Raw genomic sequence first — 56594 nt, 5'->3', positions numbered from 1 at the left:
CCCCGATCGTCGGCAACACCTGCCTGTACGGCGCGACCGGCGGCGAGCTGTTCGCCGCGGGCCGCGCCGGCGAGCGCTTCGCGGTGCGCAACTCCGGCGCGCTGGCAGTGGTGGAAGGCGCCGGCGACCACTGCTGCGAATACATGACCGATGGCATCGTGCTGGTGCTGGGCAAGGTCGGCCTGAACTTCGGCGCCGGCTTCACCGGTGGCCTGGCCTACGTGCTGGATATCGAGCGCGACTTCGTGGACCGCTACAACCATGAGCTGATCGACATTCACCGCGTCTCCGCCGAGGGGTTCGAGAACCATCGCCAGCATCTGCACACCTTGATCAGCCGGCATCGCGAACTCACCGGCAGCATCTGGGCGCAGCAGATCCTGGACGAGTTCCGCGACTACATCGGCAAGTTCTGGCTGGTCAAACCCAAGGCCGCCAGCATCGAGTCGTTGACCGAGTCGCTGCGACGCGCCGCGTAAGTTTCTGTCCCCCCTCTCCCGCCTGCGGGAGAGGGGCTGGGGGTGAGGGCCGGTGGCCTGCAACCCTCATCCGCCCCATCGGGGCACCTTCTCCCGCACGCGGGAGAAGGACGCCTGCATCGCAAGACTGACAGCCCATCGTCAGCGTCATCGCAGTACTCCCCTCTCCCGCCTGCGGGAGAGGGGTCGGGGGTGAGGGCCTGTGGCCTGCAACCCTCATCCGCCCCTTCGGGGGCACCTTCTCCCGCACGCAAGAGAAGGACGCCTGCATCGCAAGACTGACAGCCCATCGTCAGCGTCATCGCAGTACTCCCCTCTCCCGCCTGCGGGAAAGGGGTTGGGGGTGAGGGCCGGTGGCCTGCCACCCTCATCCGCCCCCTTCGGGGGCACCTTCTCCCGCACGCGGGAGAAGGACGCCTGCATCGCAAGACTGACAGCCCATCGTCAGACTCATTGCAGTACTCCCCTCTCCCGCCTGCGGGAGAGGGGTCGGGGGTGAGGGCCGGTGGCCCACCACCCTTCTCCGCTCCTTCGGGGGGCACCTTCTCCCGCACGCGGGAGAAGGGAATCAGCCACGGATGTTCTTATGAGCCGCAAACAAGCCTTCCAATTCCTCGACCTGCCGCGGACCATGCCCACGCGCATTCCGGTGGAACTGCGCACATCCGGCGACTGGGGCGAGCTGTACGGCAAGTTCGACAAGGCCGACGCGCAATACCAGGCCGGCCGTTGCCTGGACTGCGGCAATCCGTACTGCAGCTGGAAATGCCCGGTCCACAACGCCATCCCGCAGTGGCTGCAACTGGTGCAGGAGAACCGCATCGAAGAAGCCGCTGCGCTGTGCCACTCCACCAATCCGCTACCGGAAGTCTGCGGGCGCGTGTGTCCGCAGGATCGTCTGTGCGAGGGCAGCTGCACGCTGGAGGAGTTCGGCGCGGTCACCATCGGCGCGGTGGAGAAATACATCGTCGACACCGCCTTGCAGATGGGCTGGCGCCCGGACCTGGGCAATGTGCAGCCCAGCGGCCACCGCGTGGCGGTGATCGGCGCCGGTCCGGCGGGCCTGGCGTGTGCCGACCGACTGGCGCGTGCCGGCATCGAAGCGGTGGTGTACGACCGCTATGAACAGATCGGCGGCCTGCTGCAGTTCGGCATTCCCAGCTTCAAGCTGGACAAGTCGGTGATCGGCAAGCGCCGCGACATCCTCGAAGGCATGGGCGTGCAATTCCGTCTGGGCGTGGAGGTGGGCCGCGACATCAGCATCGAACAACTCCTGGCCGAGTACGACGCCGTCTTCCTCGGCACCGGTGCCTATCGCTACACCGACGGCGGCCTGCCCGGTCAGGAGCTGAAGAACGTGCTGCCGGCGCTGCCGTTCCTGGTGCACAACAGCCGCATCGTCACCGGCAACGATCCGCACGGCCGCCCGATCGCCGGCTGGGAAGACCAACTCGCCCTGCCCGACCTCAACGGCAAGCGCGTGGTGGTGCTGGGTGGCGGCGACACCGGCATGGACTGCGTGCGCAGCGCGATTCGTCTCGGCGCCGCCAAGGTCACCTGCGCCTATCGCCGCGACGAAGCCAGCATGCCCGGCTCCGCGCGCGAAGTGGCCAACGCCCGCGAAGAAGGCGTGCGCTTCCTGTTCAATCGCCAGCCGCTGTCGATCGAATCCGGCGCCGACGACGAAGCCATCGGCGTGACCGTGGTGGAAACCAAGCTGGGTGAACCCGATGCCAGCGGCCGCCGCAATGCCGTCCCGGTGCAAGGCAGCGAATCGTTGCTGGAAGCGGACGTGGTGATCATCGCCTTCGGCTTCTCGCCCGTGCTACCCGACTGGCTGGCCAGCCAGGGCGTGGATGCCGCCAGCAATGGACGTATCCTCGCCCCAGCCGATGGCGGCACCCGCCTGCCCTACCAGACCAGCAACCCCCGCCTGTTCGCCGGCGGCGACTGCGTCCGCGGCGCCGACCTGGTCGTGACCGCAGTAGCCGAAGGCCGCGACGCGGCGGCGAGCATCGTGCAGCTGCTGGGGGTGAACGCGCAGGTCAAGGAGCCTGCAGCGGCGTAAGGGATTGAGCGCACAGTCGTGCGATCGGCAGCCTGATCGCACGACTGTGCATGTCGGGAGTCTGTAAATTGAACTGTGTAACGGCCCTTTGAGAAGATGCGGCGTTGAGCCGGGAGGAGCTGTCGCATGAAGTTATCGAAAGAGCGCTTGGACGAGTTGACCGCCGGTTATACGACGCCGGAGCAAATGGAGTCGCTGTATTCGCAGATGCTCCAGCACATGATCAACCGCTCGCTGGAAGCGGAGATGCAGGCGCATCTGGGTCACGAACGGCATGGACGCAGCGTGGCGGGCAACGCCCGCAATGGCAAGAGCCGCAAGTCGGTACAGAGCCAGATGGGCGAACTGCAGGTGGAGACACCGCGGGATCGGGAGGGCACCTTTGAGCCGCAACTGGTCCAGAAACGGCAGGTGCGCCTGGGCGGGATGGAGCCCAAGATCCTGGCCTTGTACGCCAAGGGCATGACCACCCGGGACATCGAGTCGGCGCTGTTGGACTTGTACGGCGTGACGATCTCGCACGCGTTGATCGCGCAGGTCACCGATGCGGTGTTGGACCAGGCGCGAACTTGGCAGAACCGGCCATTGGAAGCGATCTACCCGCTGATGTGGTTGGATGGGATCGTGGTGAAGGTGCAGCAGAACAAGCAGGTCGTCAACAAATCGGCACACGTGGTGTTGGCCGTGAATCTGCGCGGGGAAAAAGAAGTGTTGGGCCTGTGGCTGGCTGAGAGCGAAGGAGCCAAATTCTGGCTGTCGGTGCTGACCGAGCTGCGGCAACGCGGGGTACAGGACGTGTACGTGGCCAGCATGGATGGCTTGAAGGGGCTGCCCGAAGCGGTCAACGCGGTGTTTCCCAGGACGCTGACGCAGTTGTGCATCGTGCACTTGGTGCGCGCCAGCCTGCGCTACGTTGCGGCCAAGGACAGCAAGGCGGTGGTCGCAGGCCTGCGCCGCCTGTACACCTCGGCCACGGCCGAAGAAGCGGCGCGGGAACTGGACGCCTTTGAAGCGGACTGGGGCGAGAAGTACAAAGCAGTGGTGCGGCTGTGGCGCGGAAATTGGGACACCATTATTCCGTTCTTCCAGTTCTTGCCGGAGATCCGCAAGGTGATCTACACGACCAACGCGATTGAATCGCTGAACATGGTCATGCGCAAGTACACGCGCAACCGGCGGATTTTCCCGAACGATGAGTCGGCACTGAATTCGCTGTTTCTGGCGATCAGCGAAGCGTCGAAGAACTGGAAATCGATCCATCACTGGAAGCCGGCGCTGCAAAGCTTCCAGGTGATGTTCGGCGAAGAGCGCGTGCCGCTGCAGGCGCTATGACACATACCGTTTACACAGTTCGTTTGACAGATCCCGTCCATGCCGTTCGTGGCCCAGATGCGCCTGCATCTCCGCTTCCAGCGAGCGGTTGATCATGTGCTGGAGCATCTGCGAATACAGCGACTCCATTTGCTCCGGCGTCGTATAACCGGCGGTCAACTCGTCCAAGCGCTCTTTCGATAACTTCATGCGACAGCTCCTCCCGGCTCAACGCCGCATCTTCTCAAAGGGCCGTTACACAGTTCAACTTACAGACTCACAGGCACTTCTGCAATACTTCGCTGGCGCGCATGGTCGGCACTCTTCTCTGGCTTATCTGGCTTAGTCACGTTGAAGCGTGCCTCATGCGCGCACCTTCTTCCACATCTTCACGCAACAAGGGCTTGATCTCGCAGGAAGATATGTGGGGAAACCTCAGTTCTAGGTAATGTTTGGCGAAGAGCGCGTGCCGCTGCAGGCGCTATGACACATACCGTTTACACAGTTCGTTTGACAGACCCCTCGTCGGCCCAGGCTACCAGTTCTACTGGCCGTGTTTGTGCAACAAAGCCGTTGTGATACCCCATTGCACTATTCAGCCGTGGCTGTATCGCAATAGTGACCTTCTTCGAAAACCCACAGTTCTTCTCTCTCACCCTTTTCAAGTAATTCGTAGACCTTAAAAATGTCAGCGCTTGGAGGAACATCTATGGCATAGAGTCTCTGCGGACCGACATCAGAACCTTCATAAGTGCAACCTAGATCCTGAAGAGAAGTCCAATTCTTCAAGAAAAAATTGTGCCCCTCTCCGATCGGAATTTTAACTCTATAAGTCGAATGCCCCCCCCGTGCAATCACACGTTCAAAAATCAGGTCGCCGCCATTTTCCTTAACCTTAAATAGATCACCGAAGCTTATGCCATAGAAATAAAATGGCGAGTTATCCAGCTTGTATAAACCATCTTTAACATAAATTCCAGTCATGCGCTCGACATCGCCATCGTCGCAAGGAAATGAAATTTTAGCTGTCTTTTCCTGACTACTCATTTATATTCCTCCACGGGCTGCCATTCATCTGGATTTCGCGAACCCTTGCCACGATTGCAGGTTCTACAAGAGTCTCGCTCATTTTCGGGGCTATTGTTCCCGCCTCTACTCTTCGGGTCAATGTGATCACGCTCCCTCGAATTGGGTTGCCCTTGCTCATTGGTAGTCGGCGTTCCGCAATAAGCACACGGAACGCCTTCCTTTGCAGCTTTTTTCTCAGGCGACTCAGCAGGAAATCTCTTCCCTGCGCCCGGCCCACCAGTGGAACCCCTCTTCCCATCAGAGCCAGCAGGCCTATTTGAGGTTACACTTCCATCTTCTGAAGCAGACTCATTATTCTCGACCGCAGCGGCTATTGATTGGACTGCATTTACATAAGCAATTGCGGAATCAAGCGCGGCGGTTTGAATGGTAACTAACAGATACCTCGGATAATCAACGCCCCAAAACTCGTAGCCGTTACGGCTATTGATATGGCAGTTAAATCCGTCACATTTTACATCTCGCCCATCTGGGTCGGTGAATTTGTACGGGTTGTTGTTGGCATACCAGTATCTATTGAAGTTATTCGAAAACACGGAGTCCGCAGCTACCGGATCCACACTCAGGAACCGCCCCAAGTCCTGGTCGTAGTAGCGCTGCTGCATGTACGTCAGGCCGGTGGCACCATCCATCGCCTGCCCGGCGTAGCCGATGCCATCGACCGTTTTGCCGATGGGGGTGCCGTAGGGCTGGTAATCGGTGCGTTCGACCACCTGGCCCGCGGGGTTCGTCACCGCAATCGGGCTGCCCAGGGCATCGGTGTGCTGGAACGTGATGGCTCCTGCATTGCGGGTGGCGAGCAGGCTTCCGTTGAGGTAGATGTACTCGCTGTTGCCCTTGTCGGATGCTTCCTTATAGAGCAACTGACCGGCATGGCTGTAGAGCTGCACCGTCATCGTTGTCGCATGGCCCGACAAGACCCGGCGCCCGTAGGCGTCGTAGCGATAGTTCTCCTTGCCGGTGACATCGCGCAGGCGATTGCCGTAGTCGAAGGTGAAGGCCTGCCCGTTCTTGTTCTTCAGGTTGCCTTGGGCGTCGTAGCTCAAGCCGATCGTGGTCGTGCCGGCATTGCTCAGGATATTGGTCAGGCGGTTGTTCGCGTCGTACCAGTAGTTCTTCTCGTTCACGCCCGCCAACTGTGCCGAGAGGATGTTGTCCAGCACGTCGTAGGTGTAGTGGTTCCAATTGTCGCCTCCGAAGACGTTCGACCCCGCCTCCATGAGGCGATCCAGGCCGTCGTAGTTCATTTAGCGATTGAAGCCATCACCGCGCTGCTGATCGATGATTCCGTTGACGTTCCCGTTGGCATCGTAGTGATACTCCAAGGAGGCGATGTTGGCGTCACGCACCTGCTGCGGCATCTGCCGCGCATTGAGCACCAACGAATGAACCACGCCATTGCCGTAGGTGAACTGGCGCGCCGCACCGTTGGGATAGTAGGAAATGCCGCTGGCGTAGACGTTTCCGGACTGATCGCGCACGTCGGTGACCTGGCCAAGCGCGTTGGGTGCGTAAGCGACCGAGAGTCCGGTGGGGTAGGTCTGTCCAGCAAGATTGCCGTTGGCATCGTGGGCGTAGTTGACGGACCAGCTGTACCAGTTGGGCTGGGATACCGACTCCGTCGCCAGACTTCTGCGCTTGTTGTACGCGTAGGTATTGGTGACCGGGCTCGCGCCTGCATCGCTCAAGGTCGTGACCTGCGCCGGAAGCCCATCGGGCGTGTAGGTCCAGTCCTGATCGCCATTGCGATCCGGGAAGCGCAGCGTCTTGAGCCGATTGCGGGGATCGTAGCCGCGACTGACCACGCGCCCGCTGTTGGCGGCTGCATCGAGGTCGCAACTGGTGGTACTGGGTAGATCCAGCCCACTGGCAGACCAAGCCAGATTGCCGGCGGCATCGTAGGCCATGACCGTCGCCCCGCTTTCGGGCTCGATCACTTTGCACAGTTGTTGATTGGCGTCGTAGACATAGCTGCGGGCCGCCGACCCAACGCCATGCTCCACCGGCGGCGGTGCTGCAACCTGTACCACCTGGTTGCTGGAGTCGCTGCCGAAATCGCCCGCAGCATCGCGCATCCTCCAGCGCAGGTTGTAGGCACCGGCAGCCAGCGGCGCGCGCAGGTTGAAGGCGAAATCCACGCTGCCCCCCGGCGGCACATCGGCCGGCAGGCCGACCTCGGCTGGCGACCACCCCCGGGTATCGCCAACCAGCGCGGCGCGAACGCCCTGGTCCTGACGCCACGTCACATTGCCGGTGTTGGTGAAGCGAACCGAGCCGGTGGACGCGCGCCCCGTCGCAAGACTCGCCGGCATGGTCTGTGACACGAAGGTCGCATTGCGCACCAACGCGGGGACGGCGAACGCTCCCGAGCGCATGATGGGGTTGTTGGCGCCGCCAATCGGCGAGATGCCGTAGATGTACAGCGCTTGTCCGCCGTAACTGCGGATCACGTCCTCGGTGATGGGAATCGAGAAGCGATAGTTGCTGCCGGTGGACGAGCACTCGGTGGCGACGCCGGGCTCACTCGTCAGGTTGGCCGTCGCCGTGGCCACCCAGGTGCCCGTGCCGGCTGGGCCACCCGCATAGACATGGACGTCTACAGAGCGTCGAAGACCCGTCGAACAGGCCCAACCTACGATGGCATTGTTGTTCTGAACGCCGTCAAGGTTCCCCTTGATCGTCGAAGCAGGAACGAGCAGCGAACCCGATCCAGCGATCAAGTCGTTCGACGCGCTCACTGGCGAGATGCCGTGAATGTAGATGGGCTTACCACCGTTCTGGATGATGAAGTTCTCGTCGATCGGGAACGAGAAGCGATAGTTGCTGCCAGACGCACTGCACGCCGAGGCGATACTGGAATCGCTCGGTAGCGATGCGGTGGTTGCCCCGGCAAACGTGCCCGACCCGGCAGGGCCGCCCAGATACATGTGCACGTCAACAGAGCGATTCAGATTGGTGGAGCATGCCCAACCCGAGATGGCCGTGTAGCCGACACCGTCGATGCCACCCTTGATGACCGAGGGAAGCACGTTTACGTAGGTAGGGGCACCATTTCCACCAAACCAAGCAACGCCATCTCTAACCATTCGCCACTGAAACGAAGTCGATCCCGCGGACAGCGGAGCACGCGCGGTAAAGTTGAAAGTTACGGTATCGCCAGAGAGCACACTGGACGGCAGTTCAACTCGGCCTGTTCCCCAAGTCGTATTGTCGGTGGGCCCAGAGCTTCCCAGGCGATATGCGTCCTGCGTTGTCCATGTCCTCCAACCCGTGTTCTGGAAGGTGACGCTCACAGGGTAGGACTGCCCTACGACCATCGTCGTCGGTACAGATGTTCCAATGTATTTGGAGTCGTTTTCCTTGAGCTCGGGCGGTGGGCATTGATTATTTGGCCCTGCCGTCGAGCCATCAGGACATTGACGCCTCGCCTGCGACGGCACAGCAACGAAGCAGAGCATAAATAGAGCGACGCTGGCCCAGCGAACAAGACCGCGAAGTCCGCTCGGAAACATCGACGACGGAGTGCTTTTCACCGTCAGAGCGTCGATTGAGCTGCTCATTGCGCACCTCGCACGATCTTGAGCGCCTTGCCGAACACGTCGCGCGTGATCGAGGTCCGTGCGGATTCAGGCAATTGCACCCACACAGGCGCGTCGTAGACCGGCTGGTCGAACACCTGATACCCGGTCTGGGTTTGCGCCCCACGCGGGTTGGTGACCAGTGTCTGGGCTCCCGGCAGATACTGCGTGACGGTGGTCAGCAACCCTTGCTCGCTGTCCTGCGAGACCGCGGCCGGTCTCCCCAAGGCGTCGAACTCCCGCCAGGTGCCCGTCGTCGCAGACTCGTTGTCGCTCGGGTAGGACTCGAACACGGCACGTCCTTCGTGGTCGTACGTGAAGCGCTTGGCGCGCAGCGTGCCGGCCTGGTTGGCGGTGTCGAACTCGCGCGTCAACAGTGGCTGCCATAGCGCATCGAAGTAGGTGATCTTGCGCGCGTTTCCGGTGGAGACGGTCTGGCGCCAATGTCCCGCGCCAATCCCATACTCGTCGCTGCCGATCTGTTCGAAGGCCTGCGTCGTAGCGTTCCAGCCCACGCTGTCACCACCGGGGTAGTTGGTCGCGCTCAACCGTCCCATGACGTCGTAGTCGTAGGTCGTGGCGAAGCCGTTCTCGTCGGTGGTCTGACGGATCCATCCGTTGCCGTCGACCACCGCGGATTTGACCGCACCATCGGCGTAGGTGACGTTTTGGGGAATGCCTAGAATCCAGCTGGAGAAGCCAGTGGCGTTGCCCAGCCCGTCCTTGATCTGCGCGACGGTGCCATCGCTGTTATAGGTATAGGTCGACACCAGCTTGCCATTGCGGCGCGCCGTCTGTGGCAGTGCTCCGGCGCCATAGTCGATCTGAGAGGTCACGATCCCGGTGTCGGTGTTGCGTTCACTGGCCGTCTGACCCAGCACCCATTGCGTGCGTTCGTCGTAATAGGTCGTCTCGTCGGTCCGCGTATGCCATGGGCTGAAGCGATCGATCTTCAGCGGCCGGGCGAACTCGTCGAAACACGGCGTGCCGCCACAGTCCGCGACCCTCCAGATGAATTGGGTACCAGCTTCGGTGGTCGTGACCTGTCGCACCGGCCGCTGCCGGGCTGCCACCGTGCTGTCGCCGTAGTCGCCGACCGGATACATGGTGCGGACGGCGAACGGCGCGGTGTCAAACGCGGCGTAGTCGGTCGTTCTGGTGCGGATCGCCGCGGTGCCGTCCCAGCCGAAGTCCTGTTGCAGCAGCAGCCCTTCGTTGGTCCAGTAGCGGTTGCCGAAACGATGGCGTGTCATCGTGCCGGAGGGTTCCTTGACGGTGACATCGCGGGTGGTCGGCGACGCATCGGTGCAGACGACATAGCTGCTGCTGGCAGGGGTGCCGGCGTCCGGCTTCCAGCAGTTGTTCGGGCTACCGTAGTCATACGTCCAGGTCAGACCTTGCGCAGGCAGCCCAGGACCGGAGAGGCGGCGGCTCGTCAACGCCATCACGTAGAACTGATACGGAATGTCCGAGTAGCCCTGCTCCAGTCGGCAGAAGCGCGGCACCCACGAGCGCCCCATCAACATGGAATTGAGCGCGTAGTCGGCGCGTGCTCCAGTGGGCGCCACGATACTGCCGGCCGCGCTTCCAGACCACGAGCGATCGCTGTCGCAACCTGGAGGCGCAGCCATTGTGACGCGCGCACGCGCGAGTTGAAGCAGGTCGAAGGTCCAGCCGCTGCCATCCGGCAACCGGACCGAGTCGGTGGTGTCGCTGTAGACATAAGACCAGGTTCGGCCAGACGTGGTCACCGAGGTGATCAGCGTTCCATCGCCACCAGCATAGGACACATCGATTCGCCGGCCGTCGCTGGCGACGATGCTCTGGAGTTGCCACGGCGCGGCTGGGTTCCAGTTGTAGGACACCGTATTGCCGAAGCGATCGGTCACCCGTGTGGGATAGATCAGCACCTCCTTGCGCTGCAGGATGTAGCTCTTTGCGACCATCGGTACGATGTTTCCGACGCTAGCAGTCTGGATCGACGCTCCCGCGGAGAACGCTTGTGGTGCGGGCGAGGACCTGCGCAGCGCTGGATAGAACCGCGACACCATGTGATTGAAGGTATAGACCGTGCCATGCGTATCGACGACCTCGAAGCCTTCGCCTTTCGCATCCGTTTCGCTGATGCCATCGAGCGACGGCACGCACCTGACCGCCGAGCCGTCCTTCAGGACGATGGGATAGGTCTTTCCATCGGAGGGTCGCAGGGCCTGCGCCGTGGTCGCCAGCAGTTCCTGATCGCCCGCGCCCGGGCGGTAGACGAAGCTCCCGCGCCAATACTCGGATGGATCGAAGTCGCCACCTTGATTCGAAAGCGTGGGAGGCGTGTCGTAGCGACTGCAGCGGGCGTACGCGGAGGTGCGGTCTCCAGTGACCACCCACCCATCCGGCTGGAGGTTACCACCCGGGAAGCCAAAGACACCATGCATGTATGGGATATCCAGATCCCAGAGTTTGAAGTGCCCTTGCGATGGATTGCCGACCGTAAAGCGTCGACCGATGCGGACCTGCAGCGCATTGCTGCCCTTCAGCTCGACGTCGGTCTGCACCAACTCCAGGGAGCCGGTGTAGAGATTGATGTTCTCGCCGAATAACTGACTGCCGGGGCTCTTGATGGTGGCCCCGGTCTTGATCAGTCTTCCGTAGTCGTCGTAGACATCGTCGGCGGCTGCAATCGATGGCAGCGCAATCAAGAGAGCGACGAGTACAAGCAATCCAAGCGCGGGCCGCCGCAGCGGCCTCATGTCCGATGTCATAGCGAATCCAGAGAAAGGTGAGCGGCATCCATCGCCTCACCTGAGATGCAAGGACATCGAAGAACGGGCGCCCACACTCGCCCGCCCAGCTCGCATCGCCAGGCAAGTCGTCCACATACATCGATTCAGGGGGGCGAAGCGCGACCCGACGGTCATTCCCCAATCCCCCGTGCAGCCGGAGCGTTGTTCGAGTCCGCTTTCGCTGTCAATGGGAAGTTTATGGGCGAGCAGAGGCGACGCGAGCGGCAATGACGTAAGCAGTTGACTTGACGGATATTTGCCGGACGGACTCAAACAGATACCGGTTCGTCCCAACAAGAAAATCAGAAAATTCTGACACGCAGCGATGACGGCAGATGGGCATTGTACGCACTATTTGCTTATCCGCTTCCGGCACAAAGAGATTGTTTAGTTACCTCGTGCCATTTAATTCGATATTGTCGTCTTACTCAGGGTTTTTCTGGAGTCATCCGTTTCGTGGCTCCGTCAGCTGATCGTCATTACTCATCGGGAGTATCTAGTAACGCCGGGGATGCATTGGACGACCATACGGGTTTCTGCCCAGGACCAAAGGCAAGCGCATCGCAAGGGCGCTGCCTCGTCCAGCTCGACGGGGAGCGTTATGCAGCCTGGCCTGCAGTGCAGCCAACGTATTGGAAGATTATCGCGCGAGAAGAATTCCTCAACAGCGCGTGTACGGTCGGCAGGGCCTGTCTGTTCGCGATCCAACCGCTGCGTCTGCTCTATGTCCTCCGCCTCTGTACCCGGCACAGCGCATCGACGCCGACAGCAAGACGCGCCGCCTGGTCACAGGCGGCGAGGCAGCGGCTGTGCGATCAGCGCGTCGCGCGCTTGCTGCGGGGGGATTTTTTGGCGGCGGTTGGCTTGCTGGCGGTCTTGCCTTGCGGAGCCGCTTTGGCCGGCTTCGCTGCGCGCTTGCTGGAGACTGCAGATAGACCGGCAGCCCCCTTGGCAGGGCCGCGGGTGTCGGTCGCTGCGGTCTTGCCTTGCGCGGCTGGTTTGGAAGGCGTGGCGGGCTTCTTGCGGCTGTCGGCCGCGGCGATGGAGCGCGGTGCGGTGCCGGTGGAAGCCGCTCGCTTCGTTGCGGAGGCACGCCCCGTGCTCGCTGCAGACGCGCCCTTTGGCATGGTGGCCTGGGGCGCCCGCGTCGTGGACTGGCGTGATGCCGCTTTGCGCATGGCCGGCGCGCGCGTCGCGGGCTGCGGCACGGTCGTATCGCCCGCAGCGCGGTGAGGGGTGGTCTTGCGCAGGCGACGTCGGCGCGTGGTTGGCGCTGCATCGGTGGAGGGCGCGGAGGTTGTCGTCGACGCGTCCAGCCCGCTGGCCACGGCTTCGGCCGGCACGGTCCCCAGGATTCCATTCGGGTCTGTGTGCGCCGTCGATCGCGGCGACTCCGTCATTTCGCGACCGCCATTGCCACCCTGCGATGCATCCGTCGACGCCACCTCGTCCGACACGACGCTGTTGTCATCGGTGCGCGAGCGTTCCGGCAGCTTGAGGCGCTGTGCTTCGGTGTCGTATTCGATCAACAGCACGCCGGAGTTGTGGCGTCCGCTGATTTCGACGAAGCAGGCGCCGCCAATGAACGGTTCCAGCGTCATCACCGATTTCAGGGGGGTAGCAACCACCATCTGGAAGCCGAAGTTTTCGAAGATGTTCATCGCCAGCGCGGTGAATTCGTTGTCTGCCTTGTCGAAGGCCTCGTCCAGCACCACAGCGCAATAGCGCGGCAGCTCGCCGTCTTCGCCGCCGAGCTGGTAGCGCAACGCCGCTGCCAGGCAGGTGGTGGCCAGTTTCTGTCGCTGGCCACCGGACTTGCCGGCGCCACTGCGATAGATCTCCACCTGCGCGCGCGTCTGCGCATCGAGCTCGACGCCAATGAACTCCACGTGCTGGCGAACGTCCAGCACCTGTTCGCGCCAGCGACGTGCGTCCGGTTCCTGCGCGCCCAGTCGCGCCACCAGTGCGCGCAAGGCGGCGAATTGGGCTTCGGCCAGTGCGCGATCTTCGGTCTGCTGGTGCGAGAGCACTGCACGCAACTGCTGCTGGAAGTCCTGCACCTCGGTCAGGCGACGGTCGCTGACCTCGATGGTGAGGATGGTGTCGCGGTTGAACGGCACCTGCTCCAGGCTGGCATTGACCTCGTCCATGCGCTGCTTGATGCCCTTGTGGGCCTCGGCGGTATGCCGCTGCAAGGCCAGCAGGTTGTTTTTGCTCTGGGTCTGCAACAGGTCGAAGAAGCGGTGCTCATGCCGCGGCAGGCCATCGCTCTCCAGCCGGTCCAGCCGCGCGAGGAAATCCTCGGCGCTGGCCAGGCTGACGGTGAAGTCGCCACTGTCTTCCGGCCATTGCTGGCAATAGCGGCGGAAGCAGTCCAGCAGCTGCGCGCTGAGGCGACTGTCGCGGCCCTGGCTGTCGGCCAGTTGTTCGGCCAGGCCGCGTTCGACCGCGCGGAAATGCGCCTCCAGGTTGTCCAGCGACAGCGGCGCCAGCGCCGCCAGGCGCGTCTGCAAGCCCTGCAGCTGGGTCGGCGTCAGCGTCGCGGTACCGGCGCGCTGACCGCAAGCCGCCTGCTGCTGCTCCAACCGCACGCGTTCGCGCGCCAACTGGGCGCGTTCCAGCCGCACATCCTCGTAGGTGCGCTTGGCCTGGTCGCGCAGCGTGCGCGCGGTCTCGATCGCCTGCCCCAAGGCGCGCAGACCGCTGTCGCCTTCGCGCAGCTGCTGCAACTGCTCATCGATGTCGCTCAGCCGCTGCAACTTGGGAGCGACGTCGATCTCGTCCCAATCGCGCTCGACCAGGGTGTGTGCGGCCAGCTGCTTCTCCTGGTCCTGCTCGCGCTGCCGCCGCAGCGCCGCCACGTCGGCCTCGCAACTGGCGATGCGCTGGGCCAAGGCCTGCGCCTCGCGCTCGAACACCTTGAGTTTGTCGCGGTTGTCGTGACCCAGGAGCCAGCGCTTGCGGTCGTTGACCGCATGGCGGTCGTCCTTCTCGTAACGATCGCCCGGATGCTTGACCTGGCCTTCGCGAGTGATCGCGCGATCGGCCGTACGCAGCGCGGCGGCGTTGTCCACGCAGGCGTAGTCGAAACGACGGGTGAGCTCGTTGCGCAGCCAGTCGGTGAAGGCGTGTTCGCGTAGTTGCAGCTTGCCCGGCAGCGCATCGGGATCGACCCGGCGCGAATGCAGCTCATCGTTGCGGCGCACGCGGAAATACACCAGGCGCGTGCCGAGATGCGTCCGATTGACCCAATCGCTGACCTGCGCGGAATGGCGCTCGTCCACCAGCAGCGATTGCGCAAAACCGTGCAGCACGCGCTCGATGGCGCCGCGCCAGGCGATCTGGTCGTCGCGCACCTGCACCAGCTCGCCGACGAAGGGCAGCGCCGCCTCGGCGATGCCAGTGTCTTCGCACAAGCGCGCGCGCAGTGCCTGCATCGGCGCCGGCAGGCTGGAGGGCGCTTTCTTCAGCGCTTCCAGCTCGGTGCGGATCTCGGCGAAGCGGCGTTCGTCGTCGCGACGCTCGGCCATGCGCTCGGCGATCGCATCATCCAGCGCGCTGGCGTGTTGCTTGCTGCCATCGAGCAGGCTCTGCGCATGCGCCACCTGCGCGGCGAAGCCGCTGGCGCCAGCTGCCAACGCGGTGCCGAGCTGGCGACAGGCCTGCTCGATCTGCACGCGCCGACGCAGGCGCTCATCGCGTTCGCGCTCGACCCGCGCACGTTCGCGTTCCAGCTCCTCGATCTGCTCGCCGCCGGCGGCACGCTGCTCGCGCTCCAGCCCGGCCAACTTCTGCTCATGGTTGTCCAGCGACTCGCGGCGTTGGCCCTCTTCGCCGGCCAGGCCACGGTCCTGGCTATCCAGTTCCTGCAAGCGCGCGGCCAGCAAGGCCAGGCGCTGCTGCTCGCGATAGCCGTCCACGCCCAGCTGCAGCTCGCGCAACTCGCCCACACTCTGTCGTAACGCCATCAGCGCAGCATGGTGCTCGCGCGCCGGGCTGAGGGTCTCCACCTGGCGGCGCGCCGTGACCACCGCGTGGTGGGCACCGTCCAGTTCGGCGAAGTCCTCCACCAGCCGGTCGGCGGCTTCGAAGGTGCGCGGCTCATCGAGCATGAAGCCGCGCAGGAAGGCGTTGAGATCGCCCAGGTTCTTGGCGGATTGGGTCTTGTGCAGCAAGCGCAGCGCCATCTCGTTGCCGATACCCAGCAGGTGGCGGAAGCGCTCGGCATAGCCGGCAAAGCCATCGAAGTGCGCCACTTCCTCGCCCAAGCGCGCCTTGAGCTTGCGCAGGTCCAGGTCGAAGCCATCCAGCTCCCGCGCCACATCGAAACGCCGCGGCGCGACCATGTAGTGGCGACGCACATCGGCGGCGGCATTGCCGCTGCCGGCAATCCAGAACAGACGGATCAGGCTCACCGTCTCGTCGTGGGCATTGCGATATTCCAGCACCAACGCGGTCCAGGTCGCGCTCTTGCGCAGGTACTGGGTGGCGATCTCGCCCGAGGCGCTGTCCTGCTGGTCGGCCCATGCCCCGCGTACGTAGGACACCAGACTGCGGTCACGCCCGCTACGCTCGGCCTCGCGTGCGGCGGCGTTGAAATCGACGATGCTCGGTGGGGTCAGCAGTGCCGACATCGCATCCAGCAGCGTCGACTTACCCGACCCCGAGCGCCCGACGAACAGAAAGCCCTTCTCGGCGATCGGTACCTCGGTCAGCCCGTTGAAGGTTCCCCAGTTGTGCACCTGCAGCCGCCGCATGCGGAACTGCTGCGCACGCTGCTCGGCCACCGTCTCGGCGAACAAGGACCGTCCCGGCGACGCCGGCGAAAGGTTGGGCTGCGAACTCATCGGACACTCACCAAGAACGAAACGACTGGACCACGGAATACACACCGACCACCGAAACTACAACAAGGCGCATCAAACACACCACACGTTAAGACAACAACGACGACGCCACCACCGCACCCACCGCTACGGCGACCGCCACGATCACCCCGTCCCCGCCAAAACTGCTGTTGCTGTTGCTGTTGCTGTTGCTGTTGCTGTTGCTGTTGCTGTTGCTGTTGCTGTTGCTGTTGCTGTTGCTGTTGCTGTTGCTGTTGCTGTTGCTGTTGCTGTTGCTGTTGCTGTTGCTGTTGCTTTTAGCCTTCCCTCCCCATACCGCAGCGGCAAGGCTGGCAGATTCAACCCGCAGGGCGTCGCGCATGGATGCGCGACGTTTTTGTAAGGGACAGGGATGTCCCTTACAAAAATTTCTGCCGGACTTGCGGACCTGGAGCGCCGCAGGCGCGGAGGGCGCGAGGACGGGGTGTGCTTTCTTTTGGTTACTTTTCTTTGCACAAGCAAAGAAAAGTGACTCGCGCCCGCAGGGCGTGAAAGCTCTGCCCTACCAAACGCAACCCGTCAGACAGCAAGCATCACCCGACATCGCGCACCCTCATCCGCCCTTCGGGCACCTTCTCCCACAGGGAGAAGGAAGACGGACAAGCGTGAGACATCCATCCGGCGAACGCTGTGCCTAGCAAACGCAACCCGTCACATAGCAAGCACCACCCGACATCACACCCTCATCCGCCCTTCGGGCACCTTCTCCCAAAGGGAGAAGGAAGACGGACAAGCGCGAGACATCCATCCGGCGAACGCTCTGCCTACCAAACGCAACCCGTCGCACAGCAAGCACCACCCGACATCACACCCTCATCCGCCCTTCGGGCACCTTCTCCCAAAGGGAGAAGGAAGACGGACAAGCGCGAGACATCCATCCGGCGAACGCTCTGCCTAGCAAACGCAATCCGTCGCACAGCAAGCACCGCCCAACATCGCACCCTCATCCGCTCTTCGGGCACCTTCTCCCACAGGGAGAAGGAAGGCGGATAAGCGCGCAACCTCAATCCAGCGCAACCTCACCCTCCCGCAATCCTCGATACGCCTCCACCAAGGCCTGCACATCCTCGGCCGAGAACAACAACTTCAATACCGGCGACACCTCGTAACGATCCTCGCTGCCGCGCAACCGCCCCAACAACTGGTTGTCGCGCATCTTGCCGATCGCCGTCATCACCCGCCGCGCGTATCCGGCACGATCGGTGGACACGTTTTTCTCATAGACCGACATCGCCTCGACCATCTGCGCCTCGTCCACCACCGCCCGCTCACCGCGGGTATCGGCCTCGGCCAATTGTTGGCGCAGGAACAGCAACAACACCGACTCGATGAAGGTCAACGGCGCGCTGCGCAGCAGCGTCGGCGACTCCAGCTCGGCGGTGTCGGCCTGACGAGTGAAGGCGACCCCGCCCTCGCGGTCCAGCACCAGCTCCAGGAACAGTTCGCACAGCACCTGGCGGATCGCAGGCTCGTGCCGCAGCAGCGCTGGCCACAACGGCCCGTGCCGCTGCGCATCGATACTGGGGCCGGCCAGCAACTGGCATAGCGCGCGTCGCGCCTCGAACGGCAAGGTGCCGGTGTCGCCATGGAACAGCGCCCCGCGTGCGGTATCGGTGGCCTCGCCTGCCGCCGGCGTCACGCCGTCGACGGTATCGGCGACGTCCAGCTCGGAGTCCTCAGACCAGTTCATTGCGTTTCTCCCGGGTGAACCACACCAGCGGAATCCGCGCGCGTCGCAGCACGCCGTCACCGCCTTCCCATTGCACGGTTTCCATCTGCCCGTCGATCACCACGCCATGGCGCGTGCCCAGCGACAGATAGCCGATCACGCTGCCAAGGCCCTGGATCGCCGGGCGCTGCTGCAACGCATCGCCGATGGTCAGCCGCGGCTGCTGGCCCAGCAGCACGTACAGATCCTCACGCAGGCTGCGCACGTCGATCTCCGACTGCGCCACCAGGTCGCCGACGCTGTCCAGCGAGATCTCCGCCGCATCGGCGGCATAGACATGGCCATCGACCAGGGTCAGGCGCGGGTCATGCAGCCGCCACTGCGACAGCGAGCGCAGACGACTGCTGCTGAGCGCCTGCACATAGCCGGTGGCCGTGGTGGCATGCACGCTGTCGCGCAATTGCAGCGCCTCGCCCTGGGCTTGCTTGAGCAATTGGGTGAGGCGACGTTGCTCCAGATAGCCGCGGCTCTGCACGAAGCCGCGCAGACTGCGGGCGAAGTGCTGCATGACCGTGTGCACCTCGCCACCGCGCTCCAGCAGGGTCGCCGTGAGGCCGCGCAGGAAGGCGCGCTCGCGGCGGTCGAGCCGGCGGGCAAACCCGCGCGCCAACAAGGTGTCCAGCGCCTGGTCCAACTGGCTGCTCTGGCGACTGTCGTTGAGCAGGCTCCAGAACGCCTGGAAGGTGCGGCCGGCCTCGCTGTCGGCGATCACGTCCACGCCGTTGAACAGCTGCTCCAGCACGTCGCCGCGCGCACCTTCGTCGTCGATGATGCGCTCGCGGAACTGGCGGTTGAGCTGCTCGAAGTCGTCGCGCACGCGGCGGAAGTCTTCTGCCAGCTCATCGGCCAGATGGATCAGGTCGCGGGTGCGCTCCAGCGCGCGCTTGCCGTCCAGCGCCGCCATCTTGCCGGCACGCACGCGTGCGATCTCCGCGTCCAGCCGGTCGCGTTCCTCGCACAGGCTGGCCAGGCGGGTTTCCGGATCGGCTTCGGTCTGACCGGCCAGTTGCACCAACTGCTCGATCACCAGCGACAGCCGGCTTTCGGTGGCGCTGCTGCTGCTCTCGCGCAGGCCGGCGATGAAGCGGATGGCCTGGATGGCCGCACGCGACAGTTCGTACTCTTCCTCGGCCGCGCCTTCGGGCAGGCGGCGCTCCAGCCAGCCCTGTACCAGCCAATGCGCCAGATAGGCCTGCGCAGTACGCGGGAGTTCGCGCGAGAGTTCGTCGGCGCGCAAGGCGTCGAGCTGGCGCTGCAGGCGCTCGTGCAGGATCGCCGATGGCAGCCGCCGGGCGTCGTCCATCAGCAGGGTCTGCAGCAGGCCGATCAGCTCGGGGGCGTGATCGGCGGCCAGCAGTTTCCATGCCGGCTGCTCGCGCAAGTGGCGGTAGCCGGCGATCCGGGCCTGGTGCTTCATCGGTGCCGCCGTGGCTGCCTCAACGCTTGCCGCCCACTTCGATGAATTGCAGGAATTCGCTGCGGGTGCGCGCGTCCTCGCGGAAGCTGCCGAGCATCTTGGACGTCACCATGCTGACGCCGCGCTTGTGGATGCCGCGCGTGGTCATGCATTCGTGCGCGCCCTCGACCACCACGCCCACGCCGCGCGGCTGCAGCACGTCCTGGATGCACTGGGCGATCTGCGCGGTCATCTTTTCCTGTACCTGGAAGCGGCGCGCATAACTTTCCACCACCCGCGCCAGCTTGCTGATGCCCACCACCTTGCCGCGCGGCAGATAGCCCACGTGGACCTTGCCGATGATCGGCGCCATGTGGTGCTCGCAATGGCTTTCGTAGGAGATGTCGCGCAGCACGATCAATTCGTCGTAGCCGGCCACTTCCTCGAAGGTGCGTTCCAGGTATTCGCGCGGTTCCTCGCGATAGCCACTGAACCAGTCGCCATAGGCTTCGGCGACCCGGCGCGGGGTATCCAGCAGGCCTTCGCGGCTCGGATCCTCGCCGGCCCAGCGCAGCAAGGTGCGGACGGCGTCTTCGGCCTGGGCCTGGGTGACGGGGGAATCGCGGTGGTCGGACTGGCTCATGCGCGGGTGCACCCGAAAGGGGCGTGCATGGTACCCGACGAAGAGGGTGACGCCCCAGCGGGCTGGACAGCCGCTGTGGAATATTCATCCGCATTTGATTCATTTGTAAATTGATAGCATCCTATCTATTATGACGTCCTCGCTATCCAGTCGTGCCCAGCTCAGTGCCGGCCTGTTGGTGGCCAGCCGCCAATGGCAGCGCCTGGCCGACCAGGCCTTCGAAAGCTTCGGCCTGTCCGGTGCCACCAGCGGGCCCTTGCTGATGATCGGTCGCTCCGGCGGCGGCATCCGCCAGGTGGCCCTGGCCCAGCAATTGGGCATGGAAGGCCCGTCGCTGGTCCGGCTGCTGGACCGGCTCTGCGCGCAGGGTCTGGTGCAGCGGCAGGCCGATCAACGCGACCGCCGTGCCAACCAGTTGTGGTTGACCAAGGAAGGCCACGCGCTGGCCGAGCGCATCGAAGCGCGCCTGGATGCGCTGCGTGCCGAGGTCTTCGGCGACCTCGGCGAGGACGAGCTGCAGGTGGTGCTCAAGTTGTGGGGCCTGATCGGCGCGGCGCATGCCCGCCTGAGTGCTGCCGATTGAGCCCAACCGGCTGAGCTGGCGCCCGCCGCTCGTCGAACCGTCGGCGTCCGCGCCGGCGACCGTGTTTGTCTACAGGATCAACCGATGTACGGAGAATTCAGTCTCTACGGGGTGTTCGTCCCCACCTTGCTGGCGTTGATGACGCTGGCCTATGTGCTCAACAGCGCCATCGCGGCGTTGCTGACGCGCCGTGGCGCCTATCGCCATCTCTGGCATCCGGCGCTGTTCAACCTGGCGCTGTACGTGGTCCTGCTGGGCGGCCTGTTTTTCTTTCTGCGGTGGATGCAAGCGTGAACAAGTGGATCAAGAACGTCGGGCCGGTCCTGCTGACCCTGGCCATGGTGGCGGCTGCGGCGTTGGTGCTGCAGCAGCTGTGGCGCTACTACATGCAGGCGCCGTGGACGCGCGATGCGCACGTGGGCGCCGATGTGGTGCAGGTGGCTGCGGACGTGTCCGGGCTGGTGGAACGGGTGGACGTGGCCGACAACCAGCCGGTGGTGCGTGGACAGGTGTTGTTCGTGGTCGATCGCGCCCGCTATGCGCTGGCCCTGACACAGGCGCGGGCCGCACTGGCCGAGCGCCAGGCCACGCTGGCCCAGCTGCGCCGGCAGAGCGCGCGTGACCGCCGCCTGCAGGACCTGGTCGCTGCCGAGGACGCCGAGGTGCGCCGCGCAGAGGTCGCCAAGGCGCAGGCCGCGGTGGCCACTGCCCAGGCCGCGGTCGATCTGGCGCACCTCAACCTCGCGCGCACCGAAGTGCGTAGCCCGGCCGATGGCCATGTCAGCGACCGCACCGTGCGCGCTGGCGACTACGTCAGCGCCGGCCGGCCGGTGGTGGCGGTGCTGGACACCGGCTCGTTCCGCATCGATGGCTATTTCGAGGAGACCCGCTTGCGGGGTGTGCATCCGGGGCAGCGCGTGGACGTGCATCTGATGGGCGAGCCGACCACGCTGCATGGGCACGTGCAAAGCATCGCCGCCGGGATCGAGGACCGCTATCGCAGCGGCAGTGCCGGCATGCTGCCCAATGTCACCCCGGCCTTCGACTGGGTGCGGCTGGCCCAGCGCATCCCGGTGCGGATCGCCCTGGACGCCGTCCCGGCGCAGGTTCAACTGATCGCCGGGCGCACCGCCACGGTGTCGATCCTGCCCGAGGCCGCGCCCGCCGCCTCCGGCGCACCCGCCACGGCGGGCAAGGCGGCCCCATGAAGCGCCTGCTGGCATCGCTCCCACTGGCGGCCGCCTTGCTGGGCCTGACGGCCTGCCGCACGGTCGGGCCGGACTATGCGGTGCCGCGCGCTGCCGCGGTCAACCGCGCAGCGGCCAACGCGCCGTTCCTGGACACCGGCAACACGCAGGTGCAGGCCGGTGCGCCGTTGCCGGCGCGTTGGTGGGCGCTGTACCACGACCCCGTGCTGGACGGCCTGGTCGAACGGGCGCTGCGCGACAACGTCGAGCTGAAGGTGGCCGATGCCAATCTGCGACGCGCTGCGGCGGTCTACGCACAGGCCCTGGATGCCGGCGGCGTCGACTACGAGGTGGAAGCCGGCGTCAGCCACGCACAGGTCTCGGCCGAGGCCTTTCTGCAGGAAGAAAAGCTGCCGGTGTTCAACCTGGCCGACGGCAAGTTCGGGGTGTCCTATCAGTTCGATCTGTTCGGCAAGTTGCAACGCGGCGCCGAAGCCGCCCACGCCGATGCGCAGGTCGCGCAGGCGGCCATGGATCTGGCGCGGGTCAGCGTGGCGGCGCAAGTGGCCGGCAGCTATGCCGAGCTGTGCCACGCCAATCACGAGCTGAGCGTCGCCAACCATTCCCTGCAACTGCAGCAACGCAGCCAGCAGGTGACGGCGCGGCTGCTGGCGGCCGGACGCGGCACGCCGCCGGACCTGGCACGTGCCAACGCCCAGGTCGCCTTGCTGGAAGCGGCGATGCCGCCGCTGCGCGCGCGCGCGCAGGCCGCCGGTTATGCACTGGCCGCCCTGCTCGGCCAGACGCCGGGTGCACTGCCGGCCGGAGTGGCGCAGTGCGACCATGCACCGACGCTGCGGCAGCCGATCCCGATCGGCGACGGCCGCGCGCTGCTGGCACGGCGCCCGGACGTGCGCCAGGCCGAGCGCCGTCTGGCCGCGGCCACCGCGCGGATCGGGGTCGCCACCGCCGCGCTCTATCCGGACATTCGCCTGGGCGGGTCGATCGGCGCCACCGGCTTGCTGGCCGATATCGGCGAGCCGGCCACCCACGCCTGGTCGCTGGGTCCGTTGATCTCCTGGACCCTGCCCTCGGCCGGTGGGCATGCACGCGTACGCGCAACTCAAGCCGGTGCCGATGCCGCGCTGGCCCAGTTCGACCAGACCGTGCTGCAGGCATTGCGCGAGGTGCAAACCGCGCTGGCGCGCTACGCCCAGGACCTGGATCGCCTGCAGTTGCTCGAACAGGCCCAGCAACAGGCCGAACTGGCGTCGTCGCAGAATCGCCGCCTGTACCAGGGCGGGCGCACGCCGTATCTCTCCAGCCTGGATGCCGAGCGCACCCTGGCGACCGCCGACATGACGCTGGCCAGTGCGCAGGCGCAGGTCTCGCAGGACCAGATCCAGCTGTTCCTGGCGCTCGGCGGCGGCTGGGATAGCGCGGCCATCCCCTCGCCAACCACGGCCGCGCGATGACCCCGCTGCTGCGCGATCGCCCGGCCTGGCTGTTCTCGTTGAAGACCTTCGCCGCGGCGATCGCGGCGTTGTACGTCGCCCTGGCCGGCAACCTGTCGCGGCCGTACTGGGCAATGGCCACGGTCTACATCGTGTCGCAGCCGCTGCTCGGCCCCACCCGCGCCAAGGGCGTCTATCGCGTGCTGGGAACGCTGCTGGCCGGCGTCGCCACCTTGGTGTTGCTGCCCAACCTGGTGCAGACGCCGCTGCTGCTGAGCGCGGCGATGGCCCTGTGGCTGTCGGCTTGTCTGTTCCTGGCCCTGCTCGATCGTGGCCCGCGCGGCTATGCGTTCCTGCTGGCCGGCTATACCACCGCCTTCATCGGCTTTCCGGCGGTCGCCGCGCCGGAGGGCATCTTCGCCACCGTGGTGGCGCGCAGCGAGGAGATCGTGCTCGGCACGGTGATGGCGGTGCTGTTCGCGGCGCTGGTGTTTCCGGCGTCGGTGCGGCCGATGCTGAGCGCACGGATCGGCAACTGGATGCAGGATGCCGCGCAATGGTGCCGACAGGTGCTGCAGCGCGCGCCGGCGCAGGCGCCCCGCAATCGGCTGGCGGCAGACCTGGTGCAATTCGAAGCGCTGATCGCCTTCGTGCGCCACGACGATCCGCGCCATGCGGCGGCGACTCCGGCGCTGGAACAACTGCGGGCACGCATGTTGCTGCTGTTGCCGACGCTGGCATCCATCGCCGATCGCCTGGATGCCTTGCACGGCAACGCCGGCGCCTTGCCGCCAGCGCTGGTCGCCTTGCTGGAGGACATCGGCGACTGGATCGCCGGGACCGATGACCAGACCAACGGTAATGGCGATGCACGCCACGCCGCGTTGCAGGCGCGTATCAGCGCCTTGCGCCCGACGCAGGATCAGGACATCGCCGCGCTGCTGCTGACCAGCCTGTTGCTGCGGCTGCAGGAGCTGTTGACGCTGTGGCACGACTGCCGCGGGCTGCAGCAGGCCTGGCAGCAGGGCAACCCGCCGGCTGGGCCGACGCTGCAGGATGCCGCTTCGGCGGATGCGCCGGAGCGACGCCCGCAGCGATCCTGGTGGCCATGGCGACGCGCGATCGCGCAGGCAACTGCAGCGGACGCCGCGGCGAACACCCGGCACATCGATTACGGCATGGCGGCCTTCTCTGCGCTCAGTGCCGGCGCCGCGCTGATGGTCTATTGCGTGCTGTGGATCGGCATCGGTTGGGAAGGCGGCGGCAATGGCGCGATGATGGCCGCGGTCACCGCCGCGTTTTTCGCCGCGCAGGACGATCCTGCGCCCAGCATGCTGGGATTCCTGCTCTGGGCGCTGGTGGCCAGCGTGGTCGCCGCTATCTACCTGTTCGGCATCTTCCCCGCCATCCATGATTTCCCGCTGCTGGTGCTGGCGTTGGCGCCGGTGTTCCTGCCGCTGGGCGCGCTGCTGCATCGCCCAGGCAGCGTCTTGATCGCACTGCCGCTGGTGGTGAACCTGAGCGCCCTGCTGGGGCTGCAGAACGGCTACGACGCCGACCTGCAGCGCTTCGTCAACGCATCGGTGGCGATGGTGCTGGGCATCGGTCTGGCGGTAGTGCTCACCCGGCTGTTTCGCTCGGTCGGCGCCGAATGGAGCGCACGCCGGCTGGTGCGGCAAGGCTGGCGCACGCTGGCCGCGGCGGCCGCCGGCCATGGCTCGCTGGACCGTGCGCAGTTCGCCGCGCGCATGCTGGACCTGCTTGGGCTGCTGGCGCCGCGGCTGGCCGCCACCCCACCCGCCAGCGCGTTGGCATCGTTGGACATGCTGGGTGAGGTGCGGGTGGGCTTGAACATCCTGCAGCTGCGCCGCGCACGCCAGGGCTTGCCGCCCGCGAGCGTGAGCGCGGTGGACGCCATCCTGGACGCGGTCGCCGCGCATTACCGGCAACAGAGCGCTGCCAAGCGTGCACTGCCGACGCCGATCGCGCTACGCGCGCAACTGGATGCGTCGTTGGCACGTGTGGGCCAGGTCCCGGCCGGCCGCCACCGCGACGATGCCTTGCTGGGCCTGATCGGCCTGCGCCATAGCCTGTGCACAGCGCAGGACGCAGCGCCGGCGGCCGAAACGCTGCAGCTGTCGACACCGTCTGGCGCGGCGTAACCGCGGCAGACGATCGTCCGAAGATGGCGCGCTCCCTGCTGACACGGTGGCGCGCCGCGCCGCCGTAGCGCTTGCCGCAGGCGCCGCTGCGCAGCGCAACGGCGGCGTCACTCACTCAGCGCACGCGCTTGCCCATCGACGCTTCGTGATCCAGCCAGTTGTTGCCCTTGTTGCGCAGGAAGAACACATACACCACCAGCGAGACCGCGATGACGGCGGTCGCATACCAGGCGAAGGTGGTGACGTGGCCGGTCTTGAGCGAGGCCTGGTACAGCAACGGTGCGGTGCCACCGAAGGCCGAGTTGGCCAGCGCATAGCCCAGGCCCACGCCCAGCGCGCGGATATGGGTCGGGAACAGCTCGGCCTTCACCACCGCATTGATCGAGGTATAGCCGGTCAGGATCACGAAGCCGATCGTCAGGATGGCAAAGGCCGTCATCGCATCGGTCTGCTGCGGCAACCGCAGGATCAGGAACCAAGTATAGAGCACACCGCCGATGCCGAAGAACACCAGCAAGCTCTTGCGGCCGACGATGTCCGACAGCCAGCCGCCGACCGGCTGCATCAGCATCAGCAGAGTCAATGCGGCCAGGTTGATCAGCGTGCCGGCCATCAGGTCGTCGCCGGCGAAGGCGGTCTGGATCATCTTCGGCCCGGTGACCGAGTAGGTGTAGAACGCCACGGTGCCGCCGGCGGTCACCAGGAAGCACAGCAGCAGCGGACGCCACTGCCGTCCGAACAGTTCGCGCAAGGAGCCGGACGCCTGCGCGCGGCCCTGCTTGGCGGCATCGATCGATTCGGAGTTCAGCGATTCGTCCATCGTGCGGCGCAGCCAGAACACCACCAGCGCGCCGATGCCACCCAGGCCGAACGCCAGTCGCCAGCCCCACTCGGACACCCAACCCTTGTCGGCCAGGTGCAGCATCACCAGCAACACGGTCTGCGCCAGCACGTGGCCGCCGACCAGGGTCACGTAATGGAACGAGGACAGGAAGCCGCGCCGGCCCGGAATCGCCGCCTCGGACATATAGGTCGCGCTGGTGCCGTACTCGCCGCCGGTGGCGAAGCCCTGTGCCAGGCGTGCCAGCACCAGCACCACCGCCGCCGCCGCGCCGATGCTGGCTACCGTCGGCGTCACCGCGATCACGAACGAGCACGCCGCCATCACCGAGACCGACACCGTCAATGCCAACCGACGGCCGTAGCGGTCGGCGAAGCGACCAAAATACCAGGCGCCGATCGGCCGCATCAGGAAGGTCACCGCAAAGATCGCCCACACGTACAAGGTGGCGTTCTTGTCCTCCTTGGAGAAGAACTGCGACTCGAAGTAGGTGGCGAATACCGAGTAGACGTAGACGTCGTACCACTCCACCAGATTGCCGGCCGACCCCTTGAGCGTGTTGGATACCGAGCGGCGCAGGCTGCCATGGGGTGCGCCTGGATCACTGGCGTTCGCAGACGGTGGGGAAACGCTCATGCGGTCGGTACCTCGCAGCAGGAAACGTCCGGAGTATAGGGGTCGCCTTGTGTGACGCATGTAAGCCTTTTGGCGCATTGCAGGACGCGGCGCGCGCTGTTCGGCCACGCGTCGGGCTACCGCGGGCGTGCAGGACGCCGTGTCCCTGAACGGCAGTGAGGGCCCCCGTGGACGCTTGCGCTTCAGTTCGCTTGAGTGCGGCCGCTATCCATGCGTTGGCCCTGGCCCGCGCGCCATACACGCACGATGTAACGCGCACGCAACCCAGCGACACGCCTATCCCCACTCACGCCCGTCCTTTCACTGCCCCCACTCCCCATGCACGCCCTCTCGAATCTGCGTATCGGCCAGCGCCTGGCGCTCGGCTTTCTCACGATCATCGTGCTGATGGTTCTGCTCACCGTGGTGGGCATCCAGCGCGTCCGCAGCATCGACCGCCAGCTGATCACCATCAACCAGATCAACAGCGTCAAACAGCGCTATGCGATCAATTTCCGCGGCAGCGTGCACGACCGGGCAATCGCGGTGCGCGACGTGGTGCTGATGGACGACCCGGCCAGCCGGCAGGCGACGGCACAGCTGATCGACAAGCTGGCCGCCGACTATGCGCGCTCGGCGCAACCGCTGCAGCGCATGCTCGCCACCGCCAGCGACCCACGCGAGGCGGAGTTGTTGCAGCAGATCCAGGCGATCGAGCAGCGCACGTTGCCGTTGATCGTCCAGGTCCGTGCGCTGCGGCAGTCCGGTGAGCGCGCGCAGGCCGAACAGGTGTTGCTGCAACAGGCGCGCCCGGCTTTCATCGCCTGGCTGGCCAGCATCAATGCCTTCATCGACCTGGAGGAAGCCAAGAACCGTGTCGCTGCGCAGGACGCGCTGGCGATCGCCAGCAGCTTTGCGCTGCTCATGGTCGGCTGCACGGTGCTGGCGCTGTTGCTGGGCGCGGGTATCGCAGTGCTGCTCAGCCGTAGCGTGGTGCGTCCGCTACGGCAGTCGCTGCAGCTGGCCGAGCGCATCGGCGCTGGCGACCTGGGTAGCCCAGCGGTCGTCGCCGGCAACGATGAGTCCGGTCAGCTGTTGCGGGCGATGCAGCAGATGCAGCAACGCCTGCAGGCAGTGATCGCCGCCCAGCACGAGATGGCGGCGCGCCACGATGCCGGTGCGATCGGCTACCGGATGGAGGCCAGTCACTTCCCCGGCGATTATCGACGCATGGTCGAAGACACCAACGCGCTGGTGGATGCGCACGTGCAGACCCAACTGCGCATGGCCGAGGTGATGGGCCGTTACGCGGTCGGCGACCTGGCGACCGACATCGCCGCCTATCCCGGCGAGAAGGCCGCCATCACCACCGCCATGCAGCAGGTCAAGCAAAGCCTGCGGGCGATCAACTTACAGATCCAGGATCTGACCGAAGCCGCCTGCGCCGGCGATTTCGCCCGCCGCGGCCAGCCGGAGCGGTTTGCGCACGAATTCCGCCTGATGGTGGAAAACCTCAACACCATGATGGCCACCGCCGACGACAACCTGGCCGCGTTCTCGGCGCTGCTGCGGGCGATCGCCAGCGGCGACCTGACCGTGCGCATGCAGGGAAATTTCCACGGCGTGTTCGCCACCATGCGCGACGATGCCAATCGCACCGTCGATCGCCTGACCGACATCGTTGCGCATATCCAGGCCACCTCCAACCAGATCGGCTTCGCGGCCGAGGACATCGCCGGCGGCAACCACACCCTGGCCCAGCGCAGCGCGCAACAGGCTGCCGGCCTGGAGGAGACCACCGCCTCGATGGAAGAGCTGACCGCCACCGTGCGGCAGAACGCCGCGCATGCGCAGCAGGCCAATCAGCTCGCCGTCGGCGCCACCACGGTGGCCGGCCAGGGCCGCGACGTGGTCGGCCAGGTGGTCACCACCATGCACGGTATCGAGGCCGCGTCCAAGCGCATCGCCGACATCATCACGGTCATCGATGGCATCGCCTTCCAGACCAACATCCTGGCGCTCAACGCGGCAGTGGAAGCAGCGCGCGCCGGCGAGCAAGGTAAGGGCTTTGCGGTGGTCGCCAACGAAGTGCGCACACTGGCCCATCGCGCCGCCGGCGCAGCGCGCGAGATCAAGAGCCTGATCGACGACTCGGTGCAGCGCGTCAGCGACGGCGCGGTACTGGTGCACCAGGCAGGCACCACCATGGGCGAGGTGGTCGCCAGCGTGCAACAGGTGACCGACCTCATCGGCCATATCTCGGCCGCCTCGCAGGAACAGGCGGCCGGCATCGAGCACGTCAACCGCACCATCGCGCAGATGGACCAGACCACCCAGCAGAACGTGGCGCTGGTCGAGCAGGCCAGCAGCGCGGCGCGGGCGCTGGAAGCGCAGTCCAGCCAGCTGATCCAGGCGGTGGAGGTGTTCAAGGTGCCGGTGCAGGTCTAGCGCCGGCAACGACCAAGCCACGCTAGGGCAGCAGCTCCTTGAGGGTGTCGATGAAGGCGCGCAGCCCGGGCGGGACCTGGCGATGGCCCGGGTAGTACAGCACCAGCCCGGGAATGGCCGGGCACCAGGGCTCGAGCACCCGCACCACGCCGCCGCGCGCCAACGCCGGCAGTGCGGCGTGCTCGGGAACATAGGCAATGCCCAGCCCGGCCTCGGCGGCTTCGCACATCAACGCGATCTGGTCCAGGGTCAGCCGTCCCGGCACGTCGATCGCCACTTCCTGCCCATGCCGCTCGAACTCCCAGCTGGCGAGCCTGCCGCTGGGCATGCGATGACGAATGCAGGCGTGCCGTTGCAGCTCCTGCGGCGTGTCCGGGCAACCGGCGCGTTGCAGATAGGCCGGCGCGGCGATGGCGATGAAGCGGGTCTGCCCGCCGAACGGCACCGCCACCATGTCCTGCGGCACCGACTCGCTCAGGCGGATGCCGGCATCGCAACCGGCCGCGACGATATCCACCAGCCGGCCTTCGCTGACCAGGTCCACCGCCAGCGCCGGATGCCGCGCCAGCAGCTGTGGCACCACCTGCCGCAGCAGTAGCCGCACGGCGACTTCCGGTGCATTGATGCGCACCGTGCCGACGACCTCGGCGCGAAAGCGCTCCAGCGCATCCAGCGCCTGATCCACTTGCTGCAGCGCCGGGCGCAACGCGTCCGCCAGCCGCTGCCCGGCCTCGGTCAGCGACACGCTGCGCGTGGTCCGATGCAGCAGGCGTACCTGCAACCGGCGCTCGAGCGCACCGATCAGGTGGCTCAGCGAGGAGGGCGCCAGATCGAGCTCGACCGCGGCGCGGCGAAAGCTGCGGTGGCTGGCGACCGCCAGAAACGCGGCCAGATCATGAAAGCTGGGCTTGGTCATTGATGGGAAATCTGCACTAACCCATGCGAATTTCATGGCATAGATCCAGCAATCATCGGCTCTTAGAGTGAAGTTTCCTTTCACGACAGAGGTACCGCAGATGTCCAGGAACTGGTTGATTACCGGCGCGTCCTCCGGATTCGGTCACGGCTTGGCGGCCGCCCTGCTGGCACGCGGCGATCGCGTGGCCGCCACGGTCCGCAGCGGCGACGCACTGGCGGCATTGCAAGCGCAGTACGGCCAGGCACTGACGGTACTGTCGCTGGACGTGCGCGACGACACCCAGGTCCGCAGCGTGGTGGCGCAGGCCTTCCAGGCGCTGGGACGGATCGACGTGGTGGTCAGCAATGCCGGCGTGGGCCTGCTCGGCGCCGCCGAAACCATCAGCGCCACGCAGGTGCGCACGGTGATCGAGGCCAACCTGCTCGGTTCGATCAGCGTGATCCAGGCGGTGCTGCCGCGGTTGCGCGCGCAAGGCGGCGGCCATGTCTTGCAGGTGTCTTCCGAAGGTGGGCAGATCGCCTATCCCGGCTTCAGCGTCTATCACGCCAGCAAATGGGGCATCGAAGGCTTCATCGAGTCGGTGGCACAGGAAGTGGCCGATTTCGGGATCCACTTCACCCTGGCCGAACCAGGGCCGGCGCGCACCAACTTCGGTGCAGCCCTGCTGCGGACCGAACTGCCGGCCGACTACGTGGGCACGCCGGTGGATGCGCTGTGCCGTGGACTGGACGATGGCAGCTGGGAAATCATGGGCGATCCGCAGCGCATGGTGGCGGCGATGATCGCCTGCACCGAACAGTCGCCGCCGCCGCGGCGGCTGGTGATGGGTACCACCGCCTACCACGCCATCCACGACGCGCTCAGCGCGCGCCTGGCCGAGCTGCAGGCGCAGCACGCCATCGCCGTGTCGACCGACGCGCCGGCCGCAGTGGCGTGATGGCGTGGCCAGCACCAGCGCTAGCGTGCACGGCGCAACCGTGAGCTGCGCGGTGTGCGCCAGCGCAGCGGATGCGATCGCCATGCAAGCCGCGCCTGCCGTAGACTCGCCGCACCTCCGCACCGCGCCTGTCGCGCACCGCCGCCATGGATCGACAGCACACCGACACCAGCAAGTTTCTCAGCTATGTGCTGCGGCACGCGCCGGAGTCGATCGGTCTGCAGCTGGATCGCGATGGCTGGGCGGATGTCGTCGCCTTGTGCGCCGGCGCGCAGGCGGCCGGCAAGCCGCTGGATGCGGGCCTGATTCGCGCGGTGGTGACCAGCAGCGACAAGCAACGCTTCGCGCTGTCGGCCGATGGCCTGCGGATTCGCGCCGTGCAAGGCCATTCCACGCCCACCGTTGCGCTCCAGCATGTGGCCGTGACACCGCCGGAGCTGCTCTACCACGGCACGGCCACGCGCTTTCTGCCGGCGATCCTGCGCGAAGGCCTGCGCCCCGGCCAACGCCATCACGTGCATCTGTCTGCCGACCCGCAGACGGCGCTCAGCGTGGGCGCGCGCTATGGCACGCCAGTGCTGCTGCAGGTACAGGCCGGCCGGATGCATGCACAGGGGCTGCCGTTCTTCCAGGCCGACAATGGCGTCTGGCTGGTGGCCGCAGTGCCGGCAACGTTCCTGACCCAGACCAGCGCAGACGGCTAGCAGCACGCCCGCAGCTGCCCGCCGCCACGCAACCGCAGCGCGTGGCCAGATAACGCCGCGCACGCGCCTGCCTTCACAGACCCCACGCCGCCTGCTTGCCAGAATCGCGGCCGCTTGACGCCACGACGGCCGAACACTGGGAGCGGGTAAATGGGGTGGATCATCGTGGCCACGGTGCTCGTCACGGTGGTAGTGGGTTTGCTGGCACTGAACTTCGCCACGCCCGAGAAGAAGCTCCAACACATTCCCACGCATCGCTACGGCATCGCCGACCCGCAGTTCAAGCGCGAGATGTCGGTGCTGCTGGGACCGACCATCCTGCCGGGCAACCGCATCGAGGTGCTCAACAACGGCGAGGAGATCTTTCCGGCGATGCTGGCGGCCATCCGCGGCGCCGAGCGCACCATCACGTTCGAAACCTACATCTATTGGTCCGGCGCGATCGGGCGCGAGTTCAGCGAAGCGCTGTCCGAACGCGCCCGCGCCGGCGTGGCGGTGCGGGTGACCATCGATTGGGGCGGCAGCTTGAAGATGGACCCGTCGCTGGTCGACACCATGAGCACCGCCGGCGTGGAGGTGCACCGCTACCGCCCGCTGGCCTGGTACACCCTGCACCGGGTCAACAACCGCACCCACCGCAAGCTGCTGGTCATCGACGGCCGCATCGGCTTCACCGGCGGCGTTGGCGTGGCCGATCAGTGGATGGGCCACGCGCAGGATCCGGCGCATTGGCGCGACACCCACTACCGCATCGAAGGTCCGGTGGTGGCGCAGGTGCAAACCGCCTTCAACGACAACTGGATCAAGAGCACCGGCCGTGTGCTCAACGGCGCCGACTACTACCCCGACCTGGTCGCGGCCGGCGACAGCGATGCGCAGTTGTTCGTGGCCTCGCCAGCCGGTGGCAGCGAAAGCATGCACCTGATGTACCTGATCGCCATTGCCGCGGCCTGCAACACCATCGACCTGGCGGCCGCCTATTTCGTGCCCGATGCCTTGATCACCCGCGCGCTGCTGGAGGCGCGCGCACGCGGCGTGCAGATCCGCGTGCTGTTGCCGGGCCCGCATATCGATGCGCTGTCGGTGCGGTTGGCCTCCAAGGCCAGCTGGGGGCCGCTGCTGCAGGCCGGCATCGCCATCCACGAATACCAGCCGACCATGCTGCACACCAAGCTGCTGATCGTCGATGGCCTGTTGGTGTCGGTCGGCTCGACCAACTTCGACATCCGTTCGTTCCGGCTCAACGACGAAGCCAGCCTCAACGTCTACGACCGTGCGCTGGCCGCGCGTCTGACCGCGCTGTTCGAACGCGACCTGCAGCAGGCCGAGCGCTATTCGCTGGAGCGCTGGCGCGCACGTCCGTGGCGCGAAAAGCTGGCCGAGACCTGCGTGCTGCCGTTCCGCTCCCAGGTCTGAGCGTCACCCCACGCGTCCGTGTCATCGGCGCCGGCGCGCGCCACGCCCCGTGTCGCGCTCGCCACTCAGCCCAACGCCGGTTGCCGGCGCAGCTGCCGCAGGCGCCACCACAGCCCACCCACGTAGACCAGCGAATACAGCACCAGTGCGGTCGCCAGGCCCAAAGTCAAAGGACTGGCCTGGCTGCCTGCCGCGGCCGCACCGGCAGCGAAGGCGCCGCTGGCCCAGCGCCAGGCCAGCCGTCCCAGCAGCACCAGCAGCAGCGCTCCACCGATCCAGGGGTTGGGCGTGTACCAGCCGCGTCCCTCCGCCCATACCGCATCGGTGGTGCGCAGCGACAGCACCCCCAGGCCGATGCCGACCAACGCCCCGACCGCCTCGCCCCAGCGCACCTGCGGCAGCGCCGCCGCGGCCAGTCCCAACGCAGTCAGCGCCAGCAGCAATGCGCCGGCACGGACCCCCGCAGCGACCGGCTGCCAGGGTTGCCGACCAAAGCTGCGGCGCAGGCGCCGATAGAACACGAAGGCGATCGCCGCGAGCGACAGATACGGGGTGAACGGAGCGACGGCATGGGCAGGCATGGTCGAAGGTCTGCAGGGAGGACCGCGCCAGCATGCGACTGCCCAGACAGCGCGACAAGGTGCCGAATGTCACCTGTTGCGTCCGTCCGCGCCGCGGGCTTCCCGACGCGCCCATGAATGCCGCAGGCACCGGCCACGCCTGCCGCCGCGCTGGCCGGGCCGCGGCGGTAGACTTGCGGTTTCGCGCTTCCCCACCCCGCACCATGTCCGCCATCAAGCAACACGCGCATACGCTGATCGCCGCGCTGCCCGACGCCGCCGGCTGGGACGACGTACTGCGTGCGGTGAGCGAGGCGCGGCTGTTGGCCGCCATCGGCGAGGGCATCGACGACGCCGACCGCGGTGCGTTGGCCAGCCCCGACCGGGTCACGGCGATGTTCGCCAAATGGGGCGTTGATGTTGCGACGTGAGTGGACCGAGGCGGCCGCCGGCCAGCTCGAGCATGCCCAGGACCACTACCACGCGCTCAATCGCCCGGCCGCCGCGGCGATGGCGCGACGGGTGCTGGAAGCGACCCGGACGTTGGGAGAGCAACCGCAGCGCGGACGCGCCGGCCGGGTGCCGGGGACCCGCGAGTGGGTGGTGGCCGAGACCCCGTACGTGCTGGTGTATCGCGTCCGCGGCGACGCGCTGCAGATCCTGCATGTCTGGCTGAAGACCGACGACTGGTTGCCGCGGCGCGACTCCGGCATCGAGCGCATGGAGCGCTGGATCGCCGCCATGGTCAGCGCGCTGGTGCATGTGTTGATGCTGCTGGTGCTGCTGTCGGCCTCGACTCCGAAAATGACCACACCGCAGGGCTCGGCCGCCGGTGGCCGGGTCAAGGTGGATTTTGTCGGCGACAGCGCCAGCACCGAGCCGCCCAGCCCGACGCCCACGCCGGTGCCGCCGGCCACCCAACCCACCCCGACGCAGCCGCCGTCGGCGACCTCGCCAGTGCAGGCCACGGTGGTGCAGCAGGCGCGCAACCCGTTGCCACCGGACGGCAGCACCCGCTCCGGCCGGGTGACGCCACCGCGGCCCACCCGCCAGACGCCGCGCCCCAGCGTGCCGCAGACCCCGCCGTCCGCGGCGGCGCAGCGTCGCCCCGAGACCTGGACCGGCCGCCCGCCCGGCATGCTCGACCAGGACACCGCCGATGCCGACGGCGATGTCGATGCCAACACCCCGGCCATCAGCCAGGGCCGCCGCAACGACCGCTACACCTCCCAGCCCAGCATGGATATCGGCGGCTTCCAGGTCTATTACGACGTGCGCAGCGAAACCCAGCTGCGCGCCTGGCGCGACCAGGGCATGACCGAGATCGCCATCATTCTGCCGGGCACCCAGCAACGCATGATCTGCCCGCTGGAAGTCGCGCTCAAACGCGGTTCCGGCAAGTGCCGCCTGCTGCCGCCGGATTCGCCGGAGCTGAAGTCCATCGGCGATGCGCGCGAGGTGATCAACATGATGGAGGTCTATCGCCAGGGCGAGCCGGTCTGGCGGGGGCCAGGGCCGTATCGCTGAGCGAGCGCCTGGATCGGCAGGCCGGTGCCGGTGCGGATCTGCCGGTGCGATGAGCGGGCGGGAGCCGGCAGGCGTGTGGTTCCAGCGCGCGGACGCACGGAACTGGCTACAGTCACGGAACTCCATCTCGCGTCCAAGGATTCCGCATGTCCCCGCATCGTCTTGCCGCTCGCCTGGGCCTGGCCGCCGGCCTGGTGTGCGCACTCGCCGCCCACGCCGCCGACCCGGCGCAGACCCATCGCCTGCTGCGCGTCACCCTGGGTGGGGCGAGCGACCAGGTCAGCGCCGGCCGCTTGCTGGTGTTCGCCACCCTGGCCAAGGATGCACAAGCGACAGGCAAGGACGGCAAGGTCGAGCAGGTGGACATCAATCCGTTCCGGCCGACGGCCGTGGCGGTGGCCGCGCAGGACGTCAGCGCGCTGGCACCGGGTGGCAGCGTGCAGATCGATCTGGACAACCTCGCCTTTCCGTCCGGGTTCTCCGCGCTTCCGCCCGGCGACTACCTGCTGCAGGCGGTGCTGGACCCGGACGGCAGCTATGGCTACAGCGGCCGCGATGGCGGCGACCTGCTGAGCGCGGTGGTGCCGGTCACCCTGGGCAAGCAGGCACCGCTGCCGGTGCTGACGCTGAGCACGCAGGTGCCGGTGGTGGACGACCCGTGGCAGGTGTCGCCGCGGGCGCCGCAGGCGCTGCGCGATGCCGTGCCCGAGGCCAAGGCGCACACCAGCGATGCCTCGATGCCCAGCCCGGTGCTGAGCGCCTTCTGGGGCCGGCCGATCACGCTGCGCGCGCGCGTGCTGACCCCGCCCGGCTACGACGCCAAGGCCGCCACGCGCTATCCCACCGTCTATGTCACCCATGGCTTCGGCGGCAATTACAACCGCTTCGCCGGCAACATCGCCGCCACCTGGAACGCGATGGCGGCCAAGCAGATGCCGCCGATGATCTGGGTCTTCCTGGACCAGGCCACGCCGACCGGCACCCACGAGTTCGCCGATTCGGTCAACAACGGGCCATGGGGCACCGCGCTGACCAGCGAACTGATACCGGCGTTGGAGCGCCGCTACAAGATGGATGGCAACGCCAAGGGCCGCTTCCTGACCGGGCATTCCTCCGGCGGCTGGGCAACGCTGTGGTTGCAGACGCGCTATCCCAGGCTGTTCGGCGGCACCTGGTCCACCTCGCCGGACTCCAGCGACTTCCATGATTTCAGCGGCGTGGATCTGTATGCCTCCAATGCCAATCTCTATCGACGCGCCGACGGCAGCCGCTTTCCGTTGATCCGCGACAAGGGCCAGGTGGTCGCCGACCTGGAGAGCTTCGCCAAGCTCGAACGCGTGCTCGGTCCCTACGGCGGCCAGCTGACCTCGTTCGAGTGGGTGTTCTCCCCGCGCGGAAAAGACGGCCGCCCGCTGCCGATGTTCGACCGCGACAGCGGCAAGATCGATCCGGCGGTAATGGCCTACTGGCGCGAGCACTACGACATCGCCGCACGCGTGGCCGCGCAATGGCCCACGCTCAAGCCCGACCTGGATGGCAAGATCCACCTGATTGTCGGCACCGCCGATACGTTCTATCTGGATGGCGCTGCGCACCGCTTGCAAGCGGTCCTCGATGGCCTGCATGCCAGGAGCGACTTCCGCTATCTCGAAGGTCGCACCCACTTCGATCTGTTCGCCGAGGGCGAGGACAGCAACGCCTTGATGAAGAAGATCGCCTGGGAGATGTACGCGGTGGCGCGACCCAAGCGCTGAGACCGGCTCAGCGCTGCGACGCTAGGACGATCCAGTGGGCACGGCATATGCCGGATCGCCGATGCGTCGCAGAAATGGTCGCGCTCGCTTAGGCAACAGGGCATCATGCCTGCAACGACGAGCCGACCACGTTGCCCCCAACAGATTGCCTGGAGTCCTGGAGTCCGTATGTCCCCACTTCGCAGCACGTCTGGCCATCGTTTCCGCATGGCATGCCTGTTTAGCCTTGTTGGAGGAGCCATCGCACTGTCCGCCATGACCGATGGCATGGCCGCGACGCAGGAGGTGCCCCTGGTCTATCGGCAGATCGGCGGAACACGGCCCTATGTCCGCGTCAAACTCAACGGCACCCCGCTATTGCTGATGGTCCATGGCAATGCCGGGTTTTCAGTGATGACGACACATGCCAATGCCCGCAAGGCCGGCATCACCGCGATGACGCCGGAGGGGCAATACGGCATCAGCCAGCCCGGCAAGGTGAGTCCGCTCGGGCGCGCAAGCGCGGTTGCCAAAACGTTCCAGGTTGGTGGCCGGACTGATCATGATTTGAAGATTGCGATTTTCGAGATCCCGCAGACGTCGCCGAATGACGGCATGATCGGCCTGCCCTGGCTCCGCCAGAGCAAAGCGCTGATCGACTTCAATCGCAACCGCTTGGTGCTCCCGGAGAACGAGGCGGAGGTCCAGGCAGCACATGTCCGCTTGCAGAAGGCCGGTTATATCGCCCATCCGATGACCTGGGACGACAAGGACGCCCGCTATGTGGTGTTGCCGACGATCAATGGTGTCTCTGGGCGGTTCGTCGTCTCGACTGTTGCCGACATTTCCATCGATGCGCCGTTTGCCCAGCGCGCAGCGGTCGCACTGGGAACGGCGGGGCAGGAGTACGGCGGCCCGACAGGGACCACCGGACAAACCCGGCGAACGCAAGGACCGTTTGCGATCGTGCTGGACGGCCAGGCGCTGCACTCGGTCGAGGCAGGCGTCTACGACCTGTATGCGTACGATGGCACCACCAGACCGAGCGATGCCACGTTGAAGAACGGCTACCTGGGCTGCGACTTCATGCGTGCCAACCATGCGGTGATTGACTTCGGCGCTGGCATCCTCTTTCTCAAGCCCGGGCCGATCATCGAGCACTGATCAGCCAGCGCATGCCATGATCTCCGATCAAAGGATGTCCGTTGCAACCGCGATGCGCGGCTGCAAGTGCGGAACTCTAGCGACTTCGTCGGGCAGTGCAGAAGGCGGCGATCGCTCGGGAGGCAATGCGGTGCGCGCAAGCATTATGCAGTGCGCTTGGGCAGTTCCCATTCCAGTTGCTGCTTGACCACCAGCAGCAGCACCTGCAGCTGCCCATTGCGCACCATGGCGCCCGGCGTCTGGCCGCCGAGCAGGCTGTGCGGCGTGGCAAACCAACGCACCAGCGCCTGCTCGTTGCCAGCATGCAGCGCCCAGGCGTGGCAAACGATCTCGCCCAGCCGTTCGATGCCGCCGCAGCCCAGCAGCTTCAGATGCTCGGGCGTAAAGGCGAACAGCGCCAGCACCCGTTCGGCATCGTCCTCGCGCCCATGGACCTGCTGCAGGCGCTCGCTGTCGACCGTGCAATAAGCACCTGCCTGCGCGCGAAACGCTTCGGCGCGCCGCATGCCGGCGAGCAAGGCTGCGATCAGATCGGCTCGGTCCACCAGGCAGGCCCGCAGGAGAATGCGCCCACGCTATCCCCCAGTCGCGTCCGCCTCAATCGGGAACCTCCCGACAGCGTGCCCAATCCACCCACACACCGAGTCTGCGTCGCCCGTGGCCCGTCACGCAGGCAGATCGGCAACGGCGATCGCGCTGTGCTGCACGCCGCCAGTGTCAGCGAGACCGGTGTGCCACTCCCCTGCGATGGTCGGCTTGGCGATGCGCGATCGCCCCGCAGACGCTCGCGGATCTCGCATAGCGCCACTGTCAGGCGACGATCGCCACTGCAGCACGCAGCTCAGGCGGGCCACCGACCATCGAATCGCCCGCGAAACCCTCTTAACACGCCGCTTGTTAGCATCCGCCCGCGTCCCTTGGCAGCAGGCCGCCGGCCGGTGGCCTGCATCGTTTGGAGTGTCATCTCATGAGGAGTCGTCGCATGCCCTGGAAGTCCGCCCTGGCCCTGCTGGCCCTGTCCACCACCGCCCTGCCCGCACTGGCCCAATCCGACCGCGAAGTGGTCGACGACATGCTGACCCGCTCGGCCAATGTCTGCCCCGGCCATAGCACCGAACGCACCGGCCCCACCGTCCGTGCCGTGCCGGTCGGCGCCCTGCGGGTGATGCTCGAACGTGGCCTAGTGATGTGCCCCGACCGTCGCCTGGACGCCGATGCACCGGCGGTGTTCTACGGGCGCCTGGGCGTGTTCGAGTGGAATCCGGAAGTGGCTGCCAGCTCGGCGGTGATCGTCAAGCAGATCGATGCAATGACCCGCAAGGACGAATACCCCACCGAAACGCTGGTCTGGGACGCCAAGGGCAAGGCGCTGACGCAGCGCACCGTGCCGGCGTTCGAGCCACGTCCCGGCGCGGCGGTGTTGTACAAGCTGCGCTGAGCAGCGGCATCGCACGGCACTCGCTCGCCACCGGTGCCGTCATTCAGATCGGCGTTTGCGGCGCCCGTGTCGCGGTGAAGTGACGGCGCTCGCCGGTGCATGGGTCGTCGAAGACCAGCGTGTGCGCGTACAACTGCAACGCCCGCTGCGGATCGTCCGGACGTTGCGCTTCCAGCAACGGATAGTAGCGATCGTGCAGGATGGCCGCGCCCAGCGCGGCCATGTGCACCCGTAGCTGATGCTTGCGCCCGGTGACCGGCTCCAGCCGATACGTCCAGGTCGTCGTGCCGCGCGCCACGACATCGATCACCGTCTCGCTGTTCGGCGCACCGGCGCCTTCCTGCATGCGGAAGAACGGCGTGCCCGGTTCCAGCCGGCTGCGATGCACATGCGGAAACGTCAACAGCGGCAACGGCGGCGCCACCGCCAGGTAGTGCTTGCGGATGCGCCGCTCACGAAACAAGGCCTGGTAGATCCCGCGCGTGGCCGGGTTGGCCGAGAACAGCACCAGGCCCGCAGTCTCGCGATCGATGCGGTGCAACGGCACCAGCGCTGGATTGTCCAGCCGCTGCGCCAGTCGCGTCAGCAAGGTCTCGCGCACGTAGGCGCCGGCAGGCGCCACCGGCAGGAAATGCGGTTTGCACGCCACGACCAGATCGGCGTCGGCGTGCACCACGGTCTCGACATAGGGAATGACCGGCTCGTCGGCGACCTCGCGAAAATAGCGGATCTCGGCCCCCACGCGATACGGCGCCGATAACGCCAGGGCGCGGCCGTCGGCATCGCGCACCAAGCCGCGTGCAAAACGCTCGCGCCATCGCTCGGGCGCAATTGCCGGGAAACACGCGCACAGCGCATCCAACACCGTGACCCACGGACCGGCAGGCAGCTGGAAGCGGCTGGCCGGCGTACCAGCGTAGGTCTGAGGTGCAGCGGGCATTGCGATGGTCGCAGCGGAGCGAGAGGTGGTGATGGTAACGCGCGCTGCTGCGATGCATTGCATGCAGTTGGGCGATACCTGCGGCACGGCGCGATCGCTTGGACAGTGCAGCCAACGCTTTCCACGTGCGCGAAGCGATGCGCGCTCGCGCGACGACGCGACGTCGACGCGTGGTGTTCTGGAACTTACGTTCGAATGGCGACGCCTGCGATCGCGCACCATGCCACGCCCTGATAACGGGCCTGTGGCTTGCAGCAAAACTGTCATCGACATCATTGACGTTGCGTGCTGCCAGCCGTGCCTTGTCCCCCGATCCCTTCTCTCGAGCAGGAGCATGACCATGCGTTCAGCACTTCACGCCACCGTCGCGACAGCAGGCCTTCTTGCCCTCGTCACCACGGCGACGGCCGCCGCCGCCGTCCCGTCGGTGGCGCAATGCACCACGCCGCAGCCCTGGGTGCATTCCAACGCCGGCGTGGTCGTCGGCAATGGCACCGCCGCCAGCTGTACCGCCAGCGCACTCGCCACCGCGGTGGCGCAAGGCGGCTACGTTACCTTCAACTGCGGCACGCAGCCGACCAGCATCGCCGTCAACCAGACCATCTCCATCGGTGCCAGCACGCCCACGGTGATCGATGGCCAAGGCAGCGTCACCCTGGACGGTGGGCAAGCCAATCGGATCTTGCTGGTGAAGGACGGCAGCGCGCTGTCGGTCCGCAATCTCACCTTGCAGAACGGCAGCTCGGTGCAGCCGGCGTCCAACACCCAGTACGCCCCCGGCACCTGGGGCGGTGGCGCCATCAAGGTCAGCTACCGCGCCAAGCTGGAAGTGATCAACAGCCAGTTCGTTTCCAATCGCAGCAGCATTGGCGGTGGCGCCATCTTCGCCGGCAGCGATGCCGACGTGACCATCGTCAAGAGCGCGTTCTCCGGCAATACCTCCTGGTTGGGCGGCGCGCTCTACACCCAGCTCAGCCGCCTGACCATCGTCAATTCCGAGTTCTTCAACAACCAGGCCACCAACGCGCCGTCCGGTTTCCCCAACGCCGACCAGTTCGGCAATAGCGGTGCGATCGACACCGACGGCGCCTCGCTCGCCGGTTATCTCAATGCCGCTGCCGGCGGCGCCACGTTGTCGGTCTGCGGCGCCTCGGTGCACAACAACACCGCGGCCAATAGCGGCGGCGGTGCCACCCTGTGGGCGTATGCGCCCGACACCATCGACGTGCGTTACTCCACCTTCGCCAACAACGTCGCCCTCGCCGGCCCCGCTGGCGGCGCGCGCATCAGCCTGGGCTTTGGCGATACCACCCACTCCGGCACCACCATCACCACCCCGGGCATCATCAACGTCGAGGAAACCAGCTTCCTGTCCAACCGCGCCGAGAAGGGCAATGCCGGCGCCTTGTACATGGACTGCTACGGCCCCTCCTGCAACGTCAGCAACAGCACCTTCTACGGCAATTACGCCAAGGGTGTGGGCGCAGCGATCCAGCACGTCGGCTGGTCGCCATCCAATGGCGACCAAGGCAAGACCACGGTGCGCTTCAACAACGTCACCTTCGCCGAGAACACGCCGGGGGCCACGCTGTTCGGCAGCGGCTTCGACATCCGCAACAGCATTCTGTATTCCAAGACCGAGCGCACCTTCTGCAGCGACCAGAGCAACAGCGGCAACAACCTGGTCGAGTACTCCGCAGCCGGCGGCCTGTTCCATAGCTGCCTGACCTCCGGCCTGGTGCGCACTGCCGATCCGCTGTTGGGGGCACCGGCCAACAACGGCGGCCCCACCCTCACCCAGCTGCCGGCCAGCACCAGCCCGGCCCGCAATCTCGGCAGCAACTGCCGTTCCATCGACCAACGCGGCGATCCGCGCAGCACCAGCGTCTGCGATGCCGGTGCCGTGCAGATCCAGTAACCCGCCACCACGCACCCGCAACCGCCGCGGTGGCTTGCCACCGCGGCGGTCGCGTCTTGCCGTTCCCCCGTCGTCCACCCCCGTTCCACCCAACCAAGGGTCCTCATGAGTCCGAAACGCACTCTCACCGCCGCTGCCACTGGCCTGTTGGCCATCCTGACCGCCACCACGGCGGTCGCCGCCGTGCGCGTGGTACCGCAATGCCCGGTTCCGCAAGCCTGGGTGCATGCCAATGCCGGCGTGGTCGTCGGTAACGGCACCCCCGCCAGCTGTACCGGCAGCGCGCTCGCCACCGCGGTGGCGCAAGGTGGCTACGTCACCTTCAACTGCGGCGCACGTCCGGCCAGCATCGCCATCACCCAGACCATCACCATCGGCGCCAGCACCCCGACGGTGATCGACGGCCAGGGCAAGATCACCCTGGATGGCCGCCAGGCCGCGCGTATCTTCCAGGTGCAGAACGGCAATGCGCTGTCGGTGCGCAATCTCAAGCTGCAGAACGGCAGCTCGGTGCAACCGCCGTCCAACACCCAGTACGCGCCCGGCACCTGGGGTGGTGGCGCCATCAAGGTCAGCTACCGCGGCAAGCTGGAAGTGATCAACAGCCAGTTCCTGGCCAACCGCAGCAGCATTGGCGGTGGCGCCATCTTCGCCGGCAGCGATGCCGACGTCACCATCGTCAAGAGCTCCTTCTACAAGAACACCTCGTGGCTGGGCGGCGCCCTGTACACCCAGCTCAGCCGCCTGACCATCGTCAACTCCGAGTTCGTCGGCAACCAGGCCATCAATGCGCCGGCCGGCTTCCCGGACGCCGACCAGTTCGGCAATAGCGGCGCGATCGACACCGACGGCGCCTCGCTCGCGGGCTACCTCAACGCCGCCGCCGGTGGCGCCACGCTGTCGGTCTGCGGCACCGTCGTGCGCAACAACACCGCAGCCAATAGCGGCGGCGGCGCCACCCTGTGGGCGTATGCGCCCGACACCATCGACGTACGCTACTCCACCTTCGCCAACAACATCGCCTATGGCGGCCCGGCCGGCGGTGCGCGCATCAGCCTCGGCTTCGGCGACACCACCCACTCCGGCACCACCATCACTACGCCGGGCATCATCAACGTCGAAGAAACCAGCTTCCTGTCCAATCGCGCCGAGAAGAGCAACGCCGGTGCCTTGTACATGGACTGCTATGGCCCGTCCTGCAACGTCAGCAACAGCACCTTCTACGGCAACTACGCCAAGGGTGTCGGCGCGGCGATCCAGCATGTGGGCTGGCAGCCGTCCAATGGCGACCAGGGCAAGACCACGGTGCGCTTCAACAACGTCACCTTCGCCGAGAACACCCCCGGGTCCACCTTGTTCGGTAGCGGCTTCGACATCCGCAACAGCATCTTCTACTCCAAGACCGAGCGGACGTTCTGCAGCGACCAGAGCAGCACCGGCAACAATCTGATCGAGTACTCCTCCGCGGGTGGCTTGTTCTACAGCTGCCTCACCGCCGGCCTCGCCCGCGCCACCGACCCGCTGCTGGCCGCACCAGCGGCCAACGGCGGCCCCACCCTGACCCAGTTGCCCGCGGCCAACAGCCCGGTCCGCAACCTCGGCAGCAACTGCCGCACGATCGACCAGCGCGGCGTAGCCCGCGATACCGCGGTTTGCGACGTAGGCTCGGTGGAAATCAAGTAAGCCCCACCTGCGCGTCCTTACTGCTAGCGAGGACGCGCTTTGCGTGACCGGGCGGGCGATGTTCGCTCGGTCGCGCGATCAAAGGGTCGTCGCATCGCGAGGCAGGGCCGGCGTCGAAGCCGGACCCACCGACTGATTTGCTCGACCATCCCCTAATGCATGGGTTAAACCGCACCGCGAAGCGGGTTCGGCTTGGACGAATTGTTAGGGCGCGACATTGATGAGTCCGAGACCCGACAATGTGATCACGCCGCCGAGCCCAAACGCTAATGCCGCATAGAAGAAAGCCATGCCACGCCCTCTCGGACTTGAGCAATGTTCGCAGACCCAGATAAGTGCGCTGAAGAAGAATGTCTTGTGGCTATAGAAGTAGCTGGCGAGGAACATGGCGCCCCACGCCATCAGGTAGAGTCCCAACAGGACTGTGCTGGAACCCGTGCGCATTGGACCTGGCTTGAGCCCCGCGAGCAGACTGCTGACAAGGAGGACACCCAGCATGGAGATAAGCGATAGGCCTAGTGCGATGCCGGGCTTGTTTTCTGTTGGCTTCGGCTGCATCGATCCTACCAGAGCATCCTAGCGCATAAATTAAACCGACCCACGAAGCGATTTCGATTCGAATGTATTGTCAGATGCCGTCGGGGGCATCTGGGTGTCCGCCATTCCACTCCGCTGCTTACGATCACGGCATTTTGCTTTCAACAAGTTCCTTCAAGTACGAAAATACGTCAGGCCCATCATCTACGCCAGACGACTTATTGGGTGGAGAAGGGCGAGGATCTTCCTGACGCACTAGCAAAGAGCTGCTTCCGTCACTCTCGGTCAGCTCATAGGTCATGAAAAAGTAGTGCTCTGGAATGTCTTGTAGATCGGGACGCGGGAAGAACAGTGAGTACTTAAGGCGCGACTCCGGCAAGAATTCAAGCACTGTGCCTTTCTGCTCAAAGACTTGCCCGTTCCATTCGTTCCGAAAAACAATAGGGGTCCCCACTTCCCATGTGGTCAGTAGGTCAGAGCCGTACTGCCATTGCTTGACTAGCTCAGGCACGGTCAACGCCTTCCAGACCTTACTGGCCGGTGCAAGAATCTTTACGATTGAATCGGAAGTTTTCATCTGCATATCCCGAAGATGTTTGGTGCTGGCCTAATGCATGAACTGAGCGGACCCCCAAAGTGGTGTCGGATCGAATGAGTTGTTATCGCTCATCTTTCTGAGCCAAGGCACTCGGCGTGAAGCCATTAGCTGGCACAAATGCAGTCCATTTTTCAGTCAAAGCGCTACCCGAAAACTTGAACACCTCAAGGTGGTACCCAATACCGCCGCGCTCTAAGGCGATGGTCCACAGACTTGACTCCCGGCAAGCGCCAAAGAAGCGTGCACGAGGTGTCGAATCCCGCACTACGTCCGTAGAGTTGAATGGTCCACCTTGGGGAGAGATCTCTCCGCCCACCGCCTGAGCAATCTGTGTGCGAATGTTTAGCGGCACATCCGTCCAGGTAATGTCCGGGGTGCATAACCGGTCTGCCCCCATCGCCGGGACCGCAGCGGGCGCTTGACCGAGGATGAGGACAACCGTTGCGAAGAACTTGGACATGAGTACTAGCACCGGAGCTAAGCCGCGCCGCGAAGCGGCGTCGGCTTTTGCGTAATTCTAGCTGCGTTCCATCTGCTTGCGGCGATGAGCGAACACAACGTAGGGCCAGAAGCTGACCATGGCAATGCCCATCGCGGAAGAGACCAGTTTGCACAGCCAGTGCATCCCCTCAAATGTGTCGTAGTCAGCCGCGTAGACCTCGACTGGGCGGCCGCAGCGACGAAAGTTTTTTGCGACTCCCTCATGTGACTTCCTGCCGGGCATAGCGCCTGAACCAAGTCGAGCCACGAAATAGCTTCGGCTTGGATGAACTGTTAGGGCTCACAGCCGCATACCCAACCAGATAACCATCTCCGTGGAGGCAGACACGATAGGCGTCAGAACCCCGGGCCAGAATGCACCAGTCCGGATGTGCCCAAGCGACTGGTCATGATGCTGTTGTTCCTCAGCGACTATGGCTGAGATTGCCAACACGGCCGAAGGGTCATGGCCTTGGAGTAAGGCAATTTGGTTCTCCAAGTGCCGGAGCACGACGCTCTCAACGGCAGCAGTAGTAGCAGCGATAGCGCCAGACCCAAGAAGGCCGGTCGTGGCCCCGAGCACGAAACCGCCGATGCCACAGAGCCAGTAGCTGCGGCAGCGACGGCGGCCACGGCGTTCCAACTCAGCGCCAAAGATGGCGAGGTGTCGTTGCTCGTGTGACCGGAACTCACGAAGCTCAGAAATCAAGCGTGGAGCGGTCAGCCGAGCCATGAGTATCTGACCCGTGTAGATGCTTATGGCACCGTGCTCGCCAGCGTGATTGACCTTGACGATGCGGTCCCCGAGGTCGCTTGTAACAGACTGCACGACTACTCCCATGTGAGCCCTAATGCTTGAACTAAGCCGCGCCACGAAGCGGTGTCGGCTTGAATGAATTGTTAGGCGACACTACCACGCGACACCCCGAGCAGCCTCAACGCGAGCCCAAATGCTTGGCGTGCTGCTGGTCCATACGCCTCCGAGCAGATGGCGGAATGCCGGATCACGACGAGCCTGGAGCTCAATGCGCTCAATAAATTCCGGGCCATATCTATCAATAAGGTCCTCAAGCGGTCCAGCCGCGAGTACGCCAACAACTAATTCCGGCGGATTGCGCGACAAGACCTCCAGGATTGCAGCCCAACAATCCTCGACGCTTGCAGAGTCTCCGGGAAACATGAAGCGTTCCGCTGCCCAGAAAAGGGGGTGGCCATCAAGGGAGCGATCGCTGTCCTGCTGGAGGGCGATGTACGCGGTTGCCCAGTCCTTGATCGTGTGCGAGTCCATGTTTGTCCCGCCTAACGCCTAAATTAAGCCGAGTTGCGAAGCAGCTTCGGTTGAATGAGTTGTTAGGCAGTGACTGGCCGCAAAGGTTGGATGGTGCAACCATGCTCCCCAGCACTGCCGCCTGGACCAAGTGTGCCACAGCTTGCGGAATGTGCGGAATGGAGCCTGGTCCAGCGACTCAGCGACGCGTGATGCCACCGAAACCGTAGGCTCAGGTTGACTTGTTAAGTGCACCTGACCCCGTTATTTCCAGCGCGCTGATCGTGCGTAGCAATGTATAGAACCGATCGATCTGCTCCAGCGTGGCGCCGAACGCGTAAAGCGATGTGGTGTCGCGGTCGTGCACTCGCTGTGTCGCTGAGCGACGGCGGCGTTTCCTGCGAGCTTTTAAAGGCGTCATGGCACCCATCCTCGACGTTGGCCGTAGACTTTCGTCGCACGATTCCTTGCGCGAATATCCGAAAAAGGGATATTGCTTCAAGGATGGCTTGACGATTAAGGGCGGACACGGAAGCCTTGCGTGGCGGAAGTTCGTATTGCGTTGTGAAGCACGCGCCGATCAGGGGGCATCCCTCAAGTCCGGGTCGGTGACTGGCAGCAGATTGTAGTGCGCCAGCTGCATCTCCACCCGATGCACCTGCTCGACCTGCGCGGCATCGGTGGGATCGAACAGTCCAGGGACCGTGACTATGATGGTTCCCTTGCCCGGTACGGCGATCACCTCGTCTGCGTCGCGGATCTGGGCGTGGCTGAGCTCTGTCGGCACAAAGCCCATCCATCCGAAATATTGGCGGTGAGGGAAAAGCTTTTTATCCAACTGATAGATGACCTCTTCTCCATCCCGCACGCTTTGAACATCGGTCACGGCGAAAGACGGCGAAAGCATGTCCAAGATAGCTTTCAGAAACTGGGAAAAGATCTTACGGGCTACTGTCGGACCGATTGTCCCCTCAAGATCTGCATCAAACATCTCAAGTGAAACCTCACCGGCCCATGGCTTGAATGACACTATTGCGCACCCAGGCTTCTGCCACTTTATGCTAGCCACCGCGTTAGGGAAGGTCTGAACAACGCCACCAACCTGCGCGACAATGGCTCGACCGGAGTGGGATGTCGATCATGCAGCTGACGTTTGGTGATGCGGAGGATCTTGGCCAGCGCAAGCGCACGCGGCGCGAGCTGTTCCTGGAGGAGATGGAGCAGGTGGTGCCGTGGAAGGCGCTGCTGGCGCTGATCGAGCCGCACTACCCGAAGCTGGGTCGGCCGGGGCGGCAGCCCTATCCGCTGGCGACAATGCTGCGGATCCACTTCCTGCAGCAGTGGTACGCGCTGAGCGATCCGGCGATGGAAGAGGCTCTATACGACACCCCGGTGATGCGCCGCTTTGCGCAGCTGGGCGGTTTGGACGCGGTACCGGACGAGACCACGATCCTCAACTTCCGCCGGCTGCTGGAACAGCATGGTCTGGCGGCGAAGATGCTGGCCAAGGTCAACGCGAAGCTGGCGGACAAGGGCATGAGCCTGCGCGGCGGAACGATCGTCGATGCCACCATCATCGCAGCACCCAGTTCGACCAAGAACCGCGATGGCGAGCGTGATCCGGAGATGCACCAGGCCAAGAAGGGCAATCAGTGGTACTTCGGGATGAAGGCGCACATCGGCGTGGATGACGATTCCGGGTTAGTGCACCACGTCGAGTGCACGGCCGCGAACGTGGCCGACGTGACCCAGGTGCACAAGCTGCTGCACGGCAAGGAAGACACGATCTGCGGCGACAGCGGCTACACCGGAGCGGACAGGCGCGAGGAGCTGAAAGAGGTGGGCGCCGGCTTCTGGATCGCAGCCAAAGCATCGACGATCAAGGCGATCAAGAACAAGCGAGAACGTCGCCATGCCGAGCGGTGGGAGCACTTCAAGGCCAGTCTGCGGGCCAAGGTCGAGCATCCGTTCCGGGTGATCAAGCGGCAGTTTGGCTACACGAAGGTGCGCTACCGCGGGCTGGCGAAGAACACGGCGCAGGCGCTGACGCTGTTCGCGTTGTCGAACCTGTGGTTGGCGCGGCGGCAGTTGCTGCGCCGCACGGGGTAACTACGCCCGCTGGACAGAAAACCCGTCCGAATGCGCCGGAAGCGGTGCCGAAATACCTGCGACGAGGCTGATTCCATGGTCGGAGGAGGAAATCAGAGCATCAGAGCGGATTGTTCAGAGCTTCCCTAGCGAGTGGCCTGTTCTAACAACAACTGCGCGATCTCCCTCGCGGTGTCTGCGGCGTCGTGGTCACCCATCACGCGCGATACGGTGATTGCGCCTTCCATCAACACCAGCAGCTGACGCGCCAGGGCGTCCGACTGCGTGATACCTAGTTGCCCGGTCAGTTCCAGCGTGTAATCGAGCAACTTCTGTTTGTGATGCTTGGCGATCCGGCGAATTGGATCGTCGGGGTCGCCGACCTCGCCTGCGGTGTTGATGAACGCACAGCCGCGGTAACCCTCCGATTCGAACCATCCCTTGAGCACCGTGAACATGCGCAGGATGCGTGCCTCAGGGCTATTGGCCTTGTCGCATTCCTGCCTGAACCACTGAAGCCAGCGGACGTCGCGTGCGCTCAATGCAGCCGCGGCTACGTCGTCCTTGTTTTCGAAGTGGCGGTAGATGCTTTTCCGCGCCACGCCCGAGGTCTTCACCAGCAGGTCCATGCCGGTGGCATGGATGCCGTTCTGATAGATCAGGGCCTCAGCCGTTGCCAGGATCTTCTGTTGGGTGTCGTTGGGTGTCTTGTCCACGACGACAAGGTAGAACGATCGTTCTCTCCTGTCAACTGCTGGGTGTGTCACTGGCTCGGAGCCATCACCCCCATGACGCGCTATCCGGCAATGTCCTGCGAGGGAAAACGGGGCAGGTTGACCTTTCAATGAACCCGGTACCGTCTCTTGTACGCAGCCGTCCAATCAGCATTCGACGTGCGCATCGGTCGGAGTGCACTCGGCATTCGCCGAACCAGCGCAGCAGTTGTGGGTGAGGTACTCGACCAAGCCATTCATGGCCCGGAAGTTTGCGCGATAGCAGACGTAACGGCCTTGGCTCTCGCTCTCCACCAGGCCGGCATGCACCAGTTCCTTCAAGTGGAAGGACCGCGTCGCACCGGGGACGCAAAGCACCTGGCCGATGTCGCCCGCCATGCGGCCGACGGGGCCTGCCACGACCAGCAGACGAAAAATTGCCAGCCGCGTGGGGTGGCCCAACGCGGCCAGGGCTGCAATTGCATTCGTTGTTTCCACGTTTCTAGAATCGTGGAATGAACGATGTCAAACACTCCTCCTTCGACTTGCCCGTCCATCTGGACACCGGGTTGCTCCCTGGTCCGCTGCACGCCGGTCTGGGCACCGATGACATGCGGCCGCCCCGCATCCTGCTCTTGTATGGCTCGCTGCGACCACAGTCCTTCAGTCGCAAGCTGGCGCTGGAAGCGGAGCGCATTCTGCAGCACCTCGGCGCGGAGACACGGATCTTCGATCCACACGACTTGCCGATGCTGGATAGCGTGGACAAAAGCCACCCCAAGGTGCAGCAACTACGCGAGTGGTCTCAGTGGTCGGAGGGCCAGGTCTGGGTCTCGCCCGAGCGACACGGCACCATCACCGGCGTGTTCAAGAACCAGATCGACTGGCTGCCGTTGGAAGACGGTAGCGTGCGGCCAACGCAGGGAAGGACGTTGGCGGTGATGCAGGTTTGCGGCGGTTCGCAGTCTTTCAACGTCGTCAATGGGCTGCGTGTTCTGGGGCGGTGGATGCGGATGGTCACCATTCCGAACCAGTCATCGGTCGCCAAGGCCTGGCAGGAGTTCGACGAGAACGGTCGCATGAAGCCGTCGCCCTACTACGACCGCGTCGTGGACGTGATGGAGGAACTGATGAAGTTCACCTTGCTGGTTCGTGGGCGCAGCGATTATCTGGTGGATCGATACAGCGAACGAAAAGGTGCGGAGGCGGCGCGCCGAGTGTCAGCCGCCGCCGGCGTCGCAGAATAGCCGCAGACTGAAACCGGTTGCCGGCCGGTGGCATCTGCCCATGCGGCGCTGTGTGCATGCACACGCGCTTGTGCCCCTGATGCTACGTCCCAATTTATAAAGCCCATTGTCATGACATCGACCGTTATTTCCGCCAGCCACGCTCACGCTCAGTCGATCGCTCCGGTATCTTGATGGGGCGCCGGTCGCAGACAGAAGTTTTTCTCGGTGACATCCGCCGGATGCACGACCCAATTGACGAAGCTCGTCAACGCGTCTTCGACAGCGTCCTCAATGCAGGATCCTGCACCACCTAGCCAAACTCGCTCACCATCGTCGTCAACTAGGCCAATGCTACCTTCCACTTCTTTGTAACCAGGCCAAACGTCTAGCGCGGGCCACAAGGCGAAGGAGCGGAACGCCGCAGGAAAGGCATCGCTCAACACAACCTTGAACACGTCGACGCTGCGAGAAACATGGACGAGATAGGGATGAGAGATCTGCATATGATCTAAACGAGACATCTGGGTACCCGGTCGGCGCTCACGCTGGCGTGCTCCCTCCATATCCTGTCATTCCTTTGAACTGTAGGCGACCAAGGCGGCCAACCTAGGCCGGGGACACCCCTACTTCGCTCACTCCAACAAACGAACTCTCCCTTCAGGCGGCAAACCACGCCTTGACCTCCCGTACATCCCCCACCCGCCATGCTCGCGCCAGCCTCAACTGGAGAACGGACGATGATGAAGTGGATGGGTGCCGCCCTGGCTGCAACGCTGCTGTTGGCCGGTTGCGCCAAGGTCGAAGGTGAGAAGTTCGTCGGTCACTGGGTCAATGTGCAGACGCAGGAGGAGACCATGGATATCGAGCGCAGTGGCGACGCCTTCATGGTGCGCAGCACGACGCCACGGTTCTTCAGCCGCAAGCCCAAGACCGAGAGCTATCCGGCGGTGTACAAGGACGGGGCGCTGCAGGTCACCAACGACGGCGAGACGGTCAACTTCGTCATCGATGAGGCCAACGGTCACCTCAATACCGGCGGCGAGCAGTACCAGCGCGTGCAGACCAAGTAAAAGCATCACGACCAGGCCCGCGCTGCGGGTCTGGTCATGCGTTTGCTGACGGCGTCACTGTGGGTGATGCCGGTGCGGTGACGCACGCGGCCCGGTTTGGCCAGCATGCTCCTGAGCACGGCGTCTGCCGGCAATGACAGCGAGCGACAGCAGTTGTTGCGACGTCCAGCGACTGCGCACGATCTTCGCTTCCCTTTTGCAGGTCGCCGTGAACGCAACCGAAGCAGGCGCAACCTGCAGTGCACCGAGTCGACGCCTGCGGGTTTTCCAGGCGGGATAGGATCAGCGCCTTTCGTTGCGGTTGCGCCTCGCGCATCCATTCAAGAGACGCGATGACGATCCGCTTTCGGTACACGCTATGGCTGTCGGTTGTGCTTGCTGTTGTTGCGACTCCCGGGTTTGCGCAGTCCAGCGCCGGTCCCGTTTACCTGGCGCCGTCGCCGACGGTGGCGCTACCGATGGATCACGCGTTTGCCGGCGTGATGGACGTGCACGTGGATGCGTCCGACGTGGCGCGACGGATCTTCGAGGTCCGGCAGCGCGTACCCGTCGGGCCGGATCGCGCAGTCACGCTGCTGTATCCACGCTGGGAAGCCGCCAGCCACGGACCAAGCCTCAGCGTCACCGATGTGGCCGGCCTTCAGATCAGCGCCGCGGGGCGTCGCCTGCGTTGGCGGCGCGATGCCTACGCACCGCATGCCTTCCACGTGGAGGTGCCAGCCGGGACGCACACGATCGAGGTGCGCTTCCAGATGGTGGGCGGCGGTGATCTGCTGACGCGCGACAGCATCTCGGTGCCTTGGCAGCGTCTGCTGCTCTATCCGGCCGGGTGGTATGCCAGAAACATTCCCGTGTCGGCGACGCTGACGCTGCCCGAGGGGCTACGTGCGTTCAGCGCGTTGGACGTGGAGCACGCGCAGGGCGCGCACTATCGCTTCAAGACGGCATCGCTGGAGACCTTGCTGGACGCGCCCGTGCTGGCGGGCCGCTATACCACACAGCTGCCGCTGGCCGACACCGGTGCCGGGACCGTGTCGCTCGACCTGGTTGCGCTGCGGCCGGGCGACCTGCAGGTGCCGACGGCACGGGTGGCGGAATTGCAGGCGCTGATCGCGCAGATTCGCGCGGTGTTTGGCCCGCCGCCGTTCGCGCGCTACGCCATTCTTGCGCGGCTCAGTGACGATGGGGCCTCCGGCGGTACCGAGCATCGCGCGTCCAGCGAGCACGCATTGGCGTCGACGCACTTCCAGGACTGGCCGGGCCAGCTGCTGTCCCGCGACCTGATCGCGCATGAAATCGTGCACGCCTGGAACGGCTTGTACCGCACGCCGGCCGATCTGTGGGCGCCCACCCCAAACGTGCCGGTCTCCGGCAGCCTGTTGTGGATGTACGAAGGCCAGACCGAGTTTTGGGGACGCGTGCTGGCCACGCGCGCGGGCCAGCTCAGTGCGGACGAGGTGCGCGACCGCCTGGCCATCGACGCAGCCGAGGTCGCGATGCGGCCCGGGCGGTCATGGCGCTCGCTGTCCGACGATGTGCACTACCCGGCCTTCATGCTGCACCAGCCGGTGCCGTGGCGCGACTGGCAGCGCCGGCGCGATTACTACAGCGAAGGCGTGATGCTATGGCTGGCAGTGGACGCCGAGCTGCGGCAACGCAGTGCAGGCCGGCGCAGCATCGATGATTTTGCGCGTGGCTTCTTTGCCGGTGCCAGTCCGGACGCGCCCACGCGCACCTATACGTTCGAGGACATCTGCGCCGCGTTGAACGCGGTGGCGCCGGCAAACTGGGCCGACGTTCTGCACGGCTGGATCGATGCCCACGACGAACTGGATCCCACGCGCGGCCTGACCCAGCATGGCTGGGCGCTGATCTATACCGACACACCGACCGCGACGTTCCGCGCCAGCGAAGTGGAAGCAGGCGTGTCCGATCTCCGCTATTCGATCGGACTGACGGTTCGGGGCGACGGCTTGGTGCGCATGGTCGCCTGGAACGGCCCGGCATTCGTGGCAGGACTGCGGCCAGGCACGCGCCTGCTGACCGTCAACGGTGCACGCTTCGATCCGCAAGTCCTGCGCGATGCCGTACGCAATTCGCCCCATCGCCCGCTCGTGCTTGGCACCGCGCAGGACGAACAGCGCGCGGAGGTGACGATCCCCTACGCCGGGCCGCTGCGCTACCCAAGACTCCAGCGGATTGCAGATCGGCCGGATACCTTGGCGAGCCTGCTGGCGCCGCGTTGAGAGTGCGCGGCAGGCGGGGCGCTTGTCTTTAGGGCTGGCGCACGACGTGGCTCTCGTCAGTGCCCGGGACCACTAGGCGCATCGATTGCGCGCAACGCAGACGCGGTGTGAGTTTCCGCCACGACCAGCTCGGGCCGGCGCTGCACGATATGCCAGGTAGCGCCCTCGGACGAGGCAGTTCCTGCGCGGTGGGTCGTAGGCACGGCCGCAGCGACCTCGGCGGGCAGCGGCTGGCGCCAGTCGAGGTTGGGAAATGTGGCAGGAAACGTGGAGCCATTCGGGTTGGCCGAGTGGGCTTAGATCCCAGTATTCATCGTGTCGGGGCTGAGGTCCGCCCATACCTGCACGGCGGTGCCGCGATGCGCCAGGCGTGCCTCCAGGTATCTCAACACCCGCACCGTCGCTGCATTCACCATGCGTCGGTTCTCGCTGCAGGAGCGGCCGCGGCCCTTCCAGTCCAGGTGTGTGTGCCACAGGTCAAACCAACGATCCGCGTCCAGCCGGTCGATCGCAACGTACGCCTTCGCTTCTGCGCGTGCCCAGTAACGCTGCATGCGTTTACGACGACGTCGATCCATCGGTGCGGTCCTGTGGGACGAATGCCGTCGAACTATCGGCAGTCGCCGTTGTAGCAGGCAACGCGATGATCAGCCATGGCAAACGCGTGCCCGTCAGGCTGCCAACCGTTTGATCCGCGCAGGCAGGTCGCCCAATGCGCGATGTGCTTCTTCCAGTTCGTAGTCGGCCTGAAGGCCCAGCCAGAATCGCTCGCTGGTACCCAGCGCTGCGGCCAGGCGCACGGCGGTGTCGGCGGTGATCCCCCGCTTGCCCAATACGATTTCATTGATGCGCCGCGGCGGCACGCCCGTTGCGCGGGCCAGCGCGTTCTGGCTAATACCTAGCGGCTCAAGAAACTCCTCAAGCAGAATTTCACCAGGATGGATGTTCGGTAGGGCTGCCATCGGTAAATGCCTTGTACTCAGTGGTAATCGACGATTTCGACCCCGAAGACATCGCCATCCATCCATTGGAAGCAAATGCGCCATTGATCGTTGATCCGGATGCTGTATTGACCACGCCGCGTGCCCTTCAACGCTTCCAACCTATTTGCCGGTGGAATGCGTAGGTCGTCCAGCTGCACAGCAGCGTTGAGCATACGCAGCTTGCGGCGCGCGACCGACTGAATGTCGGCAGGCAACCGGCGGGAACGCTCACCCGACCAGATCTGTTCGGCTTGCTTGTCGGCGAAGCTCCTGATCATTGGCAAACCATAACGCAAGCCGCCATATAACGCAACGCGTTATATTCACTCAAGCGACTTATTGACGGGAACTCGTGGCTTGCGGTGCGCTGCTGTCATCAGAACAACGCACCCTGCACCGGCTCGCCGGCAGGCGGCTCTGCCGCTGGCTCGGGCGCAACGCTGGCTTGCGACGTATCGCCCTTGCTCCCCAACCGCCACGCCAAGCCCGAGATGCGTGCGGCGTGGCGGGCCAGGGCGCTGCGGATGACGGCTTCGCTTGCGCACAGGTGCAGGCTGCGACGGGCGCGGGTGCTGCCGGTGTAGAGCAGTTCGCGGCTGAGCACGCGGGCGTCGCGGGTGGGCAGTTGCAGCCAGACATCGTCGAATTCGCTGCCCTGGGCCTTGTGCACGGTCATGGCGAACGCGCTTTCGTGCGCCGGCAGCGCGGCGGGGTGGAAGCCGCGCACCTGGCCGTCGCCATCGCCGTCGAACCAGGCCACCAGGGTGGCTTGCGGGTCACGTGCCGAAGCGGGACTGGCTTCGCTGCGCAGACAGATGCCGACGTCACCGTTGAACAGGCCATGGCGATAGCTGTTTTCGGTGATCAGCAGCAGGCGGCCGTGAAACCAGGGCGAGGCCGCACCGAGGCGGCGGGCACCGGAGCCGGTTTCGGCCAGCAGTTGTTCGATACGGGCGTTGAGGCCGCGCGCGCCTTGCGGGCCGGCGCGCACCGCGGTGAGCAAGCGCAGGCGGCCGGCCTGGCGCAGGGCATCGGCCGGATCGTTGGTCGCGGTCAGCGCGTGCCAGTGGGCGAGCAAGGCGTCACGGCCCAGGCTCAATGGGTCATCGCCGTCTTCGTGGAAGTGCACGCCTGGCAGCGCGCCGCTGCGCAATAGCGACAGTGCGGTGTCGGCATCGCCAATGCGAACGGCATCGGC

At 65.2% G+C, this 56594-nt stretch carries 50 protein-coding genes and 2 pseudogenes (2 of these 52 cut by a window edge); 23 read left to right on the top strand and 29 right to left on the bottom strand.

The genetic code is table 11. The annotated features are described in order from the left end of the window. The 3 genes from gltB to CKY51_RS08635 form a co-directional block, all read left to right on the top strand. Positions 1–479, top strand: partial view of a glutamate synthase large subunit gene (gene gltB / locus CKY51_RS08645; protein ID WP_022972293.1) — the 3' end only. 3994 nt of this gene lie to the left of the window's left edge; 479 of the gene's 4473 nt are visible here — the last part of the coding sequence; its start codon lies beyond the left edge, outside the window; it ends in the stop codon at positions 477–479. A 586-nt stretch (positions 480–1065) separates the two neighbouring features. Then, complete coding sequence (locus tag CKY51_RS08640; RefSeq protein ID WP_022972294.1) at positions 1066–2547, top strand: FAD-dependent oxidoreductase; 1482 nt, start codon at positions 1066–1068, stop codon at positions 2545–2547. Between the two features lie 126 nt (positions 2548–2673). Next, positions 2674–3879, top strand: coding sequence for an IS256 family transposase (locus tag CKY51_RS08635; protein ID WP_152249113.1), 1206 nt, complete (start codon positions 2674–2676; stop codon positions 3877–3879). Positions 3880–3900: 21 nt separating this feature from the next. Here the strand turns inward: CKY51_RS08635 and CKY51_RS08630 are convergent. The 10 genes and pseudogenes from CKY51_RS08630 to folE form a co-directional block, all read right to left on the bottom strand. Further along, positions 3901–4068: pseudogene (locus CKY51_RS08630) on the bottom strand (IS256 family transposase); the annotation flags it as partial. A gap of 381 nt (positions 4069–4449) precedes the next feature. Further along, positions 4450–4905: a DUF4265 domain-containing protein gene (locus tag CKY51_RS08625; protein ID WP_152249112.1), complete on the bottom strand. Its 456-nt coding sequence runs from the start codon at positions 4903–4905 to the stop codon at positions 4450–4452. Then, complete coding sequence (locus CKY51_RS08620; RefSeq protein ID WP_152249111.1) at positions 4902–6194, bottom strand: RHS repeat-associated core domain-containing protein; 1293 nt, start codon at positions 6192–6194, stop codon at positions 4902–4904. Before CKY51_RS08620 ends, CKY51_RS08625 begins: the two co-directional genes overlap by 4 nt. After that, positions 6195–8507, bottom strand: a complete 2313-nt coding sequence (locus CKY51_RS22660; protein WP_152249110.1) for an NBR1-Ig-like domain-containing protein — start codon at positions 8505–8507, stop codon at positions 6195–6197. Further along, positions 8504–11281, bottom strand: a complete 2778-nt coding sequence (locus tag CKY51_RS08610) for an RHS repeat domain-containing protein (protein ID WP_425509506.1) — start codon at positions 11279–11281, stop codon at positions 8504–8506. The genes CKY51_RS22660 and CKY51_RS08610 overlap by 4 nt, the downstream gene beginning before the upstream one ends. A gap of 1486 nt (positions 11282–12767) precedes the next feature. Beyond that, a pseudogene (locus tag CKY51_RS08605) lies at positions 12768–16149 on the bottom strand (ATP-binding protein); the annotation flags it as partial. A gap of 88 nt (positions 16150–16237) precedes the next feature. Next, positions 16238–16510 (bottom strand): hypothetical protein, encoded by a 273-nt coding sequence (locus tag CKY51_RS22410; RefSeq protein WP_170292303.1) that lies wholly within the window; start codon positions 16508–16510, stop codon positions 16238–16240. 681 nt (positions 16511–17191) lie between these two features. Then, positions 17192–17878 (bottom strand): DUF4194 domain-containing protein, encoded by a 687-nt coding sequence (locus CKY51_RS08595; RefSeq protein ID WP_022974738.1) that lies wholly within the window; start codon positions 17876–17878, stop codon positions 17192–17194. After that, positions 17865–19334 carry a DUF3375 domain-containing protein gene (locus tag CKY51_RS08590; RefSeq protein ID WP_022974739.1) on the bottom strand — a complete coding sequence of 490 codons (1470 nt, stop codon included), beginning with the start codon at positions 19332–19334 and terminating at the stop codon, positions 17865–17867. Before CKY51_RS08590 ends, CKY51_RS08595 begins: the two co-directional genes overlap by 14 nt. 19 nt (positions 19335–19353) lie before the next feature. Further along, positions 19354–19956 carry a GTP cyclohydrolase I FolE gene (gene folE / locus CKY51_RS08585; RefSeq protein ID WP_022974740.1) on the bottom strand — a complete coding sequence of 201 codons (603 nt, stop codon included), beginning with the start codon at positions 19954–19956 and terminating at the stop codon, positions 19354–19356. A 130-nt stretch (positions 19957–20086) separates the two neighbouring features. Here folE and CKY51_RS08580 point away from each other — a divergent pair, with 130 nt between their 5' ends. The 5 genes from CKY51_RS08580 (at position 20087) to CKY51_RS08560 (ending at position 25342) form a co-directional block, all read left to right on the top strand. Continuing rightward, on the top strand, positions 20087–20539 hold the full coding sequence (locus tag CKY51_RS08580) for a MarR family winged helix-turn-helix transcriptional regulator (protein ID WP_022974741.1): 453 nt from the start codon (positions 20087–20089) through the stop codon (positions 20537–20539). An 84-nt stretch (positions 20540–20623) separates the two neighbouring features. Next, on the top strand, positions 20624–20833 hold the full coding sequence (locus tag CKY51_RS08575; RefSeq protein WP_022974742.1) for a DUF1656 domain-containing protein: 210 nt from the start codon (positions 20624–20626) through the stop codon (positions 20831–20833). Continuing rightward, on the top strand, positions 20830–21747 hold the full coding sequence (locus tag CKY51_RS08570) for an efflux RND transporter periplasmic adaptor subunit (protein ID WP_170292305.1): 918 nt from the start codon (positions 20830–20832) through the stop codon (positions 21745–21747). The genes CKY51_RS08575 and CKY51_RS08570 overlap by 4 nt, the downstream gene beginning before the upstream one ends. After that, the gene (locus CKY51_RS08565) at positions 21744–23201 is read left to right on the top strand and encodes an efflux transporter outer membrane subunit (protein ID WP_152249106.1); all 1458 of its coding nucleotides are present in this window, start codon (positions 21744–21746) and stop codon (positions 23199–23201) included. The genes CKY51_RS08570 and CKY51_RS08565 overlap by 4 nt, the downstream gene beginning before the upstream one ends. Further along, positions 23198–25342, top strand: a complete 2145-nt coding sequence (locus CKY51_RS08560) for an FUSC family protein (protein ID WP_022970672.1) — start codon at positions 23198–23200, stop codon at positions 25340–25342. The genes CKY51_RS08565 and CKY51_RS08560 overlap by 4 nt, the downstream gene beginning before the upstream one ends. Before the next feature lie 115 nt (positions 25343–25457). Here the strand turns inward: CKY51_RS08560 and CKY51_RS08555 are convergent, their stop codons facing one another. Beyond that, the gene (locus CKY51_RS08555; protein ID WP_022970671.1) at positions 25458–26819 is read right to left on the bottom strand and encodes an MFS transporter; all 1362 of its coding nucleotides are present in this window, start codon (positions 26817–26819) and stop codon (positions 25458–25460) included. 318 nt (positions 26820–27137) lie between these two features. Between CKY51_RS08555 and CKY51_RS08550 the strand changes: the two genes are divergently transcribed. Then, on the top strand, positions 27138–29246 hold the full coding sequence (locus tag CKY51_RS08550; RefSeq protein ID WP_022970670.1) for a methyl-accepting chemotaxis protein: 2109 nt from the start codon (positions 27138–27140) through the stop codon (positions 29244–29246). Positions 29247–29268: 22 nt separating this feature from the next. Here CKY51_RS08550 and CKY51_RS08545 read toward each other — a convergent pair whose 3' ends face one another. Then, positions 29269–30162 carry a LysR family transcriptional regulator gene (locus CKY51_RS08545; RefSeq protein WP_022970669.1) on the bottom strand — a complete coding sequence of 298 codons (894 nt, stop codon included), beginning with the start codon at positions 30160–30162 and terminating at the stop codon, positions 29269–29271. 100 nt (positions 30163–30262) lie between these two features. On the opposite strand from CKY51_RS08545, the gene CKY51_RS08540 reads away from it, so the two are divergent. From CKY51_RS08540 to CKY51_RS08530, 3 genes are all read left to right on the top strand, one after another. After that, positions 30263–31102 (top strand): SDR family oxidoreductase, encoded by an 840-nt coding sequence (locus tag CKY51_RS08540; RefSeq protein ID WP_022970668.1) that lies wholly within the window; start codon positions 30263–30265, stop codon positions 31100–31102. A 146-nt stretch (positions 31103–31248) separates the two neighbouring features. Beyond that, positions 31249–31806, top strand: a complete 558-nt coding sequence (locus tag CKY51_RS08535; RefSeq protein WP_022970667.1) for an RNA 2'-phosphotransferase — start codon at positions 31249–31251, stop codon at positions 31804–31806. 150 nt (positions 31807–31956) lie between these two features. Next, entirely contained in the window at positions 31957–33222 is a 1266-nt protein-coding gene (locus CKY51_RS08530) for a phospholipase D-like domain-containing protein (protein ID WP_022970666.1), read from the top strand. A 65-nt stretch (positions 33223–33287) separates the two neighbouring features. Here CKY51_RS08530 and CKY51_RS08525 read toward each other — a convergent pair whose 3' ends face one another. Then, positions 33288–33803: a CcdC protein domain-containing protein gene (locus CKY51_RS08525; RefSeq protein WP_022970665.1), complete on the bottom strand. Its 516-nt coding sequence runs from the start codon at positions 33801–33803 to the stop codon at positions 33288–33290. A gap of 203 nt (positions 33804–34006) precedes the next feature. Here CKY51_RS08525 and CKY51_RS08520 point away from each other — a divergent pair, with 203 nt between their 5' ends. The 4 genes from CKY51_RS08520 (at position 34007) to CKY51_RS08505 (ending at position 38206) form a co-directional block, all read left to right on the top strand. Continuing rightward, positions 34007–34213: a hypothetical protein gene (locus tag CKY51_RS08520; protein WP_022970664.1), complete on the top strand. Its 207-nt coding sequence runs from the start codon at positions 34007–34009 to the stop codon at positions 34211–34213. Continuing rightward, complete coding sequence (locus CKY51_RS08515) at positions 34200–35309, top strand: type II toxin-antitoxin system RelE/ParE family toxin (RefSeq protein ID WP_152249105.1); 1110 nt, start codon at positions 34200–34202, stop codon at positions 35307–35309. Before CKY51_RS08520 ends, CKY51_RS08515 begins: the two co-directional genes overlap by 14 nt. A gap of 146 nt (positions 35310–35455) precedes the next feature. Continuing rightward, entirely contained in the window at positions 35456–37063 is a 1608-nt protein-coding gene (locus CKY51_RS08510) for an alpha/beta hydrolase (protein WP_022971197.1), read from the top strand. A 168-nt stretch (positions 37064–37231) separates the two neighbouring features. Then, positions 37232–38206 carry a pepsin/retropepsin-like aspartic protease family protein gene (locus CKY51_RS08505; RefSeq protein WP_170292304.1) on the top strand — a complete coding sequence of 325 codons (975 nt, stop codon included), beginning with the start codon at positions 37232–37234 and terminating at the stop codon, positions 38204–38206. 143 nt (positions 38207–38349) lie between these two features. Here CKY51_RS08505 and CKY51_RS08500 read toward each other — a convergent pair whose 3' ends face one another. Then, on the bottom strand, positions 38350–38751 hold the full coding sequence (locus CKY51_RS08500) for a hypothetical protein (RefSeq protein ID WP_022971195.1): 402 nt from the start codon (positions 38749–38751) through the stop codon (positions 38350–38352). Between the two features lie 461 nt (positions 38752–39212). On the opposite strand from CKY51_RS08500, the gene CKY51_RS08495 reads away from it, so the two are divergent. Beyond that, the gene (locus CKY51_RS08495; protein ID WP_202902242.1) at positions 39213–39644 is read left to right on the top strand and encodes a hypothetical protein; all 432 of its coding nucleotides are present in this window, start codon (positions 39213–39215) and stop codon (positions 39642–39644) included. A gap of 43 nt (positions 39645–39687) precedes the next feature. Here the strand turns inward: CKY51_RS08495 and CKY51_RS08490 are convergent, their stop codons facing one another. After that, the gene (locus tag CKY51_RS08490; protein ID WP_022971193.1) at positions 39688–40584 is read right to left on the bottom strand and encodes a pseudouridine synthase; all 897 of its coding nucleotides are present in this window, start codon (positions 40582–40584) and stop codon (positions 39688–39690) included. Between the two features lie 340 nt (positions 40585–40924). Here CKY51_RS08490 and CKY51_RS08485 point away from each other — a divergent pair, with 340 nt between their 5' ends. Both CKY51_RS08485 and CKY51_RS08480 read left to right on the top strand, forming a co-directional pair. Further along, a complete protein-coding gene (locus tag CKY51_RS08485) occupies positions 40925–42502 on the top strand; it encodes a choice-of-anchor Q domain-containing protein (RefSeq protein ID WP_152249102.1) in 1578 nt (525 codons plus the stop codon). Between the two features lie 105 nt (positions 42503–42607). Beyond that, on the top strand, positions 42608–44185 hold the full coding sequence (locus CKY51_RS08480; RefSeq protein WP_152249101.1) for a choice-of-anchor Q domain-containing protein: 1578 nt from the start codon (positions 42608–42610) through the stop codon (positions 44183–44185). A gap of 204 nt (positions 44186–44389) precedes the next feature. Here CKY51_RS08480 and CKY51_RS08475 read toward each other — a convergent pair whose 3' ends face one another. The 7 genes from CKY51_RS08475 to CKY51_RS08440 form a co-directional block, all read right to left on the bottom strand. Continuing rightward, positions 44390–44743, bottom strand: coding sequence for a hypothetical protein (locus CKY51_RS08475; protein ID WP_152249100.1), 354 nt, complete (start codon positions 44741–44743; stop codon positions 44390–44392). Positions 44744–44867: 124 nt separating this feature from the next. Beyond that, the gene (locus CKY51_RS08470; RefSeq protein ID WP_152249099.1) at positions 44868–45299 is read right to left on the bottom strand and encodes an SRPBCC family protein; all 432 of its coding nucleotides are present in this window, start codon (positions 45297–45299) and stop codon (positions 44868–44870) included. Positions 45300–45381: 82 nt separating this feature from the next. Next, on the bottom strand, positions 45382–45780 hold the full coding sequence (locus CKY51_RS08465) for a hypothetical protein (RefSeq protein ID WP_152249098.1): 399 nt from the start codon (positions 45778–45780) through the stop codon (positions 45382–45384). A gap of 321 nt (positions 45781–46101) precedes the next feature. Continuing rightward, entirely contained in the window at positions 46102–46641 is a 540-nt protein-coding gene (locus CKY51_RS22945; RefSeq protein WP_152249097.1) for a demethoxyubiquinone hydroxylase family protein, read from the bottom strand. A 69-nt stretch (positions 46642–46710) separates the two neighbouring features. After that, entirely contained in the window at positions 46711–47088 is a 378-nt protein-coding gene (locus CKY51_RS08455; protein WP_152249096.1) for a DUF6869 domain-containing protein, read from the bottom strand. 211 nt (positions 47089–47299) lie between these two features. After that, a complete protein-coding gene (locus CKY51_RS08445; RefSeq protein WP_244952526.1) occupies positions 47300–47488 on the bottom strand; it encodes a hypothetical protein in 189 nt (62 codons plus the stop codon). 159 nt (positions 47489–47647) lie between these two features. Continuing rightward, positions 47648–48058 (bottom strand): Imm52 family immunity protein, encoded by a 411-nt coding sequence (locus CKY51_RS08440; protein ID WP_152249095.1) that lies wholly within the window; start codon positions 48056–48058, stop codon positions 47648–47650. A 149-nt stretch (positions 48059–48207) separates the two neighbouring features. Here CKY51_RS08440 and CKY51_RS08435 point away from each other — a divergent pair, with 149 nt between their 5' ends. Further along, a complete protein-coding gene (locus tag CKY51_RS08435) occupies positions 48208–49176 on the top strand; it encodes an IS5 family transposase (RefSeq protein ID WP_152249123.1) in 969 nt (322 codons plus the stop codon). A 125-nt stretch (positions 49177–49301) separates the two neighbouring features. Here CKY51_RS08435 and CKY51_RS08430 read toward each other — a convergent pair whose 3' ends face one another. Together CKY51_RS08430 and CKY51_RS08425 are read right to left on the bottom strand one after the other, a co-directional pair. Continuing rightward, a complete protein-coding gene (locus CKY51_RS08430; protein ID WP_152249094.1) occupies positions 49302–49871 on the bottom strand; it encodes a TetR/AcrR family transcriptional regulator in 570 nt (189 codons plus the stop codon). 165 nt (positions 49872–50036) lie between these two features. Next, on the bottom strand, positions 50037–50366 hold the full coding sequence (locus CKY51_RS08425; RefSeq protein ID WP_022972822.1) for an ArsR/SmtB family transcription factor: 330 nt from the start codon (positions 50364–50366) through the stop codon (positions 50037–50039). A gap of 17 nt (positions 50367–50383) precedes the next feature. On the opposite strand from CKY51_RS08425, the gene arsH reads away from it, so the two are divergent. Further along, positions 50384–51115: an arsenical resistance protein ArsH gene (gene arsH / locus CKY51_RS08420; protein ID WP_022972821.1), complete on the top strand. Its 732-nt coding sequence runs from the start codon at positions 50384–50386 to the stop codon at positions 51113–51115. A gap of 149 nt (positions 51116–51264) precedes the next feature. On the opposite strand, the gene CKY51_RS08415 is transcribed toward arsH, so the two are convergent. Beyond that, the gene (locus CKY51_RS08415) at positions 51265–51618 is read right to left on the bottom strand and encodes a hypothetical protein (protein ID WP_244952525.1); all 354 of its coding nucleotides are present in this window, start codon (positions 51616–51618) and stop codon (positions 51265–51267) included. Positions 51619–51834: 216 nt separating this feature from the next. Between CKY51_RS08415 and CKY51_RS08410 the strand changes: the two genes are divergently transcribed. Next, positions 51835–52167, top strand: coding sequence for a hypothetical protein (locus tag CKY51_RS08410; RefSeq protein WP_022972820.1), 333 nt, complete (start codon positions 51835–51837; stop codon positions 52165–52167). A 332-nt stretch (positions 52168–52499) separates the two neighbouring features. After that, positions 52500–54413, top strand: a complete 1914-nt coding sequence (locus tag CKY51_RS08405; protein WP_031340016.1) for a M61 family metallopeptidase — start codon at positions 52500–52502, stop codon at positions 54411–54413. A 296-nt stretch (positions 54414–54709) separates the two neighbouring features. Here CKY51_RS08405 and CKY51_RS22655 read toward each other — a convergent pair whose 3' ends face one another. The 4 genes from CKY51_RS22655 to recD form a co-directional block, all read right to left on the bottom strand. After that, a complete protein-coding gene (locus CKY51_RS22655; RefSeq protein WP_238319548.1) occupies positions 54710–54991 on the bottom strand; it encodes a hypothetical protein in 282 nt (93 codons plus the stop codon). Between the two features lie 93 nt (positions 54992–55084). After that, the gene (locus CKY51_RS08395; RefSeq protein ID WP_022972817.1) at positions 55085–55375 is read right to left on the bottom strand and encodes a HigA family addiction module antitoxin; all 291 of its coding nucleotides are present in this window, start codon (positions 55373–55375) and stop codon (positions 55085–55087) included. Positions 55376–55392: 17 nt separating this feature from the next. Beyond that, positions 55393–55674 (bottom strand): type II toxin-antitoxin system RelE/ParE family toxin, encoded by a 282-nt coding sequence (locus tag CKY51_RS08390; protein WP_022972816.1) that lies wholly within the window; start codon positions 55672–55674, stop codon positions 55393–55395. 98 nt (positions 55675–55772) lie between these two features. After that, positions 55773–56594, bottom strand: the 3' portion of a protein-coding gene (recD, locus tag CKY51_RS08385) for an exodeoxyribonuclease V subunit alpha (protein WP_022972815.1). It continues 1230 nt past the right edge of the window; 822 of the gene's 2052 nt are visible here — the last part of the coding sequence; its start codon lies off the right edge, out of view — the gene reads right to left on this strand; its stop codon occupies positions 55773–55775.

This window comes from Xanthomonas maliensis, assembly GCF_009192945.1.
In the GTDB taxonomy this organism is placed as follows: domain Bacteria; phylum Pseudomonadota; class Gammaproteobacteria; order Xanthomonadales; family Xanthomonadaceae; genus Xanthomonas; species Xanthomonas maliensis.
Note: the sequence above shows the minus strand (reverse complement) of the source record. Positions and strands in the feature narration are given on the sequence as shown.

Bases quoted from the DNA above. Each gene is read 5' to 3' on its own strand.
- CKY51_RS08535 (WP_022970667.1), top strand. From the start codon at position 31,249: ATGGATCGACAGCACACCGACACCAGCAAGTTTCTCAGCTATGTGCTG.
- arsH (WP_022972821.1), top strand. From the start codon at position 50,384: ATGAACGATGTCAAACACTCCTCCTTCGACTTGCCCGTCCATCTGGAC.
- CKY51_RS08520 (WP_022970664.1), top strand. From the start codon at position 34,007: ATGTCCGCCATCAAGCAACACGCGCATACGCTGATCGCCGCGCTGCCC.
- CKY51_RS08640 (WP_022972294.1), top strand. From the start codon at position 1,066: ATGAGCCGCAAACAAGCCTTCCAATTCCTCGACCTGCCGCGGACCATG.
- CKY51_RS08440 (WP_152249095.1), bottom strand. From the start codon at position 48,058: ATGTTTGATGCAGATCTTGAGGGGACAATCGGTCCGACAGTAGCCCGT.
- CKY51_RS08550 (WP_022970670.1), top strand. From the start codon at position 27,138: ATGCACGCCCTCTCGAATCTGCGTATCGGCCAGCGCCTGGCGCTCGGC.
- CKY51_RS08455 (WP_152249096.1), bottom strand. From the start codon at position 47,088: ATGGACTCGCACACGATCAAGGACTGGGCAACCGCGTACATCGCCCTC.
- CKY51_RS08580 (WP_022974741.1), top strand. From the start codon at position 20,087: ATGACGTCCTCGCTATCCAGTCGTGCCCAGCTCAGTGCCGGCCTGTTG.
- CKY51_RS08470 (WP_152249099.1), bottom strand. From the start codon at position 45,299: ATGAAAACTTCCGATTCAATCGTAAAGATTCTTGCACCGGCCAGTAAG.
- CKY51_RS08530 (WP_022970666.1), top strand. From the start codon at position 31,957: ATGGGGTGGATCATCGTGGCCACGGTGCTCGTCACGGTGGTAGTGGGT.
- CKY51_RS08395 (WP_022972817.1), bottom strand. From the start codon at position 55,375: ATGGCAGCCCTACCGAACATCCATCCTGGTGAAATTCTGCTTGAGGAG.
- CKY51_RS08405 (WP_031340016.1), top strand. From the start codon at position 52,500: ATGACGATCCGCTTTCGGTACACGCTATGGCTGTCGGTTGTGCTTGCT.
- CKY51_RS08590 (WP_022974739.1), bottom strand. From the start codon at position 19,334: ATGAAGCACCAGGCCCGGATCGCCGGCTACCGCCACTTGCGCGAGCAG.
- CKY51_RS08415 (WP_244952525.1), bottom strand. From the start codon at position 51,618: ATGTCTCGTTTAGATCATATGCAGATCTCTCATCCCTATCTCGTCCAT.
- CKY51_RS08505 (WP_170292304.1), top strand. From the start codon at position 37,232: ATGTCCCCACTTCGCAGCACGTCTGGCCATCGTTTCCGCATGGCATGC.
- CKY51_RS08595 (WP_022974738.1), bottom strand. From the start codon at position 17,878: ATGAACTGGTCTGAGGACTCCGAGCTGGACGTCGCCGATACCGTCGAC.
- CKY51_RS08475 (WP_152249100.1), bottom strand. From the start codon at position 44,743: ATGCAGCCGAAGCCAACAGAAAACAAGCCCGGCATCGCACTAGGCCTA.
- CKY51_RS08480 (WP_152249101.1), top strand. From the start codon at position 42,608: ATGAGTCCGAAACGCACTCTCACCGCCGCTGCCACTGGCCTGTTGGCC.
- folE (WP_022974740.1), bottom strand. From the start codon at position 19,956: ATGAGCCAGTCCGACCACCGCGATTCCCCCGTCACCCAGGCCCAGGCC.
- CKY51_RS08390 (WP_022972816.1), bottom strand. From the start codon at position 55,674: ATGATCAGGAGCTTCGCCGACAAGCAAGCCGAACAGATCTGGTCGGGT.
- CKY51_RS08410 (WP_022972820.1), top strand. From the start codon at position 51,835: ATGATGAAGTGGATGGGTGCCGCCCTGGCTGCAACGCTGCTGTTGGCC.
- CKY51_RS08485 (WP_152249102.1), top strand. From the start codon at position 40,925: ATGCGTTCAGCACTTCACGCCACCGTCGCGACAGCAGGCCTTCTTGCC.
- CKY51_RS08555 (WP_022970671.1), bottom strand. From the start codon at position 26,819: ATGAGCGTTTCCCCACCGTCTGCGAACGCCAGTGATCCAGGCGCACCC.
- CKY51_RS08610 (WP_425509506.1), bottom strand. From the start codon at position 11,281: ATGACATCGGACATGAGGCCGCTGCGGCGGCCCGCGCTTGGATTGCTT.
- CKY51_RS08525 (WP_022970665.1), bottom strand. From the start codon at position 33,803: ATGCCTGCCCATGCCGTCGCTCCGTTCACCCCGTATCTGTCGCTCGCG.
- CKY51_RS08620 (WP_152249111.1), bottom strand. From the start codon at position 6,194: ATGAACTACGACGGCCTGGATCGCCTCATGGAGGCGGGGTCGAACGTC.
- CKY51_RS08465 (WP_152249098.1), bottom strand. From the start codon at position 45,780: ATGTCCAAGTTCTTCGCAACGGTTGTCCTCATCCTCGGTCAAGCGCCC.
- CKY51_RS08545 (WP_022970669.1), bottom strand. From the start codon at position 30,162: ATGACCAAGCCCAGCTTTCATGATCTGGCCGCGTTTCTGGCGGTCGCC.
- CKY51_RS08540 (WP_022970668.1), top strand. From the start codon at position 30,263: ATGTCCAGGAACTGGTTGATTACCGGCGCGTCCTCCGGATTCGGTCAC.
- CKY51_RS22945 (WP_152249097.1), bottom strand. From the start codon at position 46,641: ATGGGAGTAGTCGTGCAGTCTGTTACAAGCGACCTCGGGGACCGCATC.
- CKY51_RS08560 (WP_022970672.1), top strand. From the start codon at position 23,198: ATGACCCCGCTGCTGCGCGATCGCCCGGCCTGGCTGTTCTCGTTGAAG.
- CKY51_RS08575 (WP_022974742.1), top strand. From the start codon at position 20,624: ATGTACGGAGAATTCAGTCTCTACGGGGTGTTCGTCCCCACCTTGCTG.
- CKY51_RS22660 (WP_152249110.1), bottom strand. From the start codon at position 8,507: ATGAGCAGCTCAATCGACGCTCTGACGGTGAAAAGCACTCCGTCGTCG.
- CKY51_RS08510 (WP_022971197.1), top strand. From the start codon at position 35,456: ATGTCCCCGCATCGTCTTGCCGCTCGCCTGGGCCTGGCCGCCGGCCTG.
- CKY51_RS08625 (WP_152249112.1), bottom strand. From the start codon at position 4,905: ATGAGTAGTCAGGAAAAGACAGCTAAAATTTCATTTCCTTGCGACGAT.
- CKY51_RS22410 (WP_170292303.1), bottom strand. From the start codon at position 16,510: ATGCGCGACGCCCTGCGGGTTGAATCTGCCAGCCTTGCCGCTGCGGTA.
- CKY51_RS08635 (WP_152249113.1), top strand. From the start codon at position 2,674: ATGAAGTTATCGAAAGAGCGCTTGGACGAGTTGACCGCCGGTTATACG.
- CKY51_RS08445 (WP_244952526.1), bottom strand. From the start codon at position 47,488: ATGACGCCTTTAAAAGCTCGCAGGAAACGCCGCCGTCGCTCAGCGACA.
- CKY51_RS22655 (WP_238319548.1), bottom strand. From the start codon at position 54,991: ATGGATCGACGTCGTCGTAAACGCATGCAGCGTTACTGGGCACGCGCA.
- CKY51_RS08565 (WP_152249106.1), top strand. From the start codon at position 21,744: ATGAAGCGCCTGCTGGCATCGCTCCCACTGGCGGCCGCCTTGCTGGGC.
- CKY51_RS08490 (WP_022971193.1), bottom strand. From the start codon at position 40,584: ATGCCCGCTGCACCTCAGACCTACGCTGGTACGCCGGCCAGCCGCTTC.
- CKY51_RS08435 (WP_152249123.1), top strand. From the start codon at position 48,208: ATGCAGCTGACGTTTGGTGATGCGGAGGATCTTGGCCAGCGCAAGCGC.
- CKY51_RS08515 (WP_152249105.1), top strand. From the start codon at position 34,200: ATGTTGCGACGTGAGTGGACCGAGGCGGCCGCCGGCCAGCTCGAGCAT.